A 57,530-nucleotide genomic window follows, 5' to 3' on the forward strand; every position below is an offset into this window, starting at 1 on the left:
GCGCCGCGTCTGCCGAAGCGTCATCGCTGCCGCCGACGCGTCGCGGCACCACCTCTCCTCCGCGCCGGCGTTATGCATCCCGGCACCACCTCTCCTCCGTCATCCCAGGGCTTGACCCTGGGATCCATGCGGCTGGCACTGCGGGAAGAGCGCTGGCATCTTCTCGTAGGGAAGGAATTGAAGCCGCGTGCTTGGCTGTGGATCCCAGGGTCAAGCCCTGGGATGACGGAGTGTGGGGTGGCGATGTTGCCAAACGCACCGCCGGCGCAGCTTGAGAACCGGCGCAGCTTGTGAGACCTCGCTTTCGCCGAGGCTTGTGTGGGGTCGCTTTGCCGAAGCTTCCTCACCGCTGCTGAGCCGACGCGTCGCGGCACCACCTCGCCTCCGCGCTGGCGGACAAATACATCCCGCCACCACCTCTCGTCCGCGCCGGCTTGTGCGTGCCGGCACCACCTCTCCTCCGTCATCCCAGGGCTTGACCCTGGGATCCATGAGGCTGGCGCTGAGCAGCAATGGCCACCCACCGCAGAGAAATTGAAGCCGCGTGCCAGGTCGTGGATCCCAGGGTCAAGCCCTGGGACGACGGAGGGTGGGGTTAGCGTCCTCGCCAAACGCCGATGACCGGCTCCCGGAGGGATTCCAGCGAGACCAGTGCCGCAGCGGTTCAACTCGCCGGCGCCGTTTCCCTCTTCCTCAGCCCGAGACCGAGAACCAGCGGCACGGTGAGCGCATAGACGGCGACGACCGACAGCCAGATGGCGCCCGGCCATGCCTGCCGGACGAGGAAGTAGAGGCTGGAAAAGCCAAGCGGCGCGGCGATCGAGGCGAGGCTGACGGCCGAGGCGAGCACGCCCTGGAATTGGCCTTGCCTGGATTCGTCCACCTGCCGGGTGGCGAGCGACTGCAGCGCCGGTACGCCGATGCCGCCGAGCGTGAAGACCGGCATGATCGCGAAGATCATCCAGCTGCGGTCGGCAAAGGCCATGACGGTGAGCGCGAGCGAGACGCCGGCGATGCCGCTCAGGATCGCCCCGCGTTCGCCGAGCAGCCGGACCGCCGGTCCCGGCAGGAAGGCCTGGGCCAGCGCCTGGCAGAGGCCGAAGGCGCCGAGCGACAGGCCGATCGCAAGCCCGTTCCAGTGGAAGGCGTCGCTTCCCCAGAGCGCCCAGCAGGTGCCATAGGCCTCGCCGGTGGCGCTGAAGAGGAAGAAGAGGATGATAACCGGCAGCAGGCTCTTGATCTCCAGCACGGCGCTCAGCGGCTTCAGCGGATTGAGCGCGGTAAGGTCGATCCTCTCGCGGCTGCCAGGCCGCGATTCCGGCAGGACGAAGAAGGCGAGCAGCAGGTTGGCGCCGTTGAGCGCGGCGGCTGCGATGAAGGGCAGCCGCAGCCAGTGATCGCCGAGCACGCCGCCGAGGACCGGGCCGATGATGAAGCCGAGGCCGAACATGGCGTTGAACAGGCCGAACCGGCGGGCGCGTTTTTCCTCCGGCGAGATGTCGGTGATATAGGCGGTGGCCACCGAGACGTTGGCGCTCGTCAGCCCCGCGACCGCCCGGCCGATGAAGAGCAGCAGCAGGTTGGGCGCGAGCGCCAGGAACAGGTAGTTGACGGCTGCACCGGCAAGCGAAAGCAGCAGCACCGGCCGCCGGCCGAGCCGGTCGCTCAGCGCCCCGAGCACCGGCGCGAAAATGAACTGCATCACCGCGTAAAGCGCGGTCATAGCGCCGATATAGGGGGCGACGTCGCCACTGTGGGTGATGTCCTGGAGCAGCGACGGCAGGATGGGGAAGATGAGCCCGATGCCGATGGCATCGAGGACAATGGCGGTAAAGATGACGATAAGGGATCTGGTCATGGGTGCGTTCCACGGTCGACGCAAGCCGGGAGGCTCGCCAGCGCTTCCCTGATTTCGTTCAAATCACGGAATTGCGTCGCGACGCCGAGGGCTCACGATGAGGCCTGATCTCGTCAGGCGTTGGTTTCAGGGAGTGCTGGCCGAACCATGGCTGAAGCGCATGGCCGGCGTGTGCTCGACCGCCTGGACGACCCATTCGTCCACCTGTTTACTCCGCCACTGAGCGGATCAAGGGAGGCAGTCGCTTTTCGCGACGGGCAAGACATACGCCGGATGGTTGCGTGCGGCAAGCCCGTTTTTGTGCGGGGATGGTTGCGGCTGTGATGCTTTGTGGCGCCGCGCTCACGGTTCGCTTCGCGCCCTGACGAGGCTTTTGGTCCCCGGCACTACCTCTCCTCCTCCATCCCGGGCACCACCTCTCCTCCGTCATCCCAGGGGTTGACCCTGGGATCCATGCGGCTGGGACGAGGTGGATCGGGGCAAAGAAATAGCAGTCCGCGCGTCCTTGGTTGTGGATCCCAGGGTCAAGCCCTGGGACGACGGAGAGTGTGGTTGGCTTTGTTGCCAGACGCACCGGCGATGCAGCTCGCGGCACCACGTCTGCCCCTCCATCCGCAGCACCACTTCTCCTCCGTCATCCCAGTACCGCCGATCTCCAGGCAGGAAAGCGCGTCGCGTCCCCCCGCCCATCGCGCCATCATCAACGATACGACCCCGATGACGCGTTTCGCCTGTCGTTCGGCGCAGATGAGGTTGTCTCGGCGGAACAGTCGCTTCACCATGAAGGCAACTTCAGCTCCGCAAACAGACAGGCAGGCCATGACAGATATCGCGCAGATGCAGGAACAGCGATTGAGCGCCCTTCGACAGACCGCGTCGGGCGCGCCGAAGCTGCCGTCCAACCCGTTCTTCGGCGTCGGGCCGATCACCGATGCGACGACCGATGAAGTCGATAGCCGCCTGCGGCGCATCGCCTTCGACGCCTGGATCGAAAAGACCTATCGCAAGTTCGACGATCGGGGCAACGATATCGGCGGCTTCACCACGGCCGAGATTTCCCGCAGCATGCATCGCGGCTATCCGGCCGACAAGATCCTGACCGACATGATGCGGGCGATCCATCGCTATTTCGGTTTCCCGAAGGTCAACCGCATGGCGGTCGGGCTCGGTGGCGGCCATAGCGGCTTCACCGTCTGCATCCAGCACCTGATGAATGCCAACGACGCTTCCCAGCGCGTCTATGTCGATACGCCGCGGCCGGAGAGCGATCCGTCGAAGGCCGCCGGCTTCTTCCGCCAGTCCTGGGCGACACAGCTGATCGAGATGCAGCGTTTCGCCGAAAAGGGCTGCGAGAGCCGCATTCATTTCGCCGCCTCCGAAGGCGTGATCCCCACGGCGGGCGAACTTGCCGACCTCGGCGTGTCGATCTTCGTCGGCGTCGGCCACGAGACGACGGGGGCCAATGCCTATACCAGCGGCGAGATCCGCGAGCTCTTGAGCTGGCTCGACGGCGACCCGGCCAACCGCCATGCGGTGTTCGACGCCACCTCGATGCTCGGCGCCATGCCGTGGGAGCCGGAACTGGTCAGCGCCGTGATGGCGAAATGCTGCCTGTTCATGCCGTTCCAGAAGGCGATCGGCGGCATCTCGGGCTATTTCGTCGCCTCCTTCACGCCGCATGCGCTGGCGCTGATCGAGAAGAACCAGCAGGATCCGGCCTGGGCGATCCCGCGCCAGCTGAAGATCGCCCCGCCGATCGATCCGCGCCAGCCGTTTTCGGCCAAGCGCTCCGTCGATGCCGGCCCATTCTACGATGCGGCTGAAGACCGCATGCTCGGCGGCGTCATCAACACCTACAGCGCGCTCGCCTTTGCCGAGACCACTTTCGGCCTGCTGCAGTCGGAGGCCCGGGTCGGTTCCGTCGTCGAGCTCAACCGCCGCTCCGCCGCCAATCGCGCCGTCATCGACGAATGGGTCAAGTCGCATCCGCTGCTGTCCTTGACCGTCACCGATGCCGAACGGCGCGGGGCGGCGGTGACGCTGCTGAAGGTCGAGGACGCTGATATCACCGATCCCGCCATCCACGCCCGCATCATCGCCCGTTCCAAGCAGCTGCTCGGCTATGAGGGCATCACCCATCCGAACGGCGAATACGAGCCCGGCCTCGACGCGGCCCGCTACGTCAACGCCTTCCCCGGCACGCCGGGCGATTACCGCGCCTGGGTCGGCGGCATCCGCGAACCGGACGATGTCGTCGCGCTGCTTGATAATCTGCAATACGCCTATCTCAGAGCCAAGATCGTCGTGCTCGAGGAGGAGCTGGCAAGGAACGGCGTCACCTTCGAAGCGCCCGTCAAGGCCGATGGCGCCGTGCGCAAGGACGATCCGCACCGCGCTTATACCGTGCTGATCGCCGATCTGGTGGGCTTACGCTTCGGCGCCGACGGCGAGCCTGATTATAGCGAGGTCAAGGCCTATATCGAGGGGAAGGGCGGCAGCTTCCATCTCGGCCCGCTCGGTGATCGCGCCAGCCTCGAAAAGGGCCGCATCCATTTCTTCTATCAGCCGAACCTCAGCACCGAGGCGGAGATCCTGCCGCAGACCGACAAGGGCCAGTACGACGCGCTGATTGCGGCGGCGACCTTCATTCCCAAGGCCTCGGTCTTTCCGCTCGGCGGCGTGCGCATCGGCGCCGGCACCGGCAATATGGGCTCGGCCTCCTGGGGCGGCGGCAATGGCGAGGGCGGCACTGCGGCCCTGATGAACACGCCCGGCATCAACAGCCGGGCGACCGCCCAGATGGTGATGAAGGCGATCCTGAAGGTCGTTCCCGACCTGCCGGTCGACCGGCTGCACCGGATGGTCGCCGGCGGCGATTTCGATACCGGCCGCCAGCTCAAGGATTTTCCGACGGCAAAGCTCGAGGGCCGCAAGCTCGCCGTTCTCGGCTACGGCAATATCGGCCGTGAAGTCGCCAAGCTCGCCAAGGCCTTCGGCATGAAAGTGGCGATCTATGCCCGCGAGCATCACAGGCGCTGGATCGAGGCGGAAGGCTTCGACTATGCCGCAAGCCCGGTCGAAGCCGCAAGCGGCGCCGATGTGCTCTCCGTCCATATCGGCCTCGGCCGCCTGGACGCATCGACCGGCATCTATTCCAATGCCGGCACCGTCGATGCGCAGGTGCTCTCCGCCATGAAGGACGGCGCGGTGCTGGTCAATTACGACCGCGGCGAAGTCGTCGATGCCGAGGCGCTCGACGCGGCCCTGTCGTCGGGCAAGATCGCCCATGCGGCGATCGACGCCGACCTCTTCCGGGACGCGGCGACCGGCACGCTGAGCGGCCCGATGCTGCCTTACCTGCCGCTCGAGGAGCGCCACAAGGGCAAGCTGGAACTCCTGCCGCACGCCGCCGCCGACACCGACCACCCCTCACGGGTGACCGGCGCCAGGCAGGCGGTCGACCAGATCTTCGACGTCATCCGGTTTAAAACAGTCGTCAATCTCAAGGGCGACCTGCCGGAGGGTTACGTCTCCGGCGGCAGCCGCACGCCGGCCGGCATCGGCAAGGTGACGAAGCAGGTGGTCGCGGAGGCCGGCGGCAAGGCCGCACTTCTGGAAGAGCTGCGCCAGACCTCGGAAAAGATCGCCGCCGTCACCGGCGCGCTGTCCGCCGTCTCCGACCCGGCACACCGCGCGCGGATCGTCGCGCGTTACACCGGCCTTCTGGTCGAAAATGCCGACCGGCAGCGGGCGCTTCTCGATGAGCTCGGCCTCTACGGGCCGGCGGAGGGGTGAGATCCATCGACGCGGATCAGGGGGCCACACGGCACAGGCTGACCTCATCGTTCGCTCCGTGACAACGGGCGCGAACCCGCTGGCCTGAAACAATCTCCAACTGCCATTCATGCGGATGCTTCGAGGCAGAACTTGTGGATCCCAAACGAAAACAGGCGGCACTCAGGGCCGCCTGTCCTCACATGCCGGACGAAGCGTCCGTTATTTCTGTTCGGGCGCCAGGAACTCGGCGCAATAGGACGGGCCGTTGACGCCCGGGATGTCGGCGACGGTGCGGATGTCGCGGATCGTGTAGTCGGAATTGGTGGTGATTTCGGCCTGGCAGCGCAGATAGGCGGTGCGGGCGGCGGAAATCTGCTTGCCGCGCTTGCCGTCGGCGCCCTCGGCATATTTCGCCGGAATGCGCACGGTCTTGTAGCCGCCGCGCCAGGTATAGATGGTGCTCGCACCTTCCTCGCGATCGCTGATCGGCGGCCCGTAGGCGGCAAAGAAGATGCCGGCCGATTTGCCGACCCAGCGGGCCTCGATCGGATTGCCGGCGGAAGGTAAGGTCGTGCATCCGGCAAGCGCAATTGCAATCCCGGCCGCGGTAATGGTGCGGAGTTTCATCGTGTCGTCCCTGATCTCTAGCGCAATGGCTGCGAAGCCGCCGTCGCGACGGTTTCGCCTGTCCCGCCGAGCCCTTTAGCGCGGAACCCGGCAAAAGAAAATTGCCCCTTTTGCACTTCCGTTCGATTTGCTTGCGGTGTGTCTTTTTGCAAGCAGCGGCCTCTTCCGGCCGCTGTCATCAACCCGTCAAAAAATCCCTCGGCTTTTTGAAATTTGGTGCTTGTGCAACCAGATAGGCTGTTCTATAGAAGCGCCGCTGGTCACGGAGTGTAGCGCAGTCTGGTAGCGCACCACGTTCGGGACGTGGGGGTCGAGTGTTCGAATCACTCCACTCCGACCAGCCGAAAAGCCCGCGAAAGCGGGCTTTTTTCTTATTGCTAATATGCCTTGCGATCCGCCACCATGACAGCCACCCCGGACTTAGCATTTGATTCCGCTCTGGGGCGGTAGAATTGCTATTGATCTTTTGCAGCCAAGGCTTTTGTCGTCGGGGGCATGCGGATCGCGATCATGGGCTGGGCCCGGGCGCTATCGGCGGCTATCCTGGCACGATGGCCGCGGGTGGGCATGTCTCGTGGCGGCTTCTTGCGCACTCCAGGGAAGAACCATTGCTATTCCTCGCCGGCGGTGGCCTCTGAGTCGAGAGCGGCGTCGCTTTATCAAGACAACCACCGTCAGACGCACATTGCGATTGACACCCTGTAACGGGAGAGCCTGAACCTCGCAGGAGCCGCGCTCACGACCATCACTATCCTCGTTCAGGCAGTATTTTTGTCGCGGCATCGATGGAGCGAATTCGGGCGTCCGCTCAAAGGTGGTAGGGCCGATCTCAGGGAACATCACGAATTGCCCGAATGTCTGAAACGCCGCCGCGGCGATTGCCCCCGGCTGGTAGGAGGCGCTCATCGCCTTGATGGCAGGGTTCGCCCGTGACGACGAGAAATGACCGCCGGCCGACTGGTTCGAGGCTACCGTCACGTCGGTCGCGATCCGAGGCTCTGGTTTGATGTCCTGGTGGCGATCTGGCTTCCTGACGTAGGACGCCATAAGAAAAGGCATATCATGTCCGTCCGAGCGGGCGCGGCCTACATACTGGACCCGAACATAGGCCGTGCCATGGTGCTTCAGGTCCAGCAAATCTGCTGCCTTGCTGGAAAGGTCGATGATGCGGCCCCTATGGTAGGGACCGCGATCGTTAACACGCACGATGAGCGACGAACCGTTTTCAAGATTGGTCACCCTCACGTAGCTGGGCAAAGGGAGGGTGGGATGCGCGGCGGAAAGGTAATGCCTGTCGTAAACTTCGCCATTTGCAGTCAAGCGACCATGAAACGCTGAGCCGTACCAGGAAGCGACACCATTCCTGTCGTAACTCGGGTCCTCCTTCGGTGAGTAAAGTTTGCCTTTCACCACGTAGGGCTTGCCGACGGTATAACGGCCACCACCCTTGCGAATATTCCTGCCGTGGGCGGGTGGCGGGCTCGCCGTCACACCGTAAACTTTCTCGGAAACATATCCTTTGCTGCGATACGTGTTCGGTGTTTGTGTGGTCGTACAGGCACAGCATGCGCAGACCGCCATGATCGCCAGCCATCGCAAGCCCTTTGCAGCACTTACATCAATAGCCATCCGTTCATCGTTGACAACAGTCTTCCGTGTATCCGCGCCATGCGTCGATACAAACGCTCCTGCCGGCCGCGTACTCGAAGTTTGCTACGCGTGTGGTCGAGAGCGAGACATAATAGCAGCTCAAGCGCACTTCGACGCGCTACTGCCTTCTGGGATTGTGCCGTCATTCGCTCCATCCCTGAGATAATTGTGAAAGCTGGCCTGAGGGCAATAGTTCCATGGGGACACGCGATTTTACGCCGTACTTTGCCGGGGCCGGGGTTGCTACCTCAGGCACCGAGTGGTCGCCGAGCGGCATTGGATATCGACCACTATCCAATTGCCGGGAGCAAACACGCGGCTGAAGTCTGCTGTCGCCCTAAGCGGTCATTCCTGAACCCAACGATACAGGCCCGCAAGCCGCCACCTGCTGCTACATATCAGCATTGCATAATAAGAAATATGCGTTTGCCTAAGATGCGAGCATAAGGCGCCTAGCTGATGCACAGGAGAGTCGTTGTTTGGATTGGGTCCCTATAGTCTTCGTTACGTTCAAGGTTCTCGCGTTAGGCATAGCCATGTTCTTCGCCATCAAGTGGCATCACGATCAAGGCGAGAAGGGGGAGAGGCGAGCGGTACTGCGCACGGGCGTCACGATGGCCGCAGTCTTCGTGCTAGCGGTCCTGGCCGTGGGGCTCGTCGCCTTCGTGCTTAGCAGGATGCTCGGTTTGGACCTGAGCTTCCCATGACGGCATCATCGATCTCCCCAGCCCCGCAGGGGCTCCCGGAGGGCCGACGACACTTCGGTGTCATTGGTCACAAGGGAGGCCGCTCGCGGTCGCCGGATGAGAATTTGATAAAGCGGTGCGCACCACGACCGTCAGGGCCGTTTTCCTTGGTCGATCCACCTCCAGGAGCCGTCCGCATGATATTCGAGAACGGCATCATAAGCGGCGCGCGGAGCGTCCGCTTCCGCGAAGTTGATGCATGCAATTTTCCGGTCCGCGAGAAGCTTCAGGATTTCGGCCAGAAGCTCGTGGCCGAAGATGGTGTCGGCTTTTTCCACAACGACATAGGATGGAGCCGTGATCAGCACGCTGGCAATCGCAATCAGCTGTTGCTCGCGCGGTGACAATAGTGTCGACCAGTCCTGATCCTCGTCGAGGTCAGTGGAGGTCAGGGGGCGGGCAAGACCGAGCCTCTTGAGCAGGCCAAGGATCTCGTCATCCGGCTCTTCCGTCGGGCGCTCCGTCGGCACCAAAATCTGGCGCAACGTTCCGGGAGCGAAATAGGAGCGCTGGGCGATGAAGCGCATATGCTCGCGCGCCGGGCGGCGGATGCGTCCGGTTCCGCAGGCGCCAATTCCCGCAGTGGCCCGGAACAATGCCGTGCCCGCAGATTCGCCCTCTCCCGCGACGATCAATCGTGTGTCGGGCGGGACGACCATCGACAGGTTCTTCAGCAGTATCTCTTGTGTCGGCGACGTCAGCGTAAGCTGTTCATAGGCGAGCTTGCCTTCGGTTTCGTAAACGTCCACGTCTGTTGTTGACGCTTCGCCAGCTTCCTCGATTGCTTCCAAAAGCGAACTGATGCGCGCTACGACCGTCGCAAAGTTCGAGATCGAATTGAACTGTCTGACAATGAACGAGAATGCGCCGACCAGCATCGCAAACGCTGCGGCCGACTGGGTGATCACACCGAATTCCATGTCGCCGCGGAAGAAGGCTGGCGCAATGATGACGACCGGTATGATCTGTATCATCCAGTTGTAGCCGGTGGTGAAGTAGCCGACGTTGCGATTGACGACGATGATGCGTCTGAAGTTCGCCGCGAGTGCATCGAACTGTCTCAACAGCAGGTTTGCGTGGCGTTGCTCTTCTCCCGCGATCGCGATCGACTCTGCGTTCTCCCGCACGCGGATGAGACTGGACCGGAAGGCTGCTTCGCCGTCGAGCTGATCATGGTTGAGGTTGATCAAGGGGCGGCCCAGCACGATTGTCATGTAGGATCCGAAGGCCGCGTAAACGACAGCCGCAATAAAAAGCAGCGGACTGATCAGCCACAGCACGCTGGAAAAGGTCAGGATCGTCAGCGCGCTGTTGAGGAGCATCAGCACGAAGGAAAGCGTGGTGATCGTGAAGGCCTTGATGTCCTCGGCAATTCGCTGGTCGGGGTGCGAGAGCTTGCCTCGCACCCCGACCCGGTAGAAGGTGCCGTCGCTCATATAGAAGCCGATCGCGCGGCGGGTGAGGAACTCTCGCCAGAGCAATGCCAGTCTTTCCTCGGCGAGCCGCGCTATGACCGCAACGATCGTCGAAGCGGCGAATGCGCCAGTATAGAGGATCGCCTGACGGATGAATTCGGCAGTTTGCTTTTCGGCGATTGCCGTCATGAAGTATCGGCCGACGTAGCTGTTGACGACATTCAGAGCGCTGATGCCGCCAAAAAGGGCGACCAGGGCGACGAGAAGGAGCCTGGCTCGCCTGCCGACATCCGAGGTCATGAATATCTTGACCGCGCGGACGAATCTTCTGGCCGTCAACTTGAGCGGAACAGGTTGCTGGCTCATGCTCGCCTCCGCAAGTTTGTGCCTGCAGAAGTATAACCTGAAAAGCAGTCGACGAAGAACGGGCCCGGGATTGGTAAAAACACGTAGTGGCCATTCCTAATGTTCCAGGTTCCCTCCGGGGTGTAGGGTCTTCGCAGGGGCGGATCATGAAAGCGCCAGCTATGCTGCCAGCCAAGGTTTCCGGCGCATTGACGCGGCCAGGATCAATCGTCTCGGGAATTGTGTGCCTGGGAATTGCGTGGAGAAGTCGCCGCTTGCCTTGCAAGCTGGCGATCTTATTTGGCGCAATGTGCCTTTGAGGAGCTGTCGGGGAGGCAGGGCTTCATGTGTGACGGCTGCAGGCATGCAGAGGCGAAGACAAGTCGCTAGGAGGCTGATGATGGCCAATGCCGCTCTTTCAATAAACGACAATCAGACGACAACCGCACCACTCGGAGCCGAGGAACTCCGCTTGATGGACGCCTACTGGCGGGCGTCGAACTATCTCTCTGTCGGGCAGATCTATCTTCTCGACAATCCGCTGCTCAAGGAGCCGCTGAAACGCGAGCACATCAAGCCGCGGCTGCTCGGACACTGGGGAACCTCGCCAGGCCTGAACATGCTCTATGTGCACTGGAATCGCGTGATCAAGCGCGATGACCTGAACATGATCTATATCATCGGCCCCGGCCATGGCGGACCCTCGCTGGTCGCGCATGCCTATCTTGAGGGTACTTATAGCGAGTTCTATCCAAATATCGGCCAGGACGCCGAAGGCATGCAGCGACTGTTCAAACAGTTCAGTTTTCCCGGAGGTATTCCGAGCCACGTCGCTCCCGAAACGCCCGGAAGCATCCACGAGGGTGGAGAACTGGGCTATGCCCTGAGCCACGCCTATGGTGCTGCCTTCGACAACCCGGATCTGATCGTCGCCTGCGTCGTGGGCGATGGGGAGGCGGAAACCGGCCCGCTGGCGACGGGATGGCAGGGCAACAAATTTCTCAATCCTGCCCGCGACGGCTGCGTGCTGCCGATCCTGCACCTCAATGGCTACAAGATCGCCAATCCCTGCTTCCTTGCCCGCATTCCCGAGGAAGAATTGAGGAAGTTCTTCGAAGGGATGGGATATGCGCCCCTCTTCGTGGGAGGGCGTGAGCCAGACAGGGTGCAGCAGCAACTTGCCGCAGCGATGGATACCGCTGTCGCGGAGATCAAGAGAATCTGGTCAGAGGCCCGCGACAAGGGCAACCTCAAGCGGCCGGCCTGGCCGATGATCGTCTTCCGCACACCCAAGGGCTGGACTTGCCCGGGCGAAATCGACGGCAAGAAATGCGAGGACTACTGGCGGTCGCACCAGGTCCCGATGGGCGAGATGGGCAAGCAGGAGCACATCGAGATCCTTCAGCAGTGGATGAAGTCGTACAAGCCGGAAGAGCTTTTCGACGGCGACGGCAAGCTGCGCGCCGAAATTGCCGCGCTCGCCCCGGCCGGAAAACGCCGGATGAGCGACAACCCGCATGCAAACGGCGGCCTGCTGCTGCGTGACCTGAAGATGCCCGATTTCCGCGACTACGCCGTGTCGGTGACGAGCGCCGGGGCGACAACCGCCGAATCCGCCAGGGTCATGGGCAAGTTCCTGCGCGACGTCATGAAGCTGAACCTGAACAACAAGAACTTCCGGCTGTTCAGCCCCGACGAAAACAATTCCAACCGCTGGCAGGACGTACTCGAGGTCACCGATCGCTGCTACATGGCCGAGATCTATCCCGAGGACGATCACCTCTCGCCCGACGGCCGGGTGATGGAAGTGTTGAGCGAGCATCAGTGCCAAGGCTGGCTGGAAGGCTACCTGCTGACGGGCCGCCACGGCTTCTTCTCCTGCTACGAGGCGTTCATTCACATCATCGACTCGATGTTCAACCAGCACGCCAAATGGTTGAAGATCTGCAACCACATTCCGTGGCGGCGGCCGATCGGGTCGCTCAACTACTTCCTGAGCTCGCACGTCTGGCGCCAGGACCACAACGGCTTCAGCCACCAGGATCCGGGCTTCATCGACCATGTGGTCAACAAGAAGGCGGAGGTGATCCGCGTCTACCTGCCGGCGGACGCGAACACGCTGCTTTCCGTCACCGACCATTGCCTGCGCAGCCGCGACTACGTGAACGTCGTCGTTGCCGGCAAGCAGCCAGCGCCGCAATGGCTGACGATGGATGAGGCGATCAAGCATTGCGCTGAAGGCCTCGGCATCTGGGAATGGGCCAGCAGCGACAAGGGCAGTGAGCCGGACGTCGTGATGGCGTGCTGCGGCGACGTGCCGACGCTTGAGACGCTGGCTGCGGTGCAGTTGATCCGGGAGCACCTGCCCGAACTGAAGGTGCGCGTCATCAACGTCGTCAACCTCATGAAGCTGCAGCCGTCGAGCGAGCACCCGCACGGACTTTCCGATCGGGATTTCGACGCGCTCTTCACCAAGGACAAGCCGATCATTTTCGCGTTCCATGGATATCCCTGGCTGATCCACCGGCTGACCTACCGGCGCACCAATCATGGCAATCTGCACGTGCGCGGATACAAGGAGGAGGGGACGACAACAACACCCTTCGACATGGTCGTCCTCAACGAACTCGATCGCTTCCACCTTGTCGAGGACGTTATCGATCGACTGCCGCAGCTCGGCGCTCGCGCCGCCTACTTCAAGCAGGCAATCCGCGAGAAGCTGATCGAGCACCGTCAGTATATCGAGAAGCATGGCGACGACATGCCTGAGATCAGCGGTTGGAAGTGGGGCGTCAAGAGCACGGTTCGCGTGAAGGGGGCTACTTCCACTGAGGGTGACAACGCATAGATGCCATGGGCCGGTGCCCGCTTCGACTGAGGGGTTTGTCCGATGGCTCGATTGACTGGCGAAATTGAAGACGTCGGTGAGGCGCGTCCGGCGGGCGCGCCTCCCGAGATCACCCTGCTTTCGAACGGTCGATACAGCGTTCTGCTGACCGAATCCGGTTCCGGCTACGGATCCTGGCTCGGCCTCGACGTGACGCGCTGGCGGGAGGACGGTACGCGAGATTGCTGGGGCCAGTTCTGCTACGTCAGGGACCTTGAAGACGGAAAGGTCTGGTCCATCGCCCGGCAGCCGGTCTGCCGGGCCGATGCCGACTACCAGCACAGCTTTCCAGGGGATCGCGCCGAGTTTCGCTGTTCGGCAGGGGACATCGAGATCTCGTGGGAAGTTTGCGTCGCAGCCGACCATGACGCCGAACTGCGTCTGCTTCGTCTGTTCAACAGGGGGGCGAAGGCAAGGGAACTCGAGCTGACGAGCTATTCGGAGATCTGCCTGAATGGCCGGCGTGCCGACAGCGCGCATCCGGCATTTGCAAAGCTCTTCGTCGAGACCTGGTTTGTCGCTGAAACCACCGCACTGTTTGCAAGGCGTCGGCCACGCAGCGGCTCGGAGAAGCCGGTCTGGGCGGTGCACGTTTCGGCATCAAGCGACGACACCCATCCAGCAGTCGGGTACGACACGGACCGCTACAGGTTTCTCGGCCGCGGAAGGACACCGTCAAATCCCGGCGCGCTCGAGCGTGGCGGAAAACTGACCGGCACGACCGGTCCGGTACTCGACCCCATCTTCAGCTTGCGCAGGACCGTCCGCCTCGAACCCTCCGGAACGGAGACAATCGCATTCGTGACGGGCGCGGCTGATAGCGAAGCGGGCGCGGCAGCCATTGCAGAGCGCTTTGCCACCATCGATGCGGTTGTCCAGACCGTGTCGGATGCGAAGGAGAGGCATGCCGCTGAACTTGCTTCCTCAAAGCTCTCGCCGGCCACGGTGGCCGCCTACAATCGCCTTGCCGGAAGCCTGGCATTTTCGAATCCCGGCCTTCGATATGGTGGCGCTCCCGTCAAGGAAGGGCTGGCCACGGAGGGACTGTGGTCGCTGGGCATATCCGGAGATCTGCCCATTCTGCTGCTGCGCATGGACCAGGCGGACCAGAAGTCTCTCGTCGAGGAGATTATCGCCGCTCACGCATTCATCGCCAGCCGCGGACTTCCCTTCGACCTTGCGCTCCTCGATGAATCCGGCGCGGGCGAGGCGGTGGACAGAAGCCAAGTGGCGGAGACGCTCGGCAAGGCCGGAGGCATCCACCTCCTGTCGGCGGCCGCTATTTCAAGCGCATCGGCGGATGCCCTCGCTGCTGCAGCGCGCGTCGTTCTTTATTGCAGCAAGGGAACACTTGCCGGTCAGGTTGAGACGCCGGCGGCCACCATGCCTAAAGCCCGGGAACCAATGGAGCCGTCTCGAGGCGAGGGCGAGAAACCTCGCGCGGCCGCACGCGGCGACCTGCTTTTCTGGAATGGTTGTGGCGGCTTTACCCCTGACGGGCGCGAGTATGTGATCGCGGCTGATGGAGAGGCCATGACGCCCATGCCGTGGTGCAACGTCATTGCCAACCCCGCGTTCGGCTGCCTGACGAGCGAAAGCGGCCTCGGCTATAGCTGGGCCGGCAACAGCCAGTTGAACAGGCTTACGCCATGGGCCAATGATCCGGTTTCGGACCCTCCAGGCGAAGTCGTCTACTTCAGCGATGAGCAGACCGGGGAGTTCTGGACGCCGACACTTCTGCCTCTTGGGCACTCGTCTTCGGTGACCGCCAGTCATGGGCAGGGTTACAGCCGTTACGAGAGCACCCACGGATCTCTGCGGCAGGAAATGACGGTCCACGTCCCGGACGCCGACCCCGTCAAGATCGTTCACCTGGCGATCCGCAACAATGGAACAGACGCGCGCAGGCTTACCGCCACCTATTTCGTCGAATGGGTTCTCGGTACGCTGCGCGAGACCGCAGCCGGACGGATCGAATGCGAGATTGACGGCGAGAGCGGCGCCATCGTCGCGCGGAACCTCTGGGACAGTGGTTTCTCCGGCAAGCTGGCTTTCATTGCTTCAAGCGCGCCACCGCGCTCCTTCACCTGCGACCGGCGGGAGTTTCTCGGCATCAATGGGTCCGTTTCCCGACCGGCCGGACTGGAAGGTTCCCGTCTCGGCGGCAGCGTCGGCTGCCTGCTCGATCCCTGCGCCGCGCTGATGGTCGAGATGACGGTTCCCCCCGGCCAAGGCGCCGAACTGGTGTTCGTCCTTGGGCAGGCTGGCAGTCGCGACGAGGTCCGCAGGCTCGTGCGCGACTATGCCGAGCCGGCTGGCGCCCGACGCTCGCAGGCGATCGTCTCCCGCCAATGGGACGAACTGCTCGGTTCGGTAACGGTGCGAACGCCCGATGCCGCCTTTGATCTCATGATGAACCGCTGGCTCATCTATCAGGTGTTGTCTTGCCGCGTCTGGGCCCGGACGGGTTTCTACCAGTCCGGAGGCGCGTACGGATTTCGCGACCAGCTCCAGGATGTTGCTGCCCTGGTGCATTGCGCACCCGACGAAACACGCGCCCACATCCTTCGAGCTGCTGCGCGTCAGTTCACGGAAGGAGATGTCCAGCACTGGTGGCATCCGCCGTCAGGCGTCGGTGTGCGCACCCGCATGACCGATGACCTCTATTTCCTGCCTTACGTCGTCCAGCACTACGTATCAACGACCGGGGACCACGCGCTCCTTGACGAGCGGGTTTCTTTTGTGACGTCGCCGCCCTTGAGTGACGACCAGGAGGAAAGCTTCGGCGTTCCTCGGGTCACTGAGGAAAATGGGACCCTCTATGACCACTGCTGCCGCGCGTTGGATCGGGGACTTCGCCTCGGAGCGCATGGACTTCCGCTCATAGGAACGGGCGACTGGAACGACGGCATGAACAAGGTCGGCGCGCAGGGCAAAGGCGAGAGCGTGTGGAACGGCTGGTTCTTCCTCACCGTGCTCAGGTCGTTTGCCACCATCGCATCGGCAAGGGGCGACGAGGAGCGGGTGGCATGGTGCCTCGAGCGCGCCGAAGCCTTGCGCGCTTCATTGGAGGCTGAGGCTTGGGATGGTTCATGGTATCGCCGGGCCTACTTCGACGATGGTACCCCCCTTGGCTCGCACCTCAACGACGAATGCCAGATCGACGCCATCCCACAGGCCTGGGCGGTCATCTCCGGTGTCGCCGACGCAGGACGCGCTTCCAATGCCATGCAAGCAGTCTGGGAGCGGCTGGTTCGGCCCGAAGACAAGCTGATTCAGCTTTTCCATCCCCCCTTCGACAAGGGGACGCTGCAGCCCGGCTACATAAAGGGGTATGTTCCCGGAATTCGGGAGAATGGTGGCCAGTATACCCATGCGGCGGCCTGGGTTGCACTGGCGACTGCGATGCTCGGAGAGGCAGATCGGGCCTTTGAGCTCTGGAGCATGCTCAACCCCATCAACCATTCCCTCTCCGCCGAAGACGCTGCGCGATACATGGTCGAACCCTACGTTGTCAGCGCTGACGTCTATGGGGCGTTTCCGCATACCGGCCGCGGAGGCTGGACCTGGTATACCGGATCGGCCAGCTGGCTTTATCGCGTTGGTCTGGAAGCCATTCTCGGGATTCGCAGACAGGGAGACCAGCTCTCCGTCCAACCCTGCATTCCCTCGCACTGGCCTGGCTATGAGGCTGACTTGCGCTTCGGATCGGCGACCTATTCCATCAAGGTGCGGAGGGATCCCGCATCTGGCCGGGGTCATCGCCTGCTGAGCGCCGACGGCGAGGACCTCACCGCGCAGAGCGTTCCACTTGAGGACGACGGGAAGAACCATCAGATCCAGTTGGTGATGGGCTAGCCATGTCGGAACTCTTGTCGACCGATCCCGAACTGAACCGGATGCCAACCGATGAAGATCTCGGTCGCCTTCAGTTCACCACCTTGCTCTACTATCTCCAATGTACGAACCCGGACAACGGATTGGTGCGCGACAAGACCCAGGCGGGTGCTCCGGCGAGCATCGCCGCCATCGGCATGGCGCTTGCGACCGTTCCGGTCGTGGTGGAGCGCGGCGTCGTCATCAGGGAGTTTGCCGCCAAGATCGCCCGACGGCGGCTGGAATTCCTGCTGCGTTGCCATCAGGGACCGGAACCGGACGCCTCGGGGTACAAGGGCTTCTTCTACCATTTCCTCGACATCGAGACGGGGCGGCGGGTCTGGCAGTGTGAATTGTCGACCATCGACTCGGCTTTTCTGTTTGCCGGTGCTCTGACCGTTGCCGCCTACTTTGACGGCGACACGGAGGACGAGGTGAAGGTCAGACGGCTCGCGGCGGCGCTCTACGAGCGGGCGGACTGGAACTGGGCCTGCGACCACGGCGCGACGCTGACCCATGGCTGGCGACCGGAAAGCGGCTTCATTCCCTATCGCTGGCGCGGCTATGACGAAGGATTGCTCCTCTATATCCTCGGCCTCGGCTCCCCCACGCATCCGTTGCCGCCGGAATCCTATGCCGCCTACACCGAGAGCTATGAATGGCGGAATATCTACGGTCGCGAGCTGCTCTATTCAGGACCGCTGTTTACCCACCAGCTTTCGCATATGTGGATCGACTTCCGCAGCATCCGTGACGAGTTCATGCGCGAACATGACAGCGACTACTTTCAGAACAGCCGGCATGCGACTTTTGTCCAGCAGGAATACGCAATCCGCAACCCTTTGAACTTTGAAGGCTATGGCGCCCACTGCTGGGGCTTCACGGCGAGCGACGGTCCCGGTTGGATCAAGCGAAATGTCGACGGTATCGACAGGGAATTCTTCGACTACATCGCCCGCGGTGCACCCTTTGGGCCGGACGATGGAACCGTATGCCCATGGGTCGTCATTGCTTCATTGCCATTTGCGCCGGAGATCGTGATCCCGACCGTCCGAAACTTCGCACGCATGAATCTCGGCATGACGCGGCTCTACGGTTTCAAACCGTCCTTCAACCAGACCTATACTTTGGAGAACGGCGACGGCGGATCTTGGGTCAGCCCCTACCATTTCGGGATCGACCAGGGGCCTGTGGTTCTGATGATCGAAAACTACCGAACCGGCTTGCTGTGGAACATCATGCGTCGATGCGCGCCTTTGGTTGTGGGGCTAAGACGGGCCGGGTTCTCGGGCGGCTGGTTATGACAGCGACTGAACCGATTTGGCCTTTCAGTTGCGGCGGGACCATCGGCGATCGCGCAAAGTGCGAACCGGGGGCCTTCCACGGGGCAAGCCGCCATTCGGCGCACAGGCCGGCATCACCGTCTGACTGCTCCCCGCCGGCGGAGGGGGCGATCGAGTGGCATTGAGGACAAGAGCGAAGATGATTCTCGTTGAGCCCGTGCGTGACAAAAACATCCTGATCATTACACCGCAAGGTCCTCTCGAGCAGGCGGACTTCGAGAGGATCGCGACAGAGGTCGAGCTTTGTCTCGACGCAAATGGAAAACTCAACGGGCTGATGATCATCATTGAATCATTTCCCGGGTGGAAGAGCTTCGAGGCCGTGGCTGCTCATCTGAAATTTGTCTCTGGCCACCATCGACAGATCGAACGGCTTGCGGTCGTAACCAGAAGCAGGTTCCTTAGGATCATCCCCGCCGTCGCCCGCTATTTCGTACATCCCGAGGTTCGGCTATTCGACATCGGGCAACGAGCACCAGCGCTTTCGTGGTTGGAGACGGGCCGACGATGACTTGGCTGCGGGGGAAAGTTGCAGATGCAGGCCTCTGGTTGCGTCGTGCCGGTCGGTGGAACCTCCTGGCTTCTGTTCTGGCCATGGTTTGGGTGGCTTGTCTTCCCGCATCATCCTTTGCGCAATCGCCGCTCGGACCGGATGTGCCAGCGGTGGAGTTCGGTGCGCGCAAAATATTCCTCATGCTTTTCTTGATGCTCGGTCCGATCAAGATACTGATGCCGTTCAAGGCGCTGGTCGGCGGCCATGAGCCCACCTTTCGGCGACGAATAGCCGCCAGGGCGATCCTGTTCTCGGCGGCGGCACTGGCGATCGCCGGGCTGCTCGGACGCACCATGCTTGAAAATCTGGATATCTCATTGCCGGTGCTGGCGATGACTGGTGGCATCATCCTGTTCATCGTGGCCTTGCGAACCGTCTTGCAGCCGACTCCTGACCTCCCGGTACGACCAACAGAATTGGGCCAGACGGATCTGCGGCTGGCTCTCACACCGCTGGCGTTTCCAACGATCGTGACGCCTTATGGTATAGCCGCTGTCATCGTCTTCGCCACGTTGGCCGGGGGGCGCCGAACGGAAGGGCTCACAGTGGCGGCCATCGTAGCACTGATCTTGGCGCTGGACTGGATGGCAATGATTTTCGCAGAGACTATCCTCAGATGGATCGGAACTTCCCTACAGGTTTTGGCAGTGGTGCTCGGCGTTACCCAGGCTGCTCTGGGGCTGCAGGTGATTTTGCATAGTTTGAGCATGCTATCCTGGTAACGGCATCTACCGAGTAACGCTTAGACGCAATGGTTGATGTGCTGCCATTGGCAAATCGTGTCGAAAAACCGCTGTTGCTGGTGCTTGGGACGCGCCGGCACGGTCGGGAATTGGCAGGAGCGCGCTCGCTGCCTGCTGCCGGAAGTCCTGACTTGCATGCCAAAAACAACAAAAAGCCCACCTGCTTCTCAAACTACGGCTGAGATAAAGAAAGCCCCGCAAAAAGCGGGGATCAAGAGAGGGGGTGTTTCCTAGGTATTGGCGTCTAGGTGCTGTGGAATTATTATACACAAATCAATATTTATTGCAATGATTAATACTATCGTGAGTGCTATTATCGCGGCTATAAATAGAGGGAATATTCGTACGATTGCATTTTATTCTGCGGGGGAAGCAAACTATCCACAACCCAGGCTCATAATTTCTTGGTATTCGGTGGCCGTTTGCTAAACCCCAAGCATGGCGTCCCTGTACGTCAGGCGGTCGACCGAAAAACGGGTCGCCAGGTTTGCCGGCTCTCGCAGGTCTGGCTGCAGGCAAGTTGATTCGCCTGACGGCAGCGAGATGTGACATAGTCACTTCAACCGGAACGAGTCCGAACCTCGTTCGTTGAATTGCGTGTTCCGCGTGGGGGCTGCATCATGAGCAGGCGACGAAGCTTCAAGCCGGTGAAGATCACCATCAATGGCAAGACCAGGACCGTTTATAACGTCGTCCAGGCCGGCAATACCTTGCTCAACGATTGGCCCGAGCAGACGCCGGCGGCCAAGGCTGCCGAGCTGCTGGTGCTCGATGTCTTCAATGACGTTGCCGAGCCCGAGCAGGTGCGGCGGGCGTTCATTACCGCGGCCAGGGCGAGCGACATCAAGTTCAGCTCCTGACCGGTGGCGCGTCGAAAACCATTCGCTTACTTCCATGACACCTGCTCCTGGTGATCGAGATCGCGATGCTTGAGTTGCGGCTCCATCCAGGCGGCCAAGAGGATCGCGGCGAGGAAGCCGAAGGCGATGCAGGTGAACGCTTGAATCCGCCACGAGACGAAGGTGACCGGCGCCGGGATGATGGGCTTCTCGGCGCACTGACCCGGCGGGCAGGCGCAGCCGGAAAAGGCTTTAATGACGCAATCGGCGGACATCCCCGTTTCTCCCTCAGGCATAAAGCTGATCGCCATCGGTGATGCCCATGATTTCGCGGGCGTAGCGGTAATGCGCTTCGACGCTTGCCGTGGCGCCGCGCAGCCATGACGGGCCGCGGACCGAATGTTCCGGGCGGCCGAGATAGGCAAAGCCGAGGGCGCCCATGCGCCGGGCCTCGTTGGCCATATAGGCATCGCAGTCGTCGAGCCTTCGCGCACCATTCCAGCGGGCGTCCCGCCGGCTCTGCTCGGTCTCGATCCCGCGGATATGCTGCATCGCTCTGCCCTCTCTCGCGCCGGCTAATTGGCGTGCTGAAGAAGGTATATAGAATACCCTATATCGTCAACATGGAAAGGTATAAAAAATACCTCAATGCTTGACGGGGTACGAATCGTAGGCGTATGTCTCAGCCAAGTGATTGGGCGACCGGGTGCAACTCCCGAGCTGACGAAGCCCAGCGGCGCGGGAAGCGAAAGTCCTTAAGTGCGCTGTCAGAAAATCAGGACGAGGGTGAAGCGAATGGCCCCTCTGGCACGTGTCCCATCCCGGCTCCGGCCTTCAGGACATGGCCAATGCTCTCCCGGCTTCATGGGCTTTGCTCATGGGGTAGGGGGAAGCTTTGGCCGGAACCCTCCCTCACCAGCCTTCAGGAACTGGAAAGAGATGGAAGAGAGAGGAAGTGAGAGAGATCGGGATATCGCAGGCGCGCGGGCGGCGACGCTGATCCGCTCTGCTCTGCGGCGCGGCTTTCAGATTTGGCGCCTGCGCTCGAAGCGCGTGTTTGCAGGCATGTCATTCCCGCAAGGATCGCTGCACGCATTATGCGCATGGCGATGGAAGCGAGGGGCAGAGCCGGTTTCGGCCTTGAGAGGTTCACCTCAAAGCAGGGTCGCCGGCGCTGAAAGCGATGATCAGCAAAGCAAGAGAACCAAATTCTTCCGGCTGGTGAGGGCGGCGGATCATCCTGAATCTAACTGGGAAGAGGTTGGCGCTTTGCGGGAACAGAGAGAGTTATCTCACGGAATCAGTTCATCTTTTTGAAAGGCTTGGACTCTCACATTTCGATCACCGATCGGCGGACGCGGCCGACGATGGTGACGGCGCCCTGGAATTCCGGCGGCGGCACGTCCTCGTAGGAAGCGGGCTGGAAGGGCGGATTGTCGTTGGGACGGTAGCGCTTGTAGGTCGCGGCCCCGGTCTCGTCGGCGACGACATAGAGGGCGTTCGGCGCCAGGCGCTTGTCACGGCGGTTGACGAAAATGATCGAGCCCGGCGGCGAGATCTTGTTCATCGAATTGCCCTCGACCTCGAGCGCGATCCAGTCGCCGTCGGGCAGGTCGAGCGCGGCGACCGTCGGGAATTCCGAGAAGTCGGTGATCGGCGCCTGCTCGGTCAGCTGCCCGGCGCTGACCCAGGAGATCTTTGGCACGTCGGCGACCGAGACCGGCCGTTCCTCCGGATCGAGCGCGTCGCCGGTTCCGAACTGCAGCCAGTTGAGATTGACCTTGAACGCCTTGGCGTATTTCTTCGCGTCGGCGATGCCGAAGCCGTTCCGGCCCGACTCGTGCGCCTTGTAGACATTGGCGTTCCAGCCCAAACGATCGACGATCGCCTTCGGCCCGGCAAAGCCCGCGTTCTTCCTGGCCATGACCAGACGCCTTGCGCGTTCTTCGCGCTCGAATTGTTCCTGATCTTTCAACATGATATAAATTATACCCTAAAAAAAGGTACATGTAATGCCCTAAATCGCTTGACGTGCGAGGTATTTTATATACCCTTATTGTCATGACAAGCACCGATATCATCAACGGCCGGCCCCGGCTTTCGGGTTCCGCCAATGCCCGCTACACCGGCTGCCCGCACTGCGGCAGGGCGCTGTCGATCGCCGAGGTGATCGAGCGCCATTGCGAGAATTGCGGCCGGCAGACGGAGCCGGAAGAGATGCGGCAGACGCCGGTCTTGCCCCGTTCTCGGCCAATCACCAATTCCGACAGCCTCACTCCTCCCTGAAGGCTATCGGCAGCTGGCGTCGTCGCGCTCCCTCGGCGACGCCAGCCTCTTTCACCAGTTTGAAAATGAACGATCTGGCCGGCGTCCGCTTGGCGGGAAGGGCCGGCTGCGGATCGAAATGAAAATGAGGATCAAGTGATGAGCACCGCCCCGGCGCATCAAGGCACTGACATGAACGCCCTCGAGCTCTTCCGCTCCGGCCGGGATTATATCGAAATATCAGCCATCCTCGGGGTGTCTGTGCCCTCGGTGGAAAACGAGATCCACCGGCTTCGCAGCGCCGAGAAGGGCGACACCGCCCAACAGGATCATGCCGGCCGCGCGGTCCGGCGTTTTCCCGGCCGCGCCGTAAGGCCGGGCGCCCTGGTCAACTTCGCCCGAGGGCGGCTGAAGCTGCGCGCTTGACGACGGCGACACGCCGCGAGCGGGAAGGCAATCGCATGGAAAGGCAGGAGATGAGCAAGGACATCATGGAAATCCTCAGCCCTGTGCTGGGGCAGGAGCTGGCGGCGGCGATCATCGAGCATCGCGCCCGCAGCCTGAAGAAGCCGCTCACGGTCTATGCGGCGAGGATCCAGCTCAAGGAGTACCTCAAGACCGGCAACCCGGTCGAGGCCGCCGAGATGCAGATCCTGCGCGGTTGGCGGGCGATCAAATCCGACTGGTATTTCAATGAGAAGGCGAGGCAAGCCGGGCCGATCAATGCAAGCGTGGGCAGAAGGACAACGGTCGATGCCGCAAGAGATTTCCTCTCCGGTCAAGATCATAGCGGGGATGCTTTCGGGATTTCCGGCCTCCGCCGGCATTGATCCCGACATGCAGCTCCGCGCCTACCTCGTCGCCATCGACGGCATTCCGGCAGAGGCGGTCTGGCGCGCCGCCAGGCTGTTCCTGTCGGGCCAGGTCAGGGACCATAACCGCGCCTTCGCCCCGAGCTCGGCGAGCTTCGCCGAAATCGCCCGCCAGCAGCAGGCGGTGATGACGGCGCAAAGCCGCCCGCGCGTTAAAGCTGAGCCCGAACAGCCGCAGCCGAAGGTCGCGGCCGAAAAGATGGCCCTGCTGAGGCAGGCGGCAAAGGGCAGCCGCAGCGCCAAGCGGGCGCTGGCTGAGATGTTTCCCGACAACCCGGTCATCGCAAGGGCCGCACGAGACGCACAGGAGGCAGTGGGATGAGAGATCTGTTCTGGACGGAAGACAAGATCGTCAAGGCGCAGAAGCTCTGGCAGGAGGGGTTCTCGGCACGTCAAATCGCCGAACTCTTCGGCTCGAAGAAGAACACCGTCATCAACATGGCGCATCGCAACCGCGACCGGTTCCCGTCCAGGCAGGATGCGCGCAAGCAGCTGGCGGCCACCAGCGCGGCACCCGCGCCGATCCGCCATCCAGACCGGGTGCGGCGGGTGACGCTGTCGGGCGCCGAGGTGACGATGCCGCGCGTGCCGACGATCGACGGACCGGCGCCATGAGGGCCGTGACCCCGCGCGAGCGAGAGATCATCGGCTGGATGGCGCAAGGCAAGACCGCTGCCGAGATCGGCGCGATCCTCGGCATCTCGCCGATCACCGTCAACACCCACATTGCCAACGCCAAGGCGAAGCTCGGCGTGTTCAAGGAGACTGCCCTGGTCGCCGCCGCACTTCGAAACGGCATCATTCAATAGGAAGGAGATCCCGATGGGCGGCAAGGCCACCAAGGTGAAGATACAGCGGGCAAACAAGGGCGCCGGCCGGCCGCGCAAGGCCAATGTCGAGCGTTTCCCCTGCGGCAAGATCAAGCCGTTCGAAACCGAGAAGGAGAATATCAGCGTGGCGATGGCGGCGCGCCGGCGCATCCACGGCTTCGGCAGGACGGTAGCCGACGAGACCGTGAGAAGCCCCTATGCCGGTTATACCCTCGGCCGCATGTTCCTCGACGGGCTGATCACCGACGAGCAGCGCCAGGCCGGCGACGACTATGCCGAGGTCATGGCCCGCTACCACAAGACGACGGGCATTCCCGCCCCAAGCCCCAGGGCCCAATCGCTCTTCGCCGTCAAGGGCCACGAAGGCGAGGTGACCGAAAGCCTCGCCGACCGCGCCCGCAAGGCCAGCAACCGCATGATGGAACTGCAGGCCGTGCTTCTGCGCTGCGAGGACGGGCCGCAGGTGCGCAGCACCGTCTATAACGTCGCGGTGATGGATTACGAACACCTGCGCCACATGCCGCCGCAGCAATTGCTGTGGCTTCGCCGGGGGTTGATTGCGCTGCGCAGGGCGAAGGGGTGATGCGGTTCTTTCGCTACGCGCGCTGTATTGCGGCAGAGCTCACCATTCTCCGTCATCCTCGGGCTTGACCCGAGGATCCAGGCTGATCTCCAAATCCGGGCATGGATCCCAGGCTCAAGGCCTGGGATGAGGGAGGTTGCGGCGGGTGCTCTCGCCGGACGTGCCTCCGGGCTGTCGCTCCCATCGCGATGCCGATCGGGACTGGGCAATGGCGTGGGCGCTTCCAAACATACGGGAGCGCCCTGGCTTCGACTGGAGTGGGCCGCACAGAGTATCGAAGTGCATGGCTGTGTTAAAGCACCTCCGCACGGCCCACAAACCATACGATCGGCGAAGCCTGTTGTTCCCGAGCTGGCGGAGTATTTTGGACGCGAGGCGCGGCACGCAATGGGTCGCCGTCGTCATCGAAGGCCTGATGGGTGTCGTCATGATCGCGGGAAGGGAAGTGACCCATTGCGTGCAGCACGCGAGGATGTAGCGCGGCATTCTTACCGGCTCTTTGCCGGGACAATACCGATCCGTAAGGATGCATTCCTCGGCTGGCGATGGCGCAGCTTACGAAAATGTATGGTCCGGGCGAAGTCCCGGTGAGGTTTGCAGCGCAGGCTTGGCGTCGTCATTGCCAAGTCGAGGCCAAATCTCATGAACATGCGCGCCACACCTGCCGCCCTTATGCCGGCTCTTCATCCCGTCAGCCTGCAGGTGAATACCTACCTCATCAATCTCGACCGCGCGCCGTTGCGGCGGTTTCGGATGGAACGGCTGCTGGCAGGCTTCGGCCTTGCCTATGAGCGCGTGGCGGCGGTCGACGGGGCGGGGCTGAGCCTGCCGCATCCCGACTTTGATGAAGCATCCTATCTCCGTCGGCATGGCCGCCGGCCGAACCCTTTCGAGATCGGCTGCTATCTCAGCCACGTCGAATGCGCCAGACGCTTCCTCGCCAGTGAGGCGGAATTCGCGCTTATTCTGGAAGACGATCTCGACTTAGACGACGATTTTGCCGAACTGCTCGAGGCCGCGCTTCGCCACCAGGCGCACTGGGACATTCTGCGGCTGTCGACGGTCAATTCCGGTCGCAAGCACCGGGTCGAGCCGCTGACCGGCTCGCGCTCGCTCGCCATCGCGCTGACCCGCGAGAAGGGATCGGGCGCCTATCTGGTCAACCGCAAGGCGGCGGGCTGGATTGCCGGGGCGCTGCTGCCGATGCGGCTGCCCTATGATCTCGCCTTCGACCTGGAGTTCGATGAGGGGCTGCGCGCTTGCTTCGTCGATCCGCTGCCGGTGAGCCAAAGGGCCGATCCCTGCTCGCAGATCCAGGCGGGGCTTTCGGCCTACCGGCTCGGCCGCCGCCGGCCGTGGAGCGTGCTGTCTTTTCGCGCTGCTGCCGAGATCCGCCGTTTTGCCGCCCGTTTCGCCCGGCTCGCGGCATGGCGGCTCAGGATTTCTCCGGCATCAGCGGGAAGGCGATCGAAACGCGAAGGCCGGGATGATTGTCCGCCAGTGCGATCTCGGCCGAATGCAGCTCGGCGATTGCCCTGACGAGGCTGAGGCCGAGGCCGCTTCCCGGCGTCGTGCGGCTCTTGTCGATGCGGTAGAGGCGGCGGAAGACCTTGTCCCTTTCCTCGGCGGGGATGCCGGGGCCGGTGTCGGCGACCGAGAGAATGGCGCGGCCGCCCTGGCGGCGAAGCGACAGCGTGATGCCGGTTCCGGGCGGGCAGTGGTTGATCGCGTTCTCCACCAGGTTGGCGATCATCTGCGTCAAGAGATCGCGGTCGCCCCCGATGACGGCGGGCGCGCGCTCGGCGATCCGGAACGACTGCCCCGCATCTTCGGCGACATCGACATAGACCTCGGAGATGACGCTCAGCACGGCGTCGATATCGGTCGCCTGGAAGCGCTCCTTGCGGGCGCCGGCCTCGATCTGGGAAATGCGCAGCAGCGCCTCGAAGGTGGCGTCGATCCGGTCGCTCTCGTTTCTCGCTTCGTCAAGCAGAGCCGAAACATCCGCTTGCCGGTTGATTCCAGCCACGGCGGCGTCCAGCGTCAGGCGCAGCCTGTTGAGCGGTGTTTTCAGATCGTGGGCGATATCGGCGCTCACCTGCCGCATGCTCTCGACCAGTCTCTGCAGCCGCTCCAGTGCCGCGTTGATCTGGATCGCCACCGTATCGAGATCGTCGCCGTGGCCGGTGATCGGGACGCGGGCGTCGAGGGCGCCGTGAGAAACGTCGTTCATGGTGTTGGCGACCCCGTCCAATCTCGCCTGGGCGCGAACGGCCAGAAAGACGCCACCGCCGATCGCCGTCGCCACGACGATTGCCGCAGCCCATTCGAAGCTTACCAGAACGATCCGCAGCATCTCGTCGACATCGTTGAAGTTTTCCGCCACCACCAGATTGTAGGGGCCGATGGTCGACACCCGCATCCGGTAGCGCTCATGCCCCTTCAGCCCGACATCGCCCGAGGTGACGGTATAGACGCCGTCCGGGATGCGGGGCGCTGCAAAATTGCCGGCGAGCTTCTTGCCGGCATCGGTCAGCGAATAGAGCCCGTCAGAGGTGGACTGGAAACTCGCATAATTGTTCAGCGTGTTGATCAGATCCTGGGCGTCGCCGGGCTCATAGGTCGAGGCGATGAGCGAATTCATCTCGGTGAGCGACTGGTCGACGTCTCGGTCAAGGCCGAGGCGCAGCATGTGATAGATGATCGCGCCGCTGAAGATGAAGGCGACGACGAAGAGGACGCCGAAGGTAACGGCCAGGCGGAACGGCGTGCTCCTGCGCAGGCTAGAGCATGATGCCGAAAAGTGTGCGCGGTTTTCGGACGACATCATGCTCTTACTCTTTAACTTGCGAACAGGATTTGAGATTTTCAGGCCGATGGGCCTGAAATCATCCTGTTCGAGGCGCATGCAGGCTGTATCCGGTGTTGCGGATCGTGTGCAGAAGCTGGGCCTGGAACGGCTTGTCGACCTTGGCCCTGAGGCGGCTGATATGGGTCTCGACGACGCTGGTCTTCGGATCGAAGTGGAAATCCCAGACCCGCTCGAGCAGCATCGTCCTGGTGATCACCCGGCCTTCGCCGCGCATCAGCACCTCGAGCAGGGTGAACTCGCGCGGCTGCAGCTCGATCAGCTGGCCGGCGCGGCGGGCCTCGCGGCGGATCAGATCGAGCTCGAGATCGGCAACCTTCAAGACCGTCCGCTGCTCCTGCACCGGCGGACGCCGACCGAGCGCATGGATGCGCGCCAGAAGCTCGGAGAAGGCGAAAGGTTTGGTGAGATAATCGTCGCTGCCCGCCTCCAGCCCTTCGACGCGATCGTCGACGCCGCCGATCGAGGTCAGGAACAGCGCCGGTGCGCCGACCCTGGCAGCCCTCAGCGAACGGACGATCGACAGCCCGTCGAGGCCCGGCAGCATGCGATCGACGACGATGACGTCATAGGTCTCGCGCTGCGCCTGAAACAGCCCGTCGCGGCCGTCGCCGATGACGTCACAGACGTGCCCGGCCTCGGACAAGCCCTTGGCGATATAATCGGACGTCTTGATATCGTCCTCGATCAGCAGGATTCGCATCGGCCGCTCCGGCATGCCTGGTGCGGCAAGATCTAGCCGAGAGGGCGGCCCGGCGGCAACTTACGGATTGGTAAGGGTGGGCATCGCGCTGCACCGTTGAGATTGGACCTCGATCGTTCCAACGCTGCCCCGGGAAAGAGTGGCGCTCATTGCTGCCGGTGATCCGTCCGTCCGGGTGCGGCGGCTCCCCATTGCCGTTCAAAGAATTTCATCTTCGCGCCGAGATAAACGAGCCCGAGCAACAGGGCGATTCCGAAATAGCGGTGGACGTAGACCGTGGCCAGAAGAACGAGCGCGATGCTGCTGGCGCAGATGAAGCCGAAGCGGATCGAGTATGGCTTGCCCTTTCCTTCCCACCCCAAACCGAGGGCCGGGAGCCACGCGAGGAAGATGAAGCCGGGCACACCCCATTCGGACAACCAAAAAGATCTGAACAGCACGCCGGACGCGGCCAACGATCAACCAAGCACCAACGAAAAAACTCTCATCATCCCCGTGCCGCCTCCATGTTTCCGAAATTGCCGGATCGGTTAACAATGAAACGATGCAACATGCAAAGGCGGCGCTCCCGTGGTGGCTGTGTCGCAACCCGATCGCGATGCGCGATCATTAGCAGCGGAACTTAAACCAAAGGCAAATACGTATGGTTGTATTCTCACCAGATTGCATGGGAATTCGCGGTCGCCATCATCCGTGCCGCGGTCGCGTCTGCTTTAAAATAAGAAAACACGCCTGTTGCATCCGAACCAGAGGGCTGGCGGCAGCCTTGCGAAGGTGTGAAAAAGCCGGAGGCCGCGTGTTGCCTCTTATCCGGCTGTCGGCACCTCCACTTCCGTTCCGCTTCAGGCATCTAATTGCGGGGCGGTAGTGCCGTTATTTGTCGCGCGGAGATCAGCTCGGATGATGTCGGCCGTTTTTTCATAATGAAACTGCAGCAGGCGTTCGGCTTCTGCGATATCTCGATCGAGCACGGCTTTCAGGATCGCGGCATGTTCGTCACTGACCTTGCGCACGCGAAAGGCTTTACGGATCGAAAGCGCTCGATAGCGGTAGAGCCTGTCGGCAAGCTGCTCGCAAAAGCCTACCAAGGGTTTTGATCCACAGCCTCCGATCAGCAACGCATGGAAAGCGCGATGAAGTCTTTCCCATTCCGGATTGTCCTCGAACTGCTCCGCATTGAGCGAGCGTGGGGTACGCTCCAGCCGGTGATGAGCGACTAAAAGCGCCTCTTCCCAGTCGGGCGTCGCATTCGCCATGGATTCGCGCAGCGCCAGCGTCTCCACCCAGCACCGTGTTTTCGTCAGCTCGTGCAACTCGTCCAGGCTGATCGGCTTGACGAAGAAGCCGCGCTGCTCCTTTCCGATGACGAGGTCCTCTGTCGTCAATCGGTTCAGCGCCTCGCGCAACGGAGTCTGGCCGGCATCGTAGTGCTCGATCAGGAAGCGCAGCTGCAGCTTCCGGCCGGGCTCCAGGCGCGTTGAGAGAATATCGGCCTTCAGCCGCTCATAGATGCTGGTTGCCAATGTGGCGGGGCTTTCCGCCCCCTTTTTCAGCAGGTTGACGTTCATGGCGTTCTCTGGCTTGCAAATCACTTTTTATATACACGATGGAGGGGTGAAGAGAAATTTATAAATTTTACCTTTACACAGAAAAGTTTGTACATTATGACGGATGCTGACGAGGGAGGATTCAATGGGCGGAGCGGAAAAAGGGGTGCCTGGCACCTTTATGAGTGGCTGCACTTGCCGTGGCATCGATGTCCATTGTCATGTGGTGCCTGCCCACTTTCCGGCCCGGGCTAACGGTCTAACGGTCCGCGGCTGGCCATCGATGATGGCCGCCGATGCCTGCCATGCGACCGTCGTCATCAATGACAAGCCGTACCGCACAGTTAGCGATGCGTGCTGGGTCGCCAAACGGCGGCTGGGAGATATGGACAGAACCGGCATCCGGGTTCAGGCTCTGTCGCCTATGCCGGAACTTTTCGGTTACTGGATCGAAACGAACTCAGCTTGCGATCTTGTCCGATATGTCAACGATACGATTGCCGCGATCGTTGCCGAAGGCGAGGGGCGCTTCGTCGGGCTTGGCGGCCTTCCGCTTCAGGATGTTGATCTTGCCAACCTTGAACTACATCGCATTGTCGGCGAACTCGGTTTTCGCGGTGTCGAGATCGGCAGCAATATCAATGGCGTGCCGATCGGCGATTCTCGTTTCCAACCATTCTTTGCGGAGGCGGAGAAGCTTAATGCGGCGGTCTTCGTGCATGCGGTACGCCCGACCGGGATGGAGCGGTTGCTCGGGCCGGCCCCGCTTCAGCAGGTGCTCGGGTACCCGACCGATGTCGGATTGGCAGCCGCATCGGTGATCACTGGCGGGCTGCTTCAGAAATTCCCAAAACTGCGGATCGCTTTCAGCCATGGCGGCGGCACATTTGCCTCGCTGCTGCCGCGGCTTGAAAAGGGCTATTCCGCTTTCCCGGCGCTCAATGAGATCATGATGGAGAGCGCTGCTGTGCAGGCGCGACGCCTCTATGTGGATTCGCTGGTCTTCGATGCGGACATTCTGCGCCACCTGGTCGCCGTGTTCGGGGAGGAGCGCGTGCTGCTTGGAACCGACTATCCCTTTGATTTTCGAGAGAAAGAGCCTGTCGCTCGCATCGAGGAAGCGTTTGCGGATGCAAGTTTGCGCGAGCGCCTGACATTTGCGAATGCGCGAGCTTTCTTGGGCTTGGACGAGGTTTGATCCTATGGCTGAATTTCCTGTTATCGCTTTGCGCAGCGTAGAGCTGGCCACACCCGATCTTGCAGCGTCTGTCGATTTTTATACTCGCGTCTGGGGCCTGGATGTCGTCGCCGAAGCGGAGGACAAGATTTTCCTGGCAGCAACGGGCGATGATTTTCATGTGTTGGAACTGAAGCAGAGCGACCGCTCGGAGTTGCGCAAGATCAGTTTTCGCGTCGGCACGGCTGAAGCGCTAGTGTGGCTTTTGGCAAAGACGGTTGCCGCAGGTTGCACTGTGCTGCGTGAAATCGGGCTCGCCGATGGTCCGGCCGGCGGCGAGCGTTTCGTGATTCGCGAGCCGCAAGGCTCGGCATTGGAATTCGTGCACGGAGACTGCCGCAAGCAGGGCGTCGTCGTCGCCAACCGACCGCAGCGTCTTGCCCATGTCAACATCAACAGCGCCGAGATCGAGGCGCTTTCGGACTTCTATCGTAATATCCTCGATTTCCGTCTGACGGACCGATCGAAACTGATGGCCTTCCTGCGCTGCAACGACGACCATCATGCGGTCGTGCTGGCCGAAGCTCCGGTCAATGGACTAAACCACGTCGCCTTCCTGATGCCCGATCTCGAATCCGTCATGAGAGGCTCCGGCCGCGTCGTCGATCACGGTTATCCGATCGGCTGGGGCGTCGGTCGGCACGGACCAGGCGACAACGTTTTTGTCTATTTCGTCGATCCGCAAGGCGTGGTGATCGAATACACCGCCGAAGTCCTGCAGGTAGACGACGGCTATCGCTTCAAAGGGCCGGAGGAATGGGTTTGGCCGCCCGGCCGGACGGATCACTGGGGCATCGCGCCTCCAAAGAGCGACGCCTGCAAGAAGGCGCAGATTTCCATCGGCTTTTCCGGCGCCTGATGCGCCCAAGAGACATTTGCAGAGGCATGCCTGTGACGAACGATAGCGATATTTCGAACTCTTATGACGTGCTGGTGGTCGGGTTCGGCCCTGCAGGGGCAGTCGCGTCCGGCATGCTTGGCGCACGAGGCCATTCCATCCTCGTCGTCGATCGGCTGACGGGCATCTATGACAAACCGCGCGCCATCGCCCTCGACCACGAAATCCTCCGCCATTTTGACAACATGGGCATTGCCGACGAGGTGCGTCCCCATATCGCACCGTTCAGGGCATCCCAGCATTTTGGGGCAGAGGGGCAGCTCATCCGCCGTATCGACATGGTGCCTGAGCCCTATCCTCTCGGCTACACCCCAAGCATGGTGTTTACCCAGCCTCCGGTCGAGGCTGTCTTGAGGCGCCATGCGGAGAGCTTCGATTGCGTGACGATCGAGCTTGGCACGGAAATGGTCGACCTTGATCCTCAGGCAGCGGAAGTGGTCGCAACGCTTCGGGATTCGTCCGGCAAAAGTCGGAGGATCGCTGCAAAATATGTGATTGGCTGTGACGGTGCCTGGAGCCGCGTTCGTGAACTCTCGGGAATGAAGCTCGAGGATCTCGTATTCGACGAGCCGTGGCTCGTGGTCGATGTGCAGGTACACGAAACCGCGCTTGGCAAACTACCACAGACTTCCGCCCAGTTCTGCAATCCGGCACGACCGACCAGCTACATCATGGGGCCGAGGAACCACCGCCGCTGGGAAATCATGCTTCTGCCGGGCGAAGACCCACGCGAGATGGAAAAGCCCGATAATGTCTGGCAGCTGCTGTCGCCCTGGCTGATGCCCGAAGACGGTGAGCTGTGGCGTGCCGCCGCCTACCGTTTTCATGCGCTCGTTGCCGACGAATGGCGGCGGGGCAGGGTGCTGATCGCCGGCGACGCCGCGCATCAGCAGCCGCCCTTTATTGGACAAGGCATGTGCCAGGGCCTGCGCGATGTTTCCAATCTCGTCTGGCGGCTCGACCGCATCCTGAAGGGACAGTCGTCCGAAGCGCTGCTGGACACCTATGCGGTGGAACGCAAGCGGCATGTGCGGACGCTGACCGGCAAGATCAAGGCGATTGGCCAGACGATCTGCGAACGCGATCCGGAGGCTGCCGCCGCGCGTGACGCACGCATTCTTGCCGAGGGTGGCGGTCGGCCACTGACGATGACCCGCCAGGAAATCGTCCCGCCCATCGAGGATGGGCTGATCGCAGAGGAGGGAACGCCGGCGCGAGGATTGCTGTTCCCGCAGCCGATCATCGTTGGGGAGGCGGATCAATGGCTGATGGACGCTTTCACAGGACCGGTTTGGCGACTTGTGCTCGACGGCCGCCGCATCGAAATGACGCAGGGACAGGCACTCGCCGACGCGATCGACGGGATCGTGGTGAAAGCCGTTGTGCCCAGAGATGCAGACGCAATCGATCCGTCGGCACTCCGGGAGAAGGACGGCGTGCTTTCGGCCTGGTTCGAGCGGCATGGCGCGGTCGCCGCGCTCGTGCGTCCTGATCATTATGTCTTTGGCGCTGCCCGGAGCATCGAGGCGCTTCGCCAACAAATCGCCGATCTACGGACGCGGCTCGCTTGAGGCAGCGTCGACAATTGCAGTTTTCAGTGAGGTTCTGGGAGGAACATATGTCTGAGTCAACCGCCGATACCGCCAGCACATGGCAACCTTTTGCCGTCCTTATCCTGCTTTTCCTGTTCCAGACGTTAAACTTCTTCGACAAGTTGGTCTTCGGCCTTTCCGCCGTGTCGATCATGAAAGACCTCGGCATTTCGCCGCAGCAATTCGGGTTGATCGGCAGCAGCTTCTTTCTGCTGTTCTCGATTTCTGGCGTTCTCGTCGGCCTTTTCGTGATCGGCCGTGTGCCCGTCAAATGGATCCTTGTCATCCTCGCTGCAATCTGGTCGATCGCGCAGATCCCGATCTATTTCACCAGCTCGGTAACGGTTCTGGTCGCCTGCCGCATCCTGCTCGGCCTCGGCGAAGGACCCGGACTGCCGACGGCATTGCATGCCTGCCATAACTGGTTCAGCCCGCAAAAGCGCAGCGTCCCGAGCGCCGTTGTGCTGCAGGGCATCAGTGTCGGCCTGCTCGCCGGCGGACCGATCCTCACCTATATCATCGTCAATTACGGCTGGCGTTCGGGCTTCCTTTTCTGCGGTCTGATCGGCATTGCCTGGATCATCGCCTGGCTGCTCATCGGCGGCGAAGGGCCGCATGCCGTCGCGGAAAATGGAAAGACTCGGGCCGTGGTAGGAGAGACCCCGGTTCCAGCCCGCAAGCTCTGGCTCGACCCGACCGTGATTGGCGTCATCATTATGTCGACCATGTCCTACTGGATCGTCGGCATGTCGGCCACGTGGCTGCCGCCCTTCCTGCAGCAGGGTCTTGGCTATTCGCAGACCGAAATCGGCTCGATCATCTCGGCCGTCTATGTCTTCCAGTCGCCGCTGTTGCTGGTCGGTTCATGGATCGCGCAGCGTATGCTTCAGAAGGGCGTGAGCAAGCGCGCCGCGCTCGGCAGCGCTTCGGGCTATGCCCTGCTCGTCAGCGGTCTAGCGCTGATCGCCTCGGTTCATGTCAGTGGTCCGCTGCACCTGGCGCTGATCGCGATCGCCTTTGCTGCTCCAAGTCTGACGACGATCTACGGTCCGATCACGCTCGGTAGCGTCGCGCCTGCAGTCCAGCGCGGCCGGCTGATCATCGTGATCTATTCGGCAAATGCGGTGTCCGCACTCGCGTCCAACGCCGTCACGGGCATGATCGTGCAGGCGGCTGGACCCGATCATGTGGCAGCCGGTTATGCAAACGCCATGCTGTTCACGGCCGCAATCCTCATCATCGGCGCAATTTCAGCCTTCGCGCTGATCTTTCCGGATCGCACCATCGAGCGCTTCGGCAAGATGACGCGCTTCACCGATCAAATGCAGCGGGTGTGAAAGCGCCCGCCATCCAGTCTGACCCCACAGGAGCAAGAACCATGAGACTGTCCACCGTCAAGATCGCCGGCCGCATGACCTGGGGCGTCATCGAGGACGATCGCTTCCTCGATACCGGCGCAGCTCTCGCATCGCGCTATGTCGATCTCAAATCGGCCGTAGCAGCCGGTCTTGCCGGCGTTGCCGAGGCGGCTGCTTCGGCTGCCGCCTCGCCGCTCGGTGAAATCGAATGGCTGCCGGTCATTCCCAATCCCGACAAGATCCTTTGCGTTGGCCTGAACTATGAAATGCATCGCCAGGAGACGGGCCGTGCGGAGGTGGAAAACCCGACGATCTTTGCCCGCTATGCCAATAGTCAGACGGGCCATCTCGCCCCGATCGTGCGCCCGAAAGTGTCGATGGAACTCGATTTCGAAGGCGAGCTGGCGGTCATCATCGGCAAATCAGGCCGTTACATCACCCGCGATGAGGCTATGGGATACGTTGCCGGCTATGCCTGCTACAATGACGGCAGCGTGCGTGATTTCCAGCGTCATACACATCAGTTCACGCCGGGCAAAAATTTCCCCGATACAGGCGCCTTCGGGCCTTGGATGATGACGCCGGATGAGCTCGGTCCTCTGCCCGATCTTCGCATCCAGACGCGTCTCAATGCGACAATCGTGCAGGACGCTATCTTCGGTCAGATGATCTTCGATATCGCCCGGCAGATCGAATATTGCTCCAGCTTCACGCGGTTGGAACCGGGTGACGTCATTGCCAGCGGCACACCAGGCGGGGTTGGCGCCAAGCGGCAGCCGCCGCTGTGGATGAAGCCGGGCGACGTCGTGGAGGTGGAAATTGACAGGCTTGGTATTCTCAGCAACCCAATCGTTGGTGAATTAGACTAATGACAACCGCCTTAGGCGGCGCCGGCAAGCTACGCGTAGACGGCGGCATGGCAATGGCAGCGACATCACTTCTGCCGAGTTTTGGCTCTCAACTTCTCCAGATCGGGCATCTCCGATCCAAGAGCCTTGCCGAGCGCTTCGACACCCTTATGAGGAAGCCTCAGGAGACCGTGGCAAATGCCGTCTTTCCATGAATCCCCTCGATCCCAGGCTTCCGCCCAAGCATCTGTCAGCTCGGAGTCATGGCGTGTCTCGACGAGGGCTTGGAAAAGCAGTGACGCTTGCGTGAGGTCTTTGTCGGCCTTTACGCGTCCCAGAGTGTCCGTGAACCTTCTGGACGACACGATGAGCTTATGGACTGCATATCGCTCGGGCGCGGGAACGAGGACGTTCACGCCCTCGCGGAAGAGGAGAACCGTGCGGACGGGCTCGTAGATCAGGTAGTCCAGGAAGCGCAGGTTTTCCGCCGACGCACCGCCGAGGGCAGGCATGGGGGAGGGTTTGCCGGTATAGTCATCCGATCCGCGGTTTCCCGTCAGGAATTCCACCCGATAGCCCTTGGCGTTCTGAAAGGCGACGACCCTAGCCTTGTCTGCCTCATGGGGAACTGCCCTGAATTCGGGATCGACCGACTGGAGGACCTCAAGAACCGGAGGCAGGCTGTCCTGGACACCCGCAGAAATAGCAAAGTCCTGCGCGAAGTCCGCGTCGCCGGTCTGCATGGCGGATGAGGGCAGGCGAACGCCGAGCATGCCTGCATAGGTGCTGAATGCCACCGACCCGATCAGGACTGCACGCAGACGGAACAAGCCCGCATCCGCGAGGGCTTTGGTGATGTCGCCCGCAAAATTATCGGGACCCGGAAGGCCGGCACGACGGAGCGTGCTGACCATCCGCCGTCGCTCCCGGACGTTATCCTTGATCTCCTTGTGGGCCATCACCCGCGCCGTGATCGCGTCATCGCTCTGCGGACCGACATAGCTTCGCTTGTCCTTGCCTTCGGGAGTCGGGAGATCGAAATACCAGTAGTCGCGCCCTTTCACGCTGACGGTCACAAACCAACCTTCCAATGGAAAGTCCGACAGAAACTGCCCGTCCAACGTCCGCTGCGCCAGTTCCGCGAACATTGTCCTATAGCTGATGTCGATCTCTTTCATCATTGGCGGCTCGTCCTTTTCGAGTGCAGCGACCATCCACACGGGTCAAAGCGGCGTTCCCCGCTTGAGTGCAGTCCTCGCTCGCTCACATGCGCGTTATAAGTATCTGCCAAAGCCTTATAACTCCTTTTGGCCGTGATCTCCAGTTATAAGTTTCTGCCAAGACCTTATAACTAACTGGTTTCCCGACATGCGTCGGCAAGTCGAGTATGGATCCCGGGGTCAAGCCCTGGGATGACGGAGAGTGGGGTGGGCGTTCTCGCCAAACGCGCCGTCGGCGCAGCGGATAGGCATCGGGTAGCGTGAATGACGAAGTCTGGCAGCGAGATCAGAGAGTGTGATTGCATCGGGTTTGCCGAACCTCACCCTGTTACCGCAGGGCACCTCACACTCTCCGTCGTCCTTCGGGCTTGACCCGAGGACCCAGGCGAGCCACCAACGGCAGCTGCTATCTTCCAAGAGCCGTCAACCCGTCTTCATTTGCTCGGGAAGCTGTCCGTAAGCCGTCAGGATCGCCCTGACCAGCCCGGGGAAGCGCTCGTCGAGCTCGGCGCAGCGGGTCTGGTTGCGCATCTCCACCCCCTGGCGTTCGCTGCGGATCAGGCCGGATTCGCGCAGCACCTTGAAATGGTTCGACAGCGACGATTTTGGAATGATGCGGTCGCCGAGATCCGCAAGCGCCGAACAGGTGCCGCCGCAGGCGGTGCCTGCGAGCTTGGCGAAGATCGCCACGCGCTCCGGATCCGACAGCGCATAGAGGATCGCATCGGGCTTGATATCCTCGAGAGCTGGGTGAAAGAGCGGTCGCATGAATTTTATATAGTGCCCCTTGAAACCGAGATCAACAGTTCCGAATTTCTGAACTACGGAACAAGGCCGTCAATTCCGGCGGCCTTCCGGATCAGAAGGAACGAGAGATGGCTAAGCTCACAGGGAAGGTCGCAGTGGTCACGGGAGCCTCCAAGGGCATCGGCGCCGCGATTGCCAAGGCGATGGCGGCCGAAGGTGCTGAAGTGGTGGTGAATTACGCCTCGAGCAAGGCCGGAGCCGACGCCGTGGTCGAGGCGATCGACGCGGCCGGCGGCAAGGCCATCGCGGTGCAGGGCGACGTTTCCAAGGCCGAACAGGCGCAGGGCGTGGTCGATGCCGCAGTCAAGGAATTCGGCAAGCTCGACGTGCTGGTCAACAATTCCGGCGTCTATGAATTCGCCCCGATCGGCGAGGTGACCGAGGAACACTACCGCCGCATGTTCGACGTCAATGTTCTCGGCGTTCTCCTGACCACCCAGGCGGCGGCCAGGCATCTCGGCGAGGGCGGCAGCGTCATCAACATCTCCTCGGTGGTCACCAGCCTGGGTCTCCCGAACTCGGCCGTCTACACCGGCACCAAGGGCGCCGTCGAGGGCATCAACAGCGTGCTCGCCAAGGAGCTCGCCCCGCGCAAGATCCGCGTCAACGCCATTCTGCCCGGCATGGTCGAGACCGAGGGAACGCACTCGGCCGGCGTCATCGGCTCTGAGCTCGAACAGACCATCGCCGCCCAGACGCCGCTCGGCCGCATCGGCCAGCCGGACGACATCGCCGACATCGCCGTCTTCCTCGCCTCCGACGACGCCCGCTGGCTGACCGGCGAACGGCTGTTCGCGAGCGGCGGTTTCCGCTGAGATGGGAGAAAAAAGCGCGCGCTTCTTGAGCGCGCGCATACGCGGATACCGGTCCACCCGCCCTCCGTCGTCCTCGGGCTTGACCCGAGGACCACGCCGGCATCATCGGCCTTGGCCATGGATTCCAGGCTCAAGGCCTGGAATGACGAGGCCGGAGGTCCCCTAGGCCTCATCCGCGATCCATGCGAGCGAAGCTCCATGTGGGTCGGTCCAGGCGACAGGAGTGCGGTTCACAGACAGAAGGAAGCGCCCGGGTGGCCAGCTTGTTCCTGCGCGCGTGGCGATGAACGGGAATGCGCGGGGGAACTCGTTCGATACCCAATACGGAGCGAGCCGCATCGCCTGTTGGGCGAAAGCCTCCCTATCTGCGGGGTCGGAGATATAGTCGAGCACCGCCGTGTGAAAGACGACAAGGGTGGCGTCCTTTGGGGCTTCGCTGCAGAGCCGGGCGAATTCGCTCCCGCGCAAGTCGCCCTTCACGATCCGTGGCTTGACCGAAGCGGCGATCTTGACGGCCGCCTGCAGGTTGGCAAGCCGTTCCGTCTGCTCCGGCCAGACCAGTGTCTCAAGCCATGCGACTTGCGCAGCATCCGAAGCATCGATTGGGCTGAGGTCCAGCCCCGCTCGCCAGACGACGTGTGGCGCGGCCGTCGGCAACGGGGTCGTCTCGCTGACGGAGCAACGCAAGACAGGCGGCTCCGAGGCCATCGAGGGTGGGCGGATCGCCTTGCGGCCGTAGTCGTAGCCATAGAGGTCGGGCATGAGGCAGAGCCCGGCGGAGGTTCCGACCTCGAGGAGCGCCAGCGGCTGCGGCAATCGCGCCAGGACGGGGAGCAGCGAGGCGCACCTTCCTGGTTCGTTGGTTTGTGTCGAACGCTCGAGCATCAGCGAACGGACTGCATCGGGGTGGGCCAGGAGCACCTGACGAAACTCGGTCCAGCCCTTCGGCGTGCCGAACAGGTGACGCACCGCCGCAAGCAGAAGGTTCGGTTGCCTTTTCGTGTCCGGGAGGGTCGATAGGAAGCCGAGTGTCTCCCGGTCTCCAGCAACCGCACGAGCCAACGCCTCGTAGAGCGGCGAACGGCCGTGGGCTTCCGTATCGGCGAAGTGAACATACCGGGCTGAGATCTCAGCCAGGCCCTCCTCATCCATGTCCGGTGATCCCTCGACTACGACTTCTGGTCACAGTACACGATCTTCGGGTGTGATGGCAGTCAAACACGCGATACCTCGGAACACCGTCCGACGGAGGGCCGGTGTGATTCCAGGGGCTTCCGCTATGTCATGTTTTCTTGAGAAGTGCTAATAAGCTTCCGCTGGACTGCCCGGCGTGACGGCGATACGCGCGACCTGGTTGGCCGTGGTAATGTCCATTCTTGATCAAGGGAGGATGGCGCCATGGAAACCGCAGAACTGCGATACAATTGGGCCGATCCCGACGTCTACGAGTCATTCATAGGGCGCTGGAGCGAACATCTGGCGAGCCCATTTCTCACCCATGCCAATGTTGCTCCGGGCAGTCGCGTGCTCGATGTGGCATGTGGGACGGGTGTGTTGTCGAAAGCCCTGGCCGAGGCGGGAGCGCATGTGATCGGTGTTGACGCATCGGAGGGATACCTGGAAGGAGCCCGCCGTCGACGATCCCACCCCAATATCGCATATGAACACGGCGATGTCCGGCAACTGCGGTTCGACGCCAACTCTTTCGATGCGGCAGTTTCCACCCTGGCCCTGGACGTCATCCCGGAAATTGAACAGGTCGTTGCCGAGATGAAGCGCGTGACCCGTCCAGGCGGCGTGGTCGCGTCCGCCGTTACTCAGTTCTTTGGTGGCATGCCCGCATTTGACCTCGTCATTAACACCGGCGCCGTGCTTGAGGCCGACTTTGCAACGCTGAGATCCATGCGGGCGGGACGTCAGCTCTTCTGGCCTGATGGTCAGGCGACGCTGTGGCGGAAGATCGGCCTCGTTGACGTGACCGAGATTCCCATTGTCGTGGATTGCGAGTATGCGTCCTTCGCGGATTATTGGGCTACGTTCACCGACGGCCCAGGCAGCACCACAAGCACATTGATGGCACTTTCCGACGACGCCCGCGGTTCGATCGAACAGCATGTTCGTGCTGGGTATCTGGTTGGCTTGCCCGATGGACCCCGGTCATTTCCTATGATGTTCCGTATGGTGCGTGGCTTGGTCCCAGCGTAACACTGGAGAGCATCAGCTATCGTTCCTCGGCAGCCAAAAGCCGCCAGGCCGCTAACGGCTCCAAATCGGTCATTCCTTCTCGGCCGCAGCCGAGCCTGCTGCTGGAACATGTGAGATATCGGGCTTCACTTTGCATGATTTACAGCAAGATTGCGGTCTCGGCCGGTTCCAACAATCAGGCATCGACCTCTGCGGGTCGAGCCTCAAGGGGCCATATAGCCTAGCGTTTCAGATCGTAGGCTTGATGGGAGGCGCGAAGCTCGGTCAAGGTCTTGCCGACGCATGTGCCTCCACCTTCACTGCCGGTTGCCTTGGCCTTGCCGTCGAGGGTGATCGTGCCGGCGATCCGTTCGGATGCCCGATAGGTTGCGATGCCATCCTGTGAAATGCGCGACAGGTAGAAAGTGTGGTAGGTTTCGTTGGACTTGCACTGGATGACCAAGGGAAATTGCTCAAACGGATCGTCCTGCGCCTGAACGATCGCGAGTGGAAAGGTCGCCAGCGACAGCAGGACCGCAATGCATGTTGTGACCGCTGCATTCGATCTCCGGCAGAATAGGCATCTCATTGTTCAATCCCCCTTTGCACGATCGATTTCAATCCATGACCGCTGAGCGCACCGTATGAAACTTGATTCAGCGGTGCGCTTTGGCTTCTTTGCTGTGGCCAGGACGTTATCCCGGAATCGTCCACGCTTCCGGGCGTCATGCATCAGATGGTCAGCGCGATGAGCGCGTCGCGGTCCAGAAGGCGAACGACGCGCTGCAGCTTGCCTTTCAGGCAAAGGACGCCTTTTTCGCGGAGTTTCGTGAAGCAGCGGGCAACGGTTTCGACGGTCAGACCGAGATAGTCGGCCACATCGCTGCGCGACATCATCATGTCGAATTCCAGATCCTTCGGATGACGGTCGGCCATTTCGCAAACGAAGGCCGCGACCCGCTTCAGCGCGCTTTGCTCGGTGATGACGAGCTGCTTGTGCTGCGCCTTTGCCAGGTTCGTCAGCGCGATGTGAAGAAGGTCGACAGGAACGACTGCGTTCTGGTTGGTCCGAAAGGGCTTGATGGAGGCCTCGCAGACGGCTTCCGCAAAGTCGGTTCGAACATTCCCGGTTTCAAGGCCGAACCATTCGCCCTCGCCGCAGAATGTTAGGATATATCGCTGTCCGCTGGCCATCAGGCGATAAATCCGCACCGCACCGGTTTCGACCTGATAGATCGCAAGTGCATGTTCGCCTTCGCTGTAGATTGTCTCGTTGGCCTTGAGCTTGATCGACTGATCTCTGGTTGTTCCGACAGCTGTTCCATGTCGGCGGCCCGGAATTGCAGTTTGCCTTATGGTCGCGTGGTGTTGAAGCATATGCGTCGCCCCCCAATCGTCTGGCAACATAACCAATCGCCGTCTGCTCTGATATTCGAGAAACCCCTTAAGTATCGCTACGGAAGCCCGATCACCGGCAGCTCTTTGGCGCGGTCCCGGGCCTATCGGGCAGGCGTCCAAGCACCGTGGTCAGGCAGGGCCCTCGCGGTTTCGACAGGCTGCGCTGCCGTATCGAGGGTGATGGCCATCCGCATGAGTTCCGCCAGATTGCGGGCGCCCATTTTCGCCATCACATTGGCGCGGTGGACTTCGACCGTGCGTGCGCTGATACCAAGCTGATAGGCGATCATCTTGTTCTGCAAGCCATCAAGAACGCCGGCCAGAACCTGGTGTTCGCGCTCCGTGAGCTGGCGAAGCCGTGCTGCAACGCTCTCAGAATCAGCGACGGCCCCGCCGGGGCGCTTCTGTCCCACCGCCGCGTTGATCGCGGCTATCAGCGCCTCTTCTCTGACGGGCTTTTCAAGGAAATCCGACGCGCCGGCCTTCATTGCCCGGACGGCGGCGGCGATATCGCCCTGACCGGTAATGACAATGACCGGAACGTTCAGTCTCAAACGGCGCAGGCGCTGGAGCAGCTCGATGCCATCAATTTCGGGCATGCGCAGGTCCGTCACGAGGCAGCTTCGTCCCGAAAGCGGCAACAGTTCCAGAAAGGCTTTGGCAGAGCTATGGGTCCGAACCGCGAAACCTGCCGACACCAACAGAAACGTCAAAGATCGCCTGAGCGACTCCTCATCATCGACGAGATGGATCGTAAGGTCGTTTGCCATTGGTTGTTGTCTCCACCAGCGGAAGGGAAAACGAAAGGATAGAACCGCCATCCATTCGATTGCGCGCGCTTATGCGGCCCCCATGCGCCTCGATGATGCGCTTGGACAGCGCCAAGCCCATGCCGAGGCCGCGCGGTTTGCTGGTCACGAAGGGACGAAACAGCGCCTCTTCGATGTCGACCGCAATTCCGCAGCCATTGTCGGACACGTCGACAATGAGACGGGATAAATCGTCGGTTCTGGTTCGGATGGTGATATGCGGCTGCGCAATACCGTCGGTAGCCTCCACGGCGTTGCGAACAAGGTTCGTCAGCACCTGCACGATCTGGACCCGGTCGGCAAGCACGACGTCCCGTTCCGCTACGAGCTGAAAATCGGCGCGAAGGCCGTTTCGCTGGGATCCGGCAAGCGCGAAAGCCGTCGCCTCATGGATGAGCGCGTGCATCGCTTCAATCTTTCTCTCGTCGGCGCCGCGCTTGGCGAATTCCCTGATGTTCTGCACGATCTTTCCCGCCCACAGGGCGTGCTGCGTAATCTCGGACAAGGCTTCACGGAGTTCTTCGCCGTGGCCATGACGATCCTTCGTAACAAGCCGCGCGCAACCTTGCGCGTATGCGGCGATCGACGTCAGCGGCTGGGCAAGTTCGTGGGCCAGCGTCGATGTCATTTCCCCGAGCCCAACTATTCGGGCGATACGGGCAAGCTCACGCTGAAGCTCCTGAACACGCTGCAAAGTCTCGCGCTCGGTGCGGAAGTCCTCGAAGATCACCGCGGAGAAGTGTCCTTTGCCGTCTTGCTGTCTGATGATCGTCATGGCGGTCGGAAATTGGACGCCGCTCCTGGTCATCGCCACACCGGCCCGCACCACTCCCCTGTCCGCCCAGCGTCCCTTCAACGGAACATCCGGCGTCGGATACCAGACAAGGTCGATCCTCTGACCAAGCAATTCGTCTTCCTCATAACCGAACAACGCCACAGCGGCCCCGTTGCAGGCCGAAATTCGGTGGCAGTCGGTGATGAAGAACACCGCGTCCGGCAGGTGTTGATAGAATTGCCGGATCCAGTCTATCGACGGCTCGCCATCTTCCGCACGCAAAGCGCCTGGCCGGTCGCGCCCTGTTATCCCGCCCGTGAACGAGGTTCGTCCGGCGACGTCCGGGTCAATGCGATCGCATTCGTCAACATGCGGCGCCTCCATCTTGATGGACACGATGGTTTCCTCCGCCCTTTGAGCCGGTCAGCCCCTTGACGGGCTCTTTGCCCCTCACAAGGACTTGAGATTACCACCTTTGGGAAAGGGGTCGGTGTAGTATCGCGTAGCCTCTATGGGTATCTCCGTGCCAGTGACAGACCGAAAAGCCTGACCTGCCTTAAGTTTTTGGTTCGGCTCCCTCCATTGATCCGGCTCAATGCCGCGAGCTCACTCTTCCGCTACTCTGGCAGGCAATGGGCACACGGCCAACTTGAGGAGCAGGAAGATGAAGAAGATTGCCCTGGCTATCGCCATTGCGACCGCGGCGTTGGTTGCGGCGCCTGTCGACGCCCAGCAGACCCGCAAGGAATACCGGCGCATGAACTGGGCCGAAAGCCTGCCGGGGCACATCAAAACCTATCACAACAAGCGGTTCTCAATCGTCAGCTTTCGAACTGCGGTTGAAGTTGGCTCCATGCCTTCGCCTGGTAGCGAAGAACATGTGAAGGAAATCCGGGCGGCTATCCGTTCCAACACGTGGCTCGTCCAGCAACTGAAGGCCAAGAAGCTGACGCCCAACCAAATAGAATGGGTGACGCGCGCCCGCAACGGCAACCTGACCTTCTATATTGAATGAGTGTTGCTGGAGCCCAGGACCTCATCTTCTAACGGAAGGGCGGAACAATGATGTCGTTGCGCCGCCGCCCACCAAGCGCCGGCTGGGGAACCAATGCCGGGCGAGCGACCGGCCTGCCTAAGAACAGCCCCGTATCCAGTCGACGCTCGTGCACGATCGGGGAGGGTTCGGTGAAGTGGCGGTTGGTCGTCGAAGCTCCATTCGAAGAGGATATCGAACTCGCCGTCATCGACGGCGATGGTATCCACGCGCTGGTTTTTCCCTGCCAGCGCCTGGCAAGGGGATGGGCCAATGCCCTGACAGGCGAGATGCTGGACGTTCATCCCACCCATTGGCGCGCATGGCAGATACGGCAAGACGATAGGTCGGATCTTCACTGAGCGACGACATTTCAACGTGCTGGGCGGCACCGGCGTCAAATGCTGCACCGCACCTTGTCTGCAATCAATGACATGAGTGGACCGGCCAAAATAATCTGACGCTGTTCAAAGAGCCGGCGATGGCTGGAAGGAGGACCACATGCGTGGTTTCGGTGTTCATTCTGAGGTCGGAAAGCTGAGAACCGTCATGGTCTGCCGACCATCCTTGGCTCATCAGCGCCTGACGCCTGCAAACTGCCATGATCTTCTTTTTGACGATGTTATCTGGGTCCATGAGGCGCAGAAGGACCACTATGACTTCGTCCTGAAGATGCAGGAAAGGGGAGTCGAGGTTCTCGAGCTCCACGATCTGCTCGGTCAGACGCTCTCAAACAAGCAGGCGCGCGATTTCATCCTCGACCGGCGCATAACCCCGAACGTGCTTGGCTCGCAGGTTGCCGAGGCGATGCGGCCATGGCTCGACGAAATGCCGTCCACACAGCTTGCCGCATTCATGATCGGCGGCATCGCGATTGCCGACCTGCCCGATGTCAAGGCCAAGGCATTGATGCTCAGCGCCTTGCCGGAAAGCGATTTCGTCATCCCACCGATCCCCAACACGCTGTTTCAACGCGACCCTTCGTGCTGGATTTATAACGGCGTGACCTGCAATCCGATGTTCTGGCCGGCGAGACGCGCCGAGACATTGGTCCAGCGTGCCATCTACAAGTTTCATCCGATCTTCCAGGGCGGCGATTTCCAGATCTGGTGGGGTGATGCCGACCATCAATTCGCCAACGCCTCGATGGAAGGCGGCGACGTCATGCCGATCGGCAACGGCACGGTGCTGATCGGCATGGGCGAGCGCACCACCTATCAGGCCGTCGGCCAGGTGGCTCAGGCCCTTTTCAGAAGCAAGGCGGCGAAACGGGTGATCGGCTGCCTGATGCCAAAGAGCCGCGCGGCCATGCATCTCGATACTGTTTTCAGCTTCTGCGACCGTGACGTCGTCACGCTGTTTGCCGAGGTGGTCGACCAGATCCGCTGCTACAGCATGCATCCCAAGGACGACGACGGCACATTCGAGATCCATCCCGAAAGCAAGCCGATGCTCGATGTCGTCGCCGAAGCGCTCGATCTGCCGAAGCTGCGAACCGTCGAGACCGGCGGCAATTCCTATCAGGCCGAACGCGAACAATGGGACGACGGCAACAATGTCGTTGCACTCGAACCCGGTGTCGTCGTCGCCTACGACCGCAACACCTACACGAATACGCTGCTGCGCAAGGCAGGTATCGAGGTCATCACCATTCGCGGCTCCGAACTCGGACGTGGGCGTGGTGGCGGGCACTGCATGACATGCCCAATCTGGCGCGACCCCGCTTACTGACCTTTCCATCCACGAACCAGACGACGGAGCAAGACCATGAGTTTCAATCTGCGCAATCGATCGCTTCTGACCGTGCAGGACTATACGCCGCGGGAATTCCGCTATCTCCTCGATCTCGCCCGCGACCTGAAGCGGGCCAAATATGCCCGCACCGAGCAGGAGCATCTGAAGGGCAAGGAAATCTGCCTGATCTTCGAGAAAACCTCGACGAGAACGCGATGCGCCTTCGAAGTGGCCTGCTCAGACCAGGGCGCCAACGTGACCTATCTCGATCCATCCGGCTCACAGATCGGCCACAAGGAATCCTTCAAGGACACGGCGCGGGTGCTGGGGCGCATGTATGATGCGATCGAATATCGCGGCTCGGCACAGAAAGGCGTAGAGACGCTGGCAAAATACGCCGGGGTGCCTGTCTACAACGGCCTGACCGACGAATATCATCCGACGCAGATGATCGCCGACGTCATGACCATGCGCGAACACAGTGACAAGCCGATCGCTGAGATCAAATATGCCTATGTCGGCGACACCCGCTCGAATATGGGGCATTCCCTGCTGATCGTCGGTTGCCTGCTCGGCATGGATGTGCGCATCTGCGGCCCGCGGTCGCTGTGGCCTTCAGAAGAATATATGAAGATCGCCAGGGATTTGCAGCAGGCCTCGGGCGCGCGGCTGCTGGTCACCGAAGATCCCAACGAGGCCGTCAAGGGCGTCGATTTCATCCACACCGACGTCTGGGTTTCGATGGGCGAGCCGAAAGACGTCTGGCGCGAACGCATCAAGCTGCTCACGCCCTACCAGGTCAACCAGGACTTGATGAAGGCGACAGGCAATCCGCAGACCAAATTCATGCATTGCCTGCCGGCGTTCCACGACACCGAAACCACACTCGGCAAGCAGATCGCCGAAGATTACGGCATGGACAACGGCCTCGAAGTCACCAACGACGTGTTCGAGTCCGAGGCCAATGTCGCCTTCGAGCAGGCGGAGAACCGTCTGCATACGATCAAGGCACTGCTTGTCGCCACGTTGGGAGATTAGCATGCGTGTGGTCATTGCGCTTGGCGGCAATGCGCTTCTCCGGCGCGGGGAAGCGATGACCGCCGATACCCAGAGGCGAAATGCGCGCACCGCCGCTGAGGCGATCGCGCCACTGGCGGCCGAACATGAGATCGTCGTCACCCACGGCAACGGTCCGCAGGTCGGGCTGCTCGCGCTCCAGGGAGCGGCCTACAAACCAGAAGAGGCCTATCCGCTCGATGTTCTCGGCGCCGAGACCGAAGGCATGATCGGCTATATGCTGGAACAGGAACTCGGCAACCTCCTGCCGTTCGAGCAGCCCTTAGCGACACTTCTCACCATGGTGGAAGTCGACGCCGAAGATCCCGGTTTCCAGAACCCCACCAAGTTCGTCGGGCCGGTCTACGACAAGGGCGAGGCGGATCGGATCCGTGGGGAAAAAGGCTGGATCTTCAAGCAGGACGGCGAAAAATGGCGACGCGTTGTCGCCTCGCCGGCGCCGAAGCGCATCTTCGAGATCCGGCCCGTCCGCTGGCTTCTGGAGCAGCGCACCATCGTCATCTGCGCTGGCGGCGGCGGTATTCCAACGATGTACGAGAAGGGCGCCGATCGGAAGCTGATCGGCATCGAAGCCGTGATCGACAAGGATCTGTGCTCGGAACTGCTGGCGCGCGAACTTGATGCCGATCTCTTGATCATGGCAACGGATGCCGAGGCTGTCTGTGTCGATTGGGGCAAGCCGTCCCAAAAGGCGATCCATTGCGCTCGTCCCGGCGATCTCGACCAGTTCTCCTTCCCGGCCGGCTCGATGGGACCGAAGGTCGATGCTGCCTGCCATTTTGCACGGGCAAACGGCAAGACGGCCGCAATTGGCACCCTTGCCGATATTGCCGGGATGGTTCGCGGCGACCGTGGGACGATCATCAACGAGCGTTTTGACACCTTGAGCTGGCACGCCTGACGGCGTGGTCCGTCAGGCAAACTTGTCCTGAGACGGGAGCGGTTGCGTTACGGCGCTCGCGGCCGTCTCCTTGTCCGTCGCGCCGGCCGCATTGCGTCTTTGCCAGACATAGACTGGGATGCCGAGCATCAACAGCACGAGGCCGTAGAGCACCGGTTCGGCGCCGGAGCCGTAAAGGGTGAAGATCGCAAAGACGAACGCGATAAGCTCGATCGCGCTGACCCGCGGCATCCGCCCATCAGACACGCCCGCAATGAGGCTTCTGGCAAGCGCGCAGAAAGCATAGGGAACGACGGCGGCCATGGTGCTGAGCCCGACCATCAGCCGATAGACGGCGGCAAAGCCTTCGGAGCCGAGCGCCTGGACGAGCACGAGGAGCGTTGCGAACAAGGCCGAGATGGTCATGCCCCATGCCGGCACGCCCCGCGGGGAAAGCCGGGCAAAAAGCGGCGGAAATAGCCCGTCGCGGGCGGCAGCCATCGGAACCTGCCCCATCAGCAAGGTCCAGCCGTTGAGCGCGCCAATGGAGGACACGAGGACTGCAAGCGAGATCGCCAACTCGCCGGGGCGTCCCCACATGATCCCTGCCGCCTGGGAAAATGGCGCAACCGACTTAACGAGCTGTTCACGCGGCACGAGGCCCATCACCACGATCGTGCCGAACACATAAAGGGCAGCGGCGATGGAGATACCGAGCACGGTCGATCGTGGGATTGTCCGCTCCGCATTCTCCACGTCGCCGGCCGGAACCGTAGCCGATTCCAGCCCCAGATAGGCAAACATGGTGAGAGGCGCCAGTGTCGCAAAGGACTGCAGCAGCGGCTGACCGCTTGGATTGAATTCGGCGAAATGCGACGGATCGATGTAGAGAAGGCCGATAATGGCAACGGCGCCGAAAGGCAGCAACTTGGCGTAGGTCGTCACCTGCGCGAAGACACCCGCCGCGTGAACACCGCGAAGATTGACGAGCACGACCGCCCAGATCACGCCGAGCGTCAGCACGGTCGCGGCGAAGCGATTGGCGAGGGCAGGGAAGAGATCGACCATCACGCCGGCAAAGGCAATCGCGATGACGGGCAGCGATGTCCATATTGATATCCAGTAGCCCCAGGCGATCAGAAAGCCGGCGAAATCGCCATAGGCGAGCCTGGTATAGGCATAGGGGCCGCCGACAGCGGGCACGAGGCTCGCCAGGCGCGCGAAGGTCAGACCCAGGCAAATCGCGCCGGCGCCCATGACGATCCAGACGACAATCGCAAGGTTGCCATAGGGCGCGACCGCGGCCGGTGAAAGATAAAAGCCCGATCCCACCATATTGCCGACCACGATGGCGGTGCAGGCAGCAAGTCCGAGGCTCTTGCCATTTGGCGACGTCGTCATGAGCTTCCCCCGAGAGACGGCTGCCCGGAGCCAATGTCTCTGCGGACCGCCATCAAACCGCAATTGTCGTTGCAAAAACCGGCTGCCGCAATCCGGATCAATGCGTAGTCCGCCGGGCTGGCCTAGACTACCTTCGTCATCGGGATAAAGCTGCTAAAGCATGTCGCATGACGGGCCGAAGCGGAGGCGGGGTCGACGATGCTGAGCGAGCAGGGGTTTCTCCGGATATCGATCGCGGCGACCGTCGTGGTGGCAACGCTCGGGGTCGTCTTCGGCATTCTTTCCGGCTCTTTCTCGATCGCCTTCGACGGCGTCTATTCGCTGGCCGATGCGGCGATGACCGGACTTGCGCTCTGGGTTTCGAGCCTGATCCTGAAATCGACGCAGAGCGACGCTCGGTCCGGCAGAATCCGGAACCGCTTCACCATGGGTTTCTGGCATCTCGAGCCCATCGTGCTGATGCTCAACGGCTGCCTGTTGATGACAGTTGGCATCTATGCGCTGATCAGCGCGATCATCAGCATCTTGAACGGCGGTCACGAACTGCGCTTCGGCATGGCGATCGCCTATTCTGCGGCGACCCTGCTTGTTTGCGCCGCCATGGCCTTTCTCGGCGTCAGGCTGAACGCCCGCATCAAATCCGATTTCATCTCGCTGGACATCAAGGCCTGGATCATGTCGGGCGGCATTGCGCTTGCCCTGCTCATTGCATTCCTGATCGGCATGGCCGCGCAGGCGACGCCGGCTGCCTGGCTTGCCAGCTATATGGACCCGGCGGTTCTGGCGCTGGTCTGCCTCATCATGGTCCCGCTTCCGATCGGCACCGTTTGGAGGGCGTTCACCGAGATCCTGCTGATCGCCCCTGTCGACCTCCAGGAGCATGTCGATCGTGTCGCCTCGGAAACGGTTCGCCGGCTCGGCTTCCTCTCGCACCGAGCCTATGTTGCCCGGGTCGGCCGCGCGATGCAGATCGAACTCTATTTCATCGTCCCTGAAGGGCTTCCGGCAAAGACCGTGGAGGAATGGGACGCGCTCCGCGATGAGATCGGGAACGCGATCGGCGACGAAAGCGCCAATCGCTGGCTGACGATCGCCTTCACCGCCGATGCGGAGTGGGCCGAATAGCCTGATCAAAAAACAAGTCCTTCGGCGACATCGAAATGCTTCGCGTCACCTTGATTGCAATCAAGGACGCTGCACGACCCGTCATGTACGATCCTTCAACCTGAGATCCACGCGGTCTGCACGGCGGCCGTAGCCTTGACGTCAGGTTCTGGAGGAACGCATGGAATTCCAGACGGCATTTCCGATAGCCGTTATCGACGAGGATTTTGACGGCAAGAGCGCAGCCGGACGCGGTATGCGCGATCTCGCCGCCGCCATTGAAAGGGAAGGGTTCCGGATCGTCTCCGGCGTTTCCTATGAGGACGCCCGCCGTCTCGTGCATGTCTTCAATACAGAGTCCTGCTGGCTGGTATCCGTCGACGGCACCGAAGACAAGACGACGCGCTGGCAGGTGCTGGGAGAGGTGCTCGCCGCAAAGCGGCAGAGAAATGACCGGCTGCCGATTTTCCTGTTCGGCGATGACACCACCGCAGAAGACGTGCCGACAGCGGTTCTGCGTCATGCCAACGCCTTTTTCCGCCTGTTCGAGGATTCGGCGGAATTCATGGCGCGCGCCATCGCGCAGGCAGCCCGCAATTATCTCGAGCGGCTGCCGCCGCCGATGTTCAAGGCGCTGATGGATTATACGCTGGAAGGCGCTTATTCGTGGCATACGCCCGGCCATGGCGGCGGCGTCGCGTTTCGCAAGAGCCCAGTGGGCCAGCTCTTCTACACGTTCTTCGGTGAAAACACGCTGCGATCCGATATCTCCGTATCGGTCGGCAGCGTCGGTTCGCTGCTGGATCATGTCGGTCCCATCGCCGAGGGGGAGCGCAATGCCGCACGCATTTTCGGCACCGATGAGACCTTTTTTGTCGTCGGCGGCACCTCGACTGCCAACAAGATCGTCTGGCATGGCATGGTGGCGCGCGGCGATCTCGTGCTCTGCGACCGCAATTGCCACAAGTCCATCCTGCATTCGCTGATCATGACGGGCGCGACGCCCATCTATCTGACGCCCTCGCGCAACGGGCTCGGTATCATCGGTCCGATCTCGAAGGACCAGTTCACGCCGGAGTCGATTGCCGGCAAGATTGCCGCAAGCCCCTTTGCCGGGCAGACCAGCGGCAAGGTCCGGCTGATGGTCATCACCAACTCGACCTATGACGGCCTCTGCTACAATGTCGATGCCATCAAGGCGTCGCTCGGCGACGCGGTCGAGGTGCTGCACTTCGACGAAGCCTGGTACGCCTACGCCAATTTCCACGAATTCTACGATGGCTTCCACGCGATCTCGTCGAATCAGCCTGCGCGGTCGCAAAACGCCATCACCTTCGCCACCCAATCGACGCACAAGCTGCTGGCCGCCCTTTCGCAGGCGTCGATGATCCATATCCAGCATGCCGAGACCAAACGTCTCGACATCACCCGCTTCAACGAAGCTTTCATGATGCACACCTCGACCTCGCCGCAATACGGCATCATTGCCTCCTGCGATGTCGCGGCCGCCATGATGGAGCAGCCGGCCGGACGCGCGCTCATCCAGGAGACGATCGACGAGGCGATCAGCTTCCGCCGGGCGATGAATGCGGTGAGGAAACAGACGGAAGACACCTGGTGGTTCGACGTCTGGGAGCCGACGATTGCCGGGCAGACGCCGACCGACACCCGTGCCGACTGGGTCTTGAAGCCGGATGATGCCTGGCATGGTTTTGCCGGCCTTGCCGAAAACCATGTCATGGTCGACCCGATCAAGGTCACCATCCTGTCGCCGGGCCTCTCGGCCAGCGGCGTGATGGATGATCACGGCATTCCGGCGGCGGTCGTCACCAAGTTCCTGTCCTCGCGGCGCATCGAGATCGAGAAGACCGGCCTCTATTCCTTCCTCGTGCTGTTCTCGATGGGTATCACCCGCGGCAAGTGGAGCACGCTCGTCACCGAACTGCTGAATTTCAAGGATCTCTATGACGCCAATGCGCCATTGACCCGCGCACTGCCGGCACTGGCCGCAGCCCATCCGGAAGCCTATGCCGGAATGGGGCTCAAAGATCTCTGCGAGCAGATCCACGCGATCTATCGCAAGGACGACGTGCCGAAGGCGCAGCGCGAAATGTATACGGTCCTGCCCGACATGGCACTGCGTCCGGCCGATGCTTATGACCGGCTGGTCAAGGGCCGGATCGAGAGCGTCGAGATCGACGACCTCATGAATCGCATCCTTGCCGTGATGATCGTTCCCTATCCGCCCGGCATTCCGCTGATCATGCCGGGCGAACGGATCACCCAGTCGACGAAGTCCATTCAGGACTATCTGCTTTACGCCCGTGACTTCGACAGAAAATTCCCCGGTTTCGAAACCGATATCCACGGCCTTCGCTTCGCGCCCGGTGACGGCGGTCGCCGCTACCTCGTCGATTGCATCGCAGGGGAGGGGCAAGAATGATCCCGCGCGACGTGAAATCTCCGACGGTCGCAATCCCGTTCCACAAGATGCTGAAGATCGTCGCGATCATCGATCGCGACAATGCCCAGGCGCAGGAACTGGTGTCACAGATCACCGCCCAGGGCTTCGAGGTGGAACAGCGCGACGATTATTCGGCCGACGTGTCAGAGGATGCTGACGTCGGCGCCTATATCGGCTCGGTCGAGGGCGGGCGGCTGGTTTCGGCACGCAGCTTCCTTCGTTCCGTCAGGGATATCGGTTTCCGCACGCCGATCTGGGCGATGGCCGATACGCTGACGATTGCGGATATGGATGTCGTCGAGATGGCCGGCGAGGTGGATGGTTTCGTCTATCTCGGCCAGCAGACGCCGACCTTCTATGCCAAGCAGATCGTGTCCAGCGCCGTGAATTACGGCAAATCGCTGCTGCCGCCATTCTTCGGCGGCTTGATGGCCTATGACGGCGAGGCCAATATCGCCTTTGATTGCCCGGGGCATCAGGGCGGCCAGTTCTATCGAAAATCGCCGGCCGGACAGATCTTCTTCAAATATTTCGGCGAGAGCATCTTTCGCAACGATCTCTGCAACGCAGATGTCGATCTCGGCGACCTCCTGATCCATGAAGGCCCCGCCGTCGAAGCCCAGAAGCAGGCGGCGCGCATCTTCGGCGCGGACCGCACCTATTTCATCCTGAACGGCACGAGCACCTCCAATAAGGTCGTCGCCAATGCGGTACTGCACAGCGGCGATCTGGTGCTCTTCGACCGCAACAATCACAAATCCCTGCATCAGGGTGCTCTCGTGCAGGCCGGCGCCATCCCGATCTATCTGCCGACCGCCCGCAATTCCTTCGGCATGATCGGCGCGGTCGACTGGTCGGCTTGGGACGAAAGCTGGCTGCGGCAAAAGATAGAGGAGCACCCACTCGTCGCCGACAAGAGCCGTGCGGAGGCGGAAAGGCCGTTCCGTCTGGCCTGCATCCAGCTCGCGACCTATGACGGCACGATCTACAATGTCGCCCAGGTCATGGAGAAGCTCGGCCATCTCTGCGACTACGTGCTCTGGGACGAGGCTTGGATCGGCTACAACGCCTTCCACCCGCTCTTCGAGGGCCATAGCCCGATGCGGCTGAAGGACCTCAGGGCTGATATGCCCGGGCTGTTCTCCACGCAATCGGTCCACAAGCAGGGCGCCGGCTTTTCCCAGGCATCGCAGATCCACAAGCGGGACGAACATATCAAGGGCCAGCGCAGGTTCGTCGAACACAAGCGCTTCAATGAATCGCTGCTGATGCACGTTTCGACCTCTCCCTTCTATCCGCTTTTCGCCTCGCTCGACGTCAATGCCAAGGTGCATGAGGGCAAGGCCGGCGAGATGCTCTGGGACCGATGCATCGAGCTCGGGATCGAGGTTCGCAAGAAGCTGCGCGGTTTCGTGGAGCATTACGAAACCAAGGCCGCGACCCCGGAGGAGCAGTGGTTCTTCGATCCTTTCGTGCCGGACAGGGTGACGGTTTCGGGCTCCAAGCACACCGGCGATCTCGCCGCCGCCAAGTGGGAAGATGTCGCGACGGAGGTACTGAAACGCGAGCAGCAATGCTGGCGGTTCGATCCGGAGGCGAGCTGGCACGGTTATGCCGGCTATGCGCCCGGCTATACCATGGTCGATCCCAACAAGCTTACGCTGCTGACCCCCGGCATCGACCGGAAGACCGGCGAGTATCGCGAGTTCGGCATTCCGGCGACCGTCGTCGCCAACTATCTGCGCGAGCAGCGGGTCGTGCCTGAAAAATGCGACCTGAACAGCCTGCTCTTCCTCCTGACACCTGCCGAAGACGAGAGCAAGCTGAACACGCTCGTCGCCAAGCTCGTCAAGTTCAAGAACCTGTGGGACCGCGATGCGCCGCTGCAGGAAGTGCTGCCGACCGTCTTCGCCGCCCATCGCGAGCGTTATGCCGGCTATAGCGTCCGCCAGGTCTGCCATGAGATGCATTCCTTCTACCGCGAGGCGGGGGTCAAGGAGTTGCAGCGCCTCTGCTTCCGCTCCGAGAGCTTCCCCGAACCGGCGATGGCACCCAAGCAGGCCTATGAGGCACTGGTCGCCAACAATGTCGACTATGTGCCGCTGACGGAAGCCGCCGGCCGCATCTCTGCGACGCTGGCGCTGATCTATCCGCCCGGTATCGGCGTGATCGTGCCGGGAGAGCGCTGGGACGACAGGGCGCGGCCGATGCGGGACTATTTCCTCGCCTTCGAAGAATCCTTCAACCGCTTCCCCGGCTTCAATTACGAGGTCCAGGGCGTGTTCCAGGAGCGGATCGATGGGCGGATCAAGTTCCACACATATGTCGTCCGCGAGTAGGGCTGGAGCATGTCACGAAAAGTGCGCAGCGGCTTTGCGGTAGCGACATTGAGTGAAAACAAAGAATGAAAGCGTGGATCAAGCCATTCTGAAGGAACGCGACGCGCTTTAGGGAGGACTTCGTCATGACCGACAACACGATGCATCTTGCGGCCGAGGCCACGGCCAAGAAAAAGATGAACCTGGTGCAACTCACCTTCATCGTCGCCGTCAACATGATGGGGTCGGGGATCATCATGCTGCCCGCCAATATGGCGCAGGTCGGGGCGATCTCGCTGCTTTCCTGGCTTGTGACCGCCATCGGCTCGATGGCGATCGCCTATGGCTTCGCCCAGGCCGGACTGTTCAATCAGCGGCCCGGAGGCATGTCCGCCTATGCGGAGGATGCCTATGGGAAGGACGGCTATTTCATGGTGTTCTTCCTGTATTTCCTGTCGCTTGCCGTCGGCAATGTGGCGATCGGCATCTCGGCCGTCGGGTACCTGGCCGGGTTCTTTCCGGTGCTGACCTCGACCCCGATCATGACCTGCCTGGCGCTGATCGTGCTCTTGTGGCTGACCACGGCCGCCAATTTCGGTGGACCGCGCATCACCGGCCGCATTGGTTCGGTCACGGTATGGGGCGTCATCCTGCCCGTTGGACTGCTGTCGATCATCGGCTGGCTCTGGTTCAGCTCCAGCACTTTCGCCGCCGCCTGGAATCCGCAAGGCCTGACGCTTGGGCAAGGCATGGGATCGAGCATTTCACTGACCCTCTGGGCATTCCTCGGCATGGAATCAGCCGCTCAGAATTCCGATGCCGTCGAAAATCCCAAGCGTGACGTGCCGCTCGCCTGCATGTTCGGCACGCTGGGTGCGGCCGTCATCTACATCCTGTCGACGACGGTCATTCAGGGCATCGTGCCGAATCCGGATCTCGCCAGCTCCACGGGGCCCTTTGCACTCGCCTATGCCACCATGTTCAATTCCACGGTTGGTTCCATCGTCATGGCGCTTGCCGTACTGGCCTGCCTCGGCTCGCTGCTCGGATGGCAGTTTACGATCGCGCAGACGGCGAAAACCGCCGCCGACGAGCGGATGTTCCCATCCATATTCTCGCGGGTGAACGAGATGGGGGCGCCCGTGGCCGGCATGATCATTCTCGGCATCGTGCAGACATGCCTTGCCTTGATGACCATTTCGCCGACGTTGAGCGAACAGTTTTCGGCGCTCGTCAACCTCGCCGTCGTC

51 protein-coding genes and 1 tRNA gene (1 of these 52 running past the window's edge) are annotated in these 57,530 nt (G+C 61.5%); 33 read left to right on the top strand and 19 right to left on the bottom strand.

Annotated elements, in window-relative coordinates; translation table 11 throughout:
* Positions 1-664: 664 nt before the first annotated feature.
* A complete protein-coding gene (locus HJC04_RS17855) occupies positions 665-1,858 on the bottom strand; it encodes a TCR/Tet family MFS transporter (protein ID WP_221124272.1) in 1,194 nt (397 codons plus the stop codon).
* Positions 1,859-2,677: 819 nt separating this feature from the next.
* Between HJC04_RS17855 and HJC04_RS17860 the strand changes: the two genes are divergently transcribed.
* A complete protein-coding gene (locus tag HJC04_RS17860; RefSeq protein ID WP_210628864.1) occupies positions 2,678-5,653 on the top strand; it encodes an NAD(P)-dependent oxidoreductase in 2,976 nt (991 codons plus the stop codon).
* 201 nt (positions 5,654-5,854) lie between these two features.
* Here the strand turns inward: HJC04_RS17860 and HJC04_RS17865 are convergent, their stop codons facing one another.
* Positions 5,855-6,262: a hypothetical protein gene (locus HJC04_RS17865; RefSeq protein ID WP_221146754.1), complete on the bottom strand. Its 408-nt coding sequence runs from the start codon at positions 6,260-6,262 to the stop codon at positions 5,855-5,857.
* A gap of 263 nt (positions 6,263-6,525) precedes the next feature.
* Here HJC04_RS17865 and HJC04_RS17870 point away from each other — a divergent pair.
* Positions 6,526-6,602: transfer RNA gene (locus HJC04_RS17870), tRNA-Pro, on the top strand.
* Positions 6,603-6,790: 188 nt separating this feature from the next.
* Here HJC04_RS17870 and HJC04_RS17875 read toward each other — a convergent pair.
* Entirely contained in the window at positions 6,791-7,891 is a 1,101-nt protein-coding gene (locus HJC04_RS17875; protein WP_409078116.1) for a septal ring lytic transglycosylase RlpA family protein, read from the bottom strand.
* 557 nt (positions 7,892-8,448) lie between these two features.
* Here HJC04_RS17875 and HJC04_RS17880 point away from each other — a divergent pair.
* Complete coding sequence (locus HJC04_RS17880; protein ID WP_247241673.1) at positions 8,449-8,619, top strand: hypothetical protein; 171 nt, start codon at positions 8,449-8,451, stop codon at positions 8,617-8,619.
* 131 nt (positions 8,620-8,750) lie between these two features.
* Here the strand turns inward: HJC04_RS17880 and HJC04_RS17885 are convergent, their stop codons facing one another.
* The gene (locus HJC04_RS17885; RefSeq protein WP_221146755.1) at positions 8,751-10,439 is read right to left on the bottom strand and encodes an ABC transporter ATP-binding protein/permease; all 1,689 of its coding nucleotides are present in this window, start codon (positions 10,437-10,439) and stop codon (positions 8,751-8,753) included.
* Positions 10,440-10,815: 376 nt separating this feature from the next.
* Between HJC04_RS17885 and HJC04_RS17890 the strand changes: the two genes are divergently transcribed.
* The 6 genes from HJC04_RS17890 to HJC04_RS17915 all read left to right on the top strand — a co-directional run bounded on the left by HJC04_RS17890 (position 10,816) and on the right by HJC04_RS17915 (position 20,680).
* Entirely contained in the window at positions 10,816-13,266 is a 2,451-nt protein-coding gene (locus HJC04_RS17890; RefSeq protein WP_221122562.1) for a phosphoketolase, read from the top strand.
* Positions 13,267-13,308: 42 nt separating this feature from the next.
* Complete coding sequence (locus HJC04_RS17895) at positions 13,309-17,163, top strand: GH36-type glycosyl hydrolase domain-containing protein (RefSeq protein ID WP_221146756.1); 3,855 nt, start codon at positions 13,309-13,311, stop codon at positions 17,161-17,163.
* 2 nt (positions 17,164-17,165) lie between these two features.
* On the top strand, positions 17,166-18,485 hold the full coding sequence (locus HJC04_RS17900; RefSeq protein WP_221146757.1) for a glucoamylase family protein: 1,320 nt from the start codon (positions 17,166-17,168) through the stop codon (positions 18,483-18,485).
* Between the two features lie 178 nt (positions 18,486-18,663).
* The gene (locus tag HJC04_RS17905; protein ID WP_210628857.1) at positions 18,664-19,035 is read left to right on the top strand and encodes an STAS/SEC14 domain-containing protein; all 372 of its coding nucleotides are present in this window, start codon (positions 18,664-18,666) and stop codon (positions 19,033-19,035) included.
* Entirely contained in the window at positions 19,032-19,799 is a 768-nt protein-coding gene (locus tag HJC04_RS17910; protein ID WP_210628856.1) for a MarC family protein, read from the top strand. Before HJC04_RS17905 ends, HJC04_RS17910 begins: the two co-directional genes overlap by 4 nt.
* Positions 19,800-20,440: 641 nt before the next feature.
* Positions 20,441-20,680, top strand: coding sequence for a DUF982 domain-containing protein (locus HJC04_RS17915; RefSeq protein ID WP_210628855.1), 240 nt, complete (start codon positions 20,441-20,443; stop codon positions 20,678-20,680).
* A 26-nt stretch (positions 20,681-20,706) separates the two neighbouring features.
* On the opposite strand, the gene HJC04_RS17920 is transcribed toward HJC04_RS17915, so the two are convergent.
* From HJC04_RS17920 to HJC04_RS17930, 3 genes are all read right to left on the bottom strand, one after another.
* Positions 20,707-20,934 (bottom strand): hypothetical protein, encoded by a 228-nt coding sequence (locus HJC04_RS17920; protein ID WP_221146758.1) that lies wholly within the window; start codon positions 20,932-20,934, stop codon positions 20,707-20,709.
* A gap of 13 nt (positions 20,935-20,947) precedes the next feature.
* Positions 20,948-21,211 (bottom strand): hypothetical protein, encoded by a 264-nt coding sequence (locus tag HJC04_RS17925; RefSeq protein WP_221146759.1) that lies wholly within the window; start codon positions 21,209-21,211, stop codon positions 20,948-20,950.
* A 778-nt stretch (positions 21,212-21,989) separates the two neighbouring features.
* On the bottom strand, positions 21,990-22,637 hold the full coding sequence (locus tag HJC04_RS17930) for a S24 family peptidase (protein ID WP_210628853.1): 648 nt from the start codon (positions 22,635-22,637) through the stop codon (positions 21,990-21,992).
* A gap of 83 nt (positions 22,638-22,720) precedes the next feature.
* Between HJC04_RS17930 and HJC04_RS17935 the strand changes: the two genes are divergently transcribed.
* The 8 genes from HJC04_RS17935 (at position 22,721) to HJC04_RS17970 (ending at position 26,748) form a co-directional block, all read left to right on the top strand.
* On the top strand, positions 22,721-22,945 hold the full coding sequence (locus HJC04_RS17935; RefSeq protein ID WP_210628852.1) for a hypothetical protein: 225 nt from the start codon (positions 22,721-22,723) through the stop codon (positions 22,943-22,945).
* A 138-nt stretch (positions 22,946-23,083) separates the two neighbouring features.
* Complete coding sequence (locus tag HJC04_RS17940; RefSeq protein WP_210628851.1) at positions 23,084-23,350, top strand: sigma-70 family RNA polymerase sigma factor; 267 nt, start codon at positions 23,084-23,086, stop codon at positions 23,348-23,350.
* 35 nt (positions 23,351-23,385) lie between these two features.
* Positions 23,386-23,754, top strand: coding sequence for a hypothetical protein (locus HJC04_RS17945; protein ID WP_210631681.1), 369 nt, complete (start codon positions 23,386-23,388; stop codon positions 23,752-23,754).
* On the top strand, positions 23,720-24,118 hold the full coding sequence (locus HJC04_RS17950; RefSeq protein WP_210631682.1) for a hypothetical protein: 399 nt from the start codon (positions 23,720-23,722) through the stop codon (positions 24,116-24,118). Before HJC04_RS17945 ends, HJC04_RS17950 begins: the two co-directional genes overlap by 35 nt.
* A complete protein-coding gene (locus HJC04_RS17955) occupies positions 24,115-24,411 on the top strand; it encodes a GcrA family cell cycle regulator (protein ID WP_210628850.1) in 297 nt (98 codons plus the stop codon). Before HJC04_RS17950 ends, HJC04_RS17955 begins: the two co-directional genes overlap by 4 nt.
* Positions 24,408-24,605 (top strand): response regulator transcription factor, encoded by a 198-nt coding sequence (locus HJC04_RS17960; RefSeq protein WP_221146760.1) that lies wholly within the window; start codon positions 24,408-24,410, stop codon positions 24,603-24,605. The genes HJC04_RS17955 and HJC04_RS17960 overlap by 4 nt, the downstream gene beginning before the upstream one ends.
* 13 nt (positions 24,606-24,618) lie before the next feature.
* Entirely contained in the window at positions 24,619-25,209 is a 591-nt protein-coding gene (locus HJC04_RS17965; RefSeq protein WP_221146761.1) for a hypothetical protein, read from the top strand.
* Between the two features lie 642 nt (positions 25,210-25,851).
* A complete protein-coding gene (locus tag HJC04_RS17970) occupies positions 25,852-26,748 on the top strand; it encodes a glycosyltransferase family 25 protein (RefSeq protein WP_210628846.1) in 897 nt (298 codons plus the stop codon).
* Here the strand turns inward: HJC04_RS17970 and HJC04_RS17975 are convergent.
* The 4 genes from HJC04_RS17975 to HJC04_RS17990 all read right to left on the bottom strand — a co-directional run bounded on the left by HJC04_RS17975 (position 26,645) and on the right by HJC04_RS17990 (position 30,349).
* On the bottom strand, positions 26,645-28,039 hold the full coding sequence (locus tag HJC04_RS17975) for a HAMP domain-containing sensor histidine kinase (RefSeq protein WP_221146762.1): 1,395 nt from the start codon (positions 28,037-28,039) through the stop codon (positions 26,645-26,647). The two genes, HJC04_RS17970 and HJC04_RS17975, sit on opposite strands and share 104 nt — an antisense overlap.
* A 58-nt stretch (positions 28,040-28,097) precedes the next feature.
* A complete protein-coding gene (locus tag HJC04_RS17980) occupies positions 28,098-28,781 on the bottom strand; it encodes a winged helix-turn-helix domain-containing protein (protein WP_221146763.1) in 684 nt (227 codons plus the stop codon).
* 146 nt (positions 28,782-28,927) lie between these two features.
* Positions 28,928-29,236 carry a hypothetical protein gene (locus HJC04_RS17985; RefSeq protein ID WP_259668889.1) on the bottom strand — a complete coding sequence of 103 codons (309 nt, stop codon included), beginning with the start codon at positions 29,234-29,236 and terminating at the stop codon, positions 28,928-28,930.
* Positions 29,237-29,623: 387 nt separating this feature from the next.
* Positions 29,624-30,349: a GntR family transcriptional regulator gene (locus HJC04_RS17990; RefSeq protein ID WP_221146764.1), complete on the bottom strand. Its 726-nt coding sequence runs from the start codon at positions 30,347-30,349 to the stop codon at positions 29,624-29,626.
* A 124-nt stretch (positions 30,350-30,473) separates the two neighbouring features.
* Here HJC04_RS17990 and HJC04_RS17995 point away from each other — a divergent pair, with 124 nt between their 5' ends.
* The 5 genes from HJC04_RS17995 to HJC04_RS18015 are packed head-to-tail and all read left to right on the top strand — an operon-like array spanning position 30,474 to position 36,282.
* The gene (locus HJC04_RS17995) at positions 30,474-31,526 is read left to right on the top strand and encodes an amidohydrolase family protein (RefSeq protein WP_221146765.1); all 1,053 of its coding nucleotides are present in this window, start codon (positions 30,474-30,476) and stop codon (positions 31,524-31,526) included.
* Positions 31,527-31,530: 4 nt separating this feature from the next.
* Positions 31,531-32,424: a VOC family protein gene (locus HJC04_RS18000; RefSeq protein ID WP_221146766.1), complete on the top strand. Its 894-nt coding sequence runs from the start codon at positions 31,531-31,533 to the stop codon at positions 32,422-32,424.
* A 26-nt stretch (positions 32,425-32,450) separates the two neighbouring features.
* On the top strand, positions 32,451-34,034 hold the full coding sequence (locus HJC04_RS18005; protein ID WP_221146767.1) for a bifunctional 3-(3-hydroxy-phenyl)propionate/3-hydroxycinnamic acid hydroxylase: 1,584 nt from the start codon (positions 32,451-32,453) through the stop codon (positions 34,032-34,034).
* 47 nt (positions 34,035-34,081) lie between these two features.
* Positions 34,082-35,392, top strand: coding sequence for an MFS transporter (locus tag HJC04_RS18010; protein WP_221146768.1), 1,311 nt, complete (start codon positions 34,082-34,084; stop codon positions 35,390-35,392).
* Between the two features lie 41 nt (positions 35,393-35,433).
* Positions 35,434-36,282, top strand: coding sequence for a fumarylacetoacetate hydrolase family protein (locus HJC04_RS18015; protein ID WP_221122571.1), 849 nt, complete (start codon positions 35,434-35,436; stop codon positions 36,280-36,282).
* 65 nt (positions 36,283-36,347) lie between these two features.
* Here HJC04_RS18015 and HJC04_RS18020 read toward each other — a convergent pair whose 3' ends face one another.
* Positions 36,348-37,442, bottom strand: a complete 1,095-nt coding sequence (locus HJC04_RS18020) for a GSU2403 family nucleotidyltransferase fold protein (protein WP_221146769.1) — start codon at positions 37,440-37,442, stop codon at positions 36,348-36,350.
* Positions 37,443-37,904: 462 nt separating this feature from the next.
* The gene (locus HJC04_RS18025; RefSeq protein ID WP_210628841.1) at positions 37,905-38,249 is read right to left on the bottom strand and encodes a helix-turn-helix transcriptional regulator; all 345 of its coding nucleotides are present in this window, start codon (positions 38,247-38,249) and stop codon (positions 37,905-37,907) included.
* 107 nt (positions 38,250-38,356) lie between these two features.
* Between HJC04_RS18025 and HJC04_RS18030 the strand changes: the two genes are divergently transcribed.
* Positions 38,357-39,103, top strand: coding sequence for a glucose 1-dehydrogenase (locus HJC04_RS18030; protein WP_210628840.1), 747 nt, complete (start codon positions 38,357-38,359; stop codon positions 39,101-39,103).
* A gap of 162 nt (positions 39,104-39,265) precedes the next feature.
* On the opposite strand, the gene HJC04_RS18035 is transcribed toward HJC04_RS18030, so the two are convergent.
* Entirely contained in the window at positions 39,266-40,255 is a 990-nt protein-coding gene (locus HJC04_RS18035; protein ID WP_221122575.1) for a DUF2332 domain-containing protein, read from the bottom strand.
* A 246-nt stretch (positions 40,256-40,501) separates the two neighbouring features.
* Here HJC04_RS18035 and HJC04_RS18040 point away from each other — a divergent pair, with 246 nt between their 5' ends.
* On the top strand, positions 40,502-41,308 hold the full coding sequence (locus tag HJC04_RS18040; RefSeq protein WP_221146770.1) for a class I SAM-dependent methyltransferase: 807 nt from the start codon (positions 40,502-40,504) through the stop codon (positions 41,306-41,308).
* 220 nt (positions 41,309-41,528) lie between these two features.
* Here HJC04_RS18040 and HJC04_RS18045 read toward each other — a convergent pair whose 3' ends face one another.
* The 4 genes from HJC04_RS18045 to HJC04_RS18060 form a co-directional block, all read right to left on the bottom strand.
* Positions 41,529-41,876, bottom strand: coding sequence for a hypothetical protein (locus HJC04_RS18045; RefSeq protein WP_210628837.1), 348 nt, complete (start codon positions 41,874-41,876; stop codon positions 41,529-41,531).
* 143 nt (positions 41,877-42,019) lie between these two features.
* Complete coding sequence (locus HJC04_RS18050; protein WP_221122578.1) at positions 42,020-42,664, bottom strand: helix-turn-helix domain-containing protein; 645 nt, start codon at positions 42,662-42,664, stop codon at positions 42,020-42,022.
* 122 nt (positions 42,665-42,786) lie between these two features.
* Entirely contained in the window at positions 42,787-43,455 is a 669-nt protein-coding gene (gene fixJ, locus HJC04_RS18055) for a response regulator FixJ (protein ID WP_221122579.1), read from the bottom strand.
* A complete protein-coding gene (locus tag HJC04_RS18060; RefSeq protein WP_311044466.1) occupies positions 43,421-44,665 on the bottom strand; it encodes an ATP-binding protein in 1,245 nt (414 codons plus the stop codon). The genes fixJ and HJC04_RS18060 overlap by 35 nt, the downstream gene beginning before the upstream one ends.
* Before the next feature lie 268 nt (positions 44,666-44,933).
* Between HJC04_RS18060 and HJC04_RS18065 the strand changes: the two genes are divergently transcribed.
* The 5 genes from HJC04_RS18065 to arcC all read left to right on the top strand — a co-directional run bounded on the left by HJC04_RS18065 (position 44,934) and on the right by arcC (position 49,014).
* Positions 44,934-45,284 (top strand): hypothetical protein, encoded by a 351-nt coding sequence (locus HJC04_RS18065; RefSeq protein WP_210628833.1) that lies wholly within the window; start codon positions 44,934-44,936, stop codon positions 45,282-45,284.
* 170 nt (positions 45,285-45,454) lie between these two features.
* Positions 45,455-45,664, top strand: a complete 210-nt coding sequence (locus HJC04_RS18070) for a hypothetical protein (protein ID WP_210628832.1) — start codon at positions 45,455-45,457, stop codon at positions 45,662-45,664.
* A 139-nt stretch (positions 45,665-45,803) separates the two neighbouring features.
* The gene (gene arcA / locus HJC04_RS18075; RefSeq protein ID WP_210628831.1) at positions 45,804-47,033 is read left to right on the top strand and encodes an arginine deiminase; all 1,230 of its coding nucleotides are present in this window, start codon (positions 45,804-45,806) and stop codon (positions 47,031-47,033) included.
* 36 nt (positions 47,034-47,069) lie between these two features.
* Entirely contained in the window at positions 47,070-48,074 is a 1,005-nt protein-coding gene (locus HJC04_RS18080) for an ornithine carbamoyltransferase (RefSeq protein ID WP_210628830.1), read from the top strand.
* A 1-nt stretch (position 48,075) separates the two neighbouring features.
* Positions 48,076-49,014 (top strand): carbamate kinase, encoded by a 939-nt coding sequence (arcC, locus tag HJC04_RS18085; protein ID WP_210628829.1) that lies wholly within the window; start codon positions 48,076-48,078, stop codon positions 49,012-49,014.
* Positions 49,015-49,026: 12 nt separating this feature from the next.
* Here the strand turns inward: arcC and HJC04_RS18090 are convergent, their stop codons facing one another.
* Positions 49,027-50,394, bottom strand: a complete 1,368-nt coding sequence (locus HJC04_RS18090) for an amino acid permease (protein ID WP_210628828.1) — start codon at positions 50,392-50,394, stop codon at positions 49,027-49,029.
* Between the two features lie 198 nt (positions 50,395-50,592).
* Between HJC04_RS18090 and HJC04_RS18095 the strand changes: the two genes are divergently transcribed.
* From HJC04_RS18095 to potE, 4 genes are all read left to right on the top strand, one after another.
* Positions 50,593-51,519: a cation diffusion facilitator family transporter gene (locus HJC04_RS18095; RefSeq protein WP_210628827.1), complete on the top strand. Its 927-nt coding sequence runs from the start codon at positions 50,593-50,595 to the stop codon at positions 51,517-51,519.
* Positions 51,520-51,679: 160 nt separating this feature from the next.
* Positions 51,680-53,941, top strand: a complete 2,262-nt coding sequence (locus tag HJC04_RS18100) for an arginine/lysine/ornithine decarboxylase (RefSeq protein ID WP_210628826.1) — start codon at positions 51,680-51,682, stop codon at positions 53,939-53,941.
* Positions 53,938-56,301 carry an ornithine decarboxylase gene (gene speC / locus HJC04_RS18105; protein ID WP_221122583.1) on the top strand — a complete coding sequence of 788 codons (2,364 nt, stop codon included), beginning with the start codon at positions 53,938-53,940 and terminating at the stop codon, positions 56,299-56,301. Before HJC04_RS18100 ends, speC begins: the two co-directional genes overlap by 4 nt.
* Before the next feature lie 125 nt (positions 56,302-56,426).
* Positions 56,427-57,530, top strand: the 5' portion of a protein-coding gene (potE, locus tag HJC04_RS18110) for a putrescine-ornithine antiporter (RefSeq protein ID WP_210628824.1). Its footprint extends 255 nt past the window's final position; the window shows 1,104 of its 1,359 coding nt (coding positions 1-1,104); the start codon lies at positions 56,427-56,429; its stop codon lies off the right edge, out of view.

Origin of the sequence: Rhizobium sp. NLR8a (genome assembly GCF_019685235.1) — a bacterium.
GTDB lineage: Bacteria > Pseudomonadota > Alphaproteobacteria > Rhizobiales > Rhizobiaceae > Rhizobium.

Coding starts and splice junctions, on each gene's coding strand:
- HJC04_RS17855 (WP_221124272.1), bottom strand. CDS start 1,858: ATGACCAGATCCCTTATCGTCATCTTTACCGCCATTGTCCTCGATGCC.
- HJC04_RS17860 (WP_210628864.1), top strand. CDS start 2,678: ATGACAGATATCGCGCAGATGCAGGAACAGCGATTGAGCGCCCTTCGA.
- HJC04_RS17865 (WP_221146754.1), bottom strand. CDS start 6,262: ATGAAACTCCGCACCATTACCGCGGCCGGGATTGCAATTGCGCTTGCC.
- HJC04_RS17875 (WP_409078116.1), bottom strand. CDS start 7,891: ATGGCTATTGATGTAAGTGCTGCAAAGGGCTTGCGATGGCTGGCGATC.
- HJC04_RS17880 (WP_247241673.1), top strand. CDS start 8,449: ATGTTCTTCGCCATCAAGTGGCATCACGATCAAGGCGAGAAGGGGGAG.
- HJC04_RS17885 (WP_221146755.1), bottom strand. CDS start 10,439: ATGAGCCAGCAACCTGTTCCGCTCAAGTTGACGGCCAGAAGATTCGTC.
- HJC04_RS17890 (WP_221122562.1), top strand. CDS start 10,816: ATGATGGCCAATGCCGCTCTTTCAATAAACGACAATCAGACGACAACC.
- HJC04_RS17895 (WP_221146756.1), top strand. CDS start 13,309: ATGGCTCGATTGACTGGCGAAATTGAAGACGTCGGTGAGGCGCGTCCG.
- HJC04_RS17900 (WP_221146757.1), top strand. CDS start 17,166: ATGTCGGAACTCTTGTCGACCGATCCCGAACTGAACCGGATGCCAACC.
- HJC04_RS17905 (WP_210628857.1), top strand. CDS start 18,664: ATGATTCTCGTTGAGCCCGTGCGTGACAAAAACATCCTGATCATTACA.
- HJC04_RS17910 (WP_210628856.1), top strand. CDS start 19,032: ATGACTTGGCTGCGGGGGAAAGTTGCAGATGCAGGCCTCTGGTTGCGT.
- HJC04_RS17915 (WP_210628855.1), top strand. CDS start 20,441: ATGAGCAGGCGACGAAGCTTCAAGCCGGTGAAGATCACCATCAATGGC.
- HJC04_RS17920 (WP_221146758.1), bottom strand. CDS start 20,934: ATGTCCGCCGATTGCGTCATTAAAGCCTTTTCCGGCTGCGCCTGCCCG.
- HJC04_RS17925 (WP_221146759.1), bottom strand. CDS start 21,211: ATGCAGCATATCCGCGGGATCGAGACCGAGCAGAGCCGGCGGGACGCC.
- HJC04_RS17930 (WP_210628853.1), bottom strand. CDS start 22,637: ATGTTGAAAGATCAGGAACAATTCGAGCGCGAAGAACGCGCAAGGCGT.
- HJC04_RS17935 (WP_210628852.1), top strand. CDS start 22,721: ATGACAAGCACCGATATCATCAACGGCCGGCCCCGGCTTTCGGGTTCC.
- HJC04_RS17940 (WP_210628851.1), top strand. CDS start 23,084: ATGAGCACCGCCCCGGCGCATCAAGGCACTGACATGAACGCCCTCGAG.
- HJC04_RS17945 (WP_210631681.1), top strand. CDS start 23,386: ATGGAAAGGCAGGAGATGAGCAAGGACATCATGGAAATCCTCAGCCCT.
- HJC04_RS17950 (WP_210631682.1), top strand. CDS start 23,720: ATGCTTTCGGGATTTCCGGCCTCCGCCGGCATTGATCCCGACATGCAG.
- HJC04_RS17955 (WP_210628850.1), top strand. CDS start 24,115: ATGAGAGATCTGTTCTGGACGGAAGACAAGATCGTCAAGGCGCAGAAG.
- HJC04_RS17960 (WP_221146760.1), top strand. CDS start 24,408: ATGAGGGCCGTGACCCCGCGCGAGCGAGAGATCATCGGCTGGATGGCG.
- HJC04_RS17965 (WP_221146761.1), top strand. CDS start 24,619: ATGGGCGGCAAGGCCACCAAGGTGAAGATACAGCGGGCAAACAAGGGC.
- HJC04_RS17970 (WP_210628846.1), top strand. CDS start 25,852: ATGAACATGCGCGCCACACCTGCCGCCCTTATGCCGGCTCTTCATCCC.
- HJC04_RS17975 (WP_221146762.1), bottom strand. CDS start 28,039: ATGATGTCGTCCGAAAACCGCGCACACTTTTCGGCATCATGCTCTAGC.
- HJC04_RS17980 (WP_221146763.1), bottom strand. CDS start 28,781: ATGCGAATCCTGCTGATCGAGGACGATATCAAGACGTCCGATTATATC.
- HJC04_RS17990 (WP_221146764.1), bottom strand. CDS start 30,349: ATGAACGTCAACCTGCTGAAAAAGGGGGCGGAAAGCCCCGCCACATTG.
- HJC04_RS17995 (WP_221146765.1), top strand. CDS start 30,474: ATGGGCGGAGCGGAAAAAGGGGTGCCTGGCACCTTTATGAGTGGCTGC.
- HJC04_RS18000 (WP_221146766.1), top strand. CDS start 31,531: ATGGCTGAATTTCCTGTTATCGCTTTGCGCAGCGTAGAGCTGGCCACA.
- HJC04_RS18005 (WP_221146767.1), top strand. CDS start 32,451: ATGCCTGTGACGAACGATAGCGATATTTCGAACTCTTATGACGTGCTG.
- HJC04_RS18010 (WP_221146768.1), top strand. CDS start 34,082: ATGTCTGAGTCAACCGCCGATACCGCCAGCACATGGCAACCTTTTGCC.
- HJC04_RS18015 (WP_221122571.1), top strand. CDS start 35,434: ATGAGACTGTCCACCGTCAAGATCGCCGGCCGCATGACCTGGGGCGTC.
- HJC04_RS18020 (WP_221146769.1), bottom strand. CDS start 37,442: ATGATGAAAGAGATCGACATCAGCTATAGGACAATGTTCGCGGAACTG.
- HJC04_RS18025 (WP_210628841.1), bottom strand. CDS start 38,249: ATGCGACCGCTCTTTCACCCAGCTCTCGAGGATATCAAGCCCGATGCG.
- HJC04_RS18030 (WP_210628840.1), top strand. CDS start 38,357: ATGGCTAAGCTCACAGGGAAGGTCGCAGTGGTCACGGGAGCCTCCAAG.
- HJC04_RS18035 (WP_221122575.1), bottom strand. CDS start 40,255: ATGGATGAGGAGGGCCTGGCTGAGATCTCAGCCCGGTATGTTCACTTC.
- HJC04_RS18040 (WP_221146770.1), top strand. CDS start 40,502: ATGGAAACCGCAGAACTGCGATACAATTGGGCCGATCCCGACGTCTAC.
- HJC04_RS18045 (WP_210628837.1), bottom strand. CDS start 41,876: ATGAGATGCCTATTCTGCCGGAGATCGAATGCAGCGGTCACAACATGC.
- HJC04_RS18050 (WP_221122578.1), bottom strand. CDS start 42,664: ATGCTTCAACACCACGCGACCATAAGGCAAACTGCAATTCCGGGCCGC.
- fixJ (WP_221122579.1), bottom strand. CDS start 43,455: ATGGCAAACGACCTTACGATCCATCTCGTCGATGATGAGGAGTCGCTC.
- HJC04_RS18065 (WP_210628833.1), top strand. CDS start 44,934: ATGAAGAAGATTGCCCTGGCTATCGCCATTGCGACCGCGGCGTTGGTT.
- arcA (WP_210628831.1), top strand. CDS start 45,804: ATGCGTGGTTTCGGTGTTCATTCTGAGGTCGGAAAGCTGAGAACCGTC.
- HJC04_RS18080 (WP_210628830.1), top strand. CDS start 47,070: ATGAGTTTCAATCTGCGCAATCGATCGCTTCTGACCGTGCAGGACTAT.
- arcC (WP_210628829.1), top strand. CDS start 48,076: ATGCGTGTGGTCATTGCGCTTGGCGGCAATGCGCTTCTCCGGCGCGGG.
- HJC04_RS18090 (WP_210628828.1), bottom strand. CDS start 50,394: ATGACGACGTCGCCAAATGGCAAGAGCCTCGGACTTGCTGCCTGCACC.
- HJC04_RS18095 (WP_210628827.1), top strand. CDS start 50,593: ATGCTGAGCGAGCAGGGGTTTCTCCGGATATCGATCGCGGCGACCGTC.
- HJC04_RS18100 (WP_210628826.1), top strand. CDS start 51,680: ATGGAATTCCAGACGGCATTTCCGATAGCCGTTATCGACGAGGATTTT.
- speC (WP_221122583.1), top strand. CDS start 53,938: ATGATCCCGCGCGACGTGAAATCTCCGACGGTCGCAATCCCGTTCCAC.